The sequence below is a fragment of the Amycolatopsis xylanica genome, from assembly GCF_900107045.1.
Taxonomy (GTDB): Bacteria; Actinomycetota; Actinomycetes; order Mycobacteriales; family Pseudonocardiaceae; genus Amycolatopsis; species Amycolatopsis xylanica.
In genome coordinates this window covers 223,073-279,091 of record NZ_FNON01000006.1, presented here as the reverse complement: position 1 = coordinate 279,091, position 56,019 = coordinate 223,073, and the positions used below count along the sequence as shown (strand labels likewise).

55 protein-coding genes are annotated in these 56,019 nt (G+C 69.1%); 15 read left to right on the top strand and 40 right to left on the bottom strand.

Annotated elements, in window-relative coordinates:
- Positions 1 to 87: 87 nt before the first annotated feature.
- A complete protein-coding gene (locus BLV57_RS28035) occupies positions 88 to 390 on the top strand; it encodes a WhiB family transcriptional regulator (protein ID WP_091293750.1) in 303 nt (100 codons plus the stop codon).
- A 49-nt stretch (positions 391 to 439) separates the two neighbouring features.
- Here the strand turns inward: BLV57_RS28035 and BLV57_RS28030 are convergent, their stop codons facing one another.
- Positions 440 to 1,045 (bottom strand): TetR/AcrR family transcriptional regulator, encoded by a 606-nt coding sequence (locus BLV57_RS28030; protein WP_091293749.1) that lies wholly within the window; start codon positions 1,043 to 1,045, stop codon positions 440 to 442.
- Positions 1,046 to 1,140: 95 nt separating this feature from the next.
- Between BLV57_RS28030 and BLV57_RS28025 the strand changes: the two genes are divergently transcribed.
- Positions 1,141 to 1,878, top strand: coding sequence for an SDR family NAD(P)-dependent oxidoreductase (locus BLV57_RS28025; protein WP_091293747.1), 738 nt, complete (start codon positions 1,141 to 1,143; stop codon positions 1,876 to 1,878).
- 106 nt (positions 1,879 to 1,984) lie between these two features.
- Here BLV57_RS28025 and groL read toward each other — a convergent pair whose 3' ends face one another.
- Positions 1,985 to 3,601, bottom strand: a complete 1,617-nt coding sequence (gene groL, locus BLV57_RS28020; protein WP_091293746.1) for a chaperonin GroEL — start codon at positions 3,599 to 3,601, stop codon at positions 1,985 to 1,987.
- A gap of 88 nt (positions 3,602 to 3,689) precedes the next feature.
- Positions 3,690 to 3,983: a co-chaperone GroES gene (gene groES, locus BLV57_RS28015; RefSeq protein WP_004559922.1), complete on the bottom strand. Its 294-nt coding sequence runs from the start codon at positions 3,981 to 3,983 to the stop codon at positions 3,690 to 3,692.
- Positions 3,984 to 4,403: 420 nt separating this feature from the next.
- Here groES and BLV57_RS28010 point away from each other — a divergent pair, with 420 nt between their 5' ends.
- Positions 4,404 to 6,185 carry an N-acetylmuramoyl-L-alanine amidase gene (locus BLV57_RS28010; protein WP_091293744.1) on the top strand — a complete coding sequence of 594 codons (1,782 nt, stop codon included), beginning with the start codon at positions 4,404 to 4,406 and terminating at the stop codon, positions 6,183 to 6,185.
- Between the two features lie 61 nt (positions 6,186 to 6,246).
- Here BLV57_RS28010 and BLV57_RS28005 read toward each other — a convergent pair whose 3' ends face one another.
- Both BLV57_RS28005 and xrtP read right to left on the bottom strand, forming a co-directional pair.
- On the bottom strand, positions 6,247 to 7,620 hold the full coding sequence (locus BLV57_RS28005) for an XrtP-associated glycosyltransferase (RefSeq protein WP_091293742.1): 1,374 nt from the start codon (positions 7,618 to 7,620) through the stop codon (positions 6,247 to 6,249).
- Entirely contained in the window at positions 7,617 to 8,108 is a 492-nt protein-coding gene (gene xrtP / locus BLV57_RS28000; RefSeq protein ID WP_176968867.1) for an exosortase P, read from the bottom strand. Before xrtP ends, BLV57_RS28005 begins: the two co-directional genes overlap by 4 nt.
- Positions 8,109 to 8,416: 308 nt before the next feature.
- On the opposite strand from xrtP, the gene BLV57_RS27995 reads away from it, so the two are divergent.
- From BLV57_RS27995 to wecB, 3 genes are all read left to right on the top strand, one after another.
- Complete coding sequence (locus BLV57_RS27995) at positions 8,417 to 9,190, top strand: choice-of-anchor protein CoaP (RefSeq protein ID WP_091293740.1); 774 nt, start codon at positions 8,417 to 8,419, stop codon at positions 9,188 to 9,190.
- A 13-nt stretch (positions 9,191 to 9,203) separates the two neighbouring features.
- Complete coding sequence (locus tag BLV57_RS27990) at positions 9,204 to 9,386, top strand: LPXTG cell wall anchor domain-containing protein (protein WP_091293739.1); 183 nt, start codon at positions 9,204 to 9,206, stop codon at positions 9,384 to 9,386.
- A 73-nt stretch (positions 9,387 to 9,459) separates the two neighbouring features.
- On the top strand, positions 9,460 to 10,641 hold the full coding sequence (gene wecB / locus BLV57_RS27985; protein WP_425426045.1) for a non-hydrolyzing UDP-N-acetylglucosamine 2-epimerase: 1,182 nt from the start codon (positions 9,460 to 9,462) through the stop codon (positions 10,639 to 10,641).
- Here wecB and tsaD read toward each other — a convergent pair.
- Genes tsaD through tsaB form a run of 3 tightly spaced genes read right to left on the bottom strand, consistent with a single transcriptional unit; the run spans position 10,600 to position 12,769 of the window.
- Entirely contained in the window at positions 10,600 to 11,646 is a 1,047-nt protein-coding gene (gene tsaD, locus BLV57_RS27980) for a tRNA (adenosine(37)-N6)-threonylcarbamoyltransferase complex transferase subunit TsaD (protein WP_091293737.1), read from the bottom strand. The two genes, wecB and tsaD, sit on opposite strands and share 42 nt — an antisense overlap.
- The gene (gene rimI, locus BLV57_RS27975) at positions 11,646 to 12,119 is read right to left on the bottom strand and encodes a ribosomal protein S18-alanine N-acetyltransferase (RefSeq protein WP_091293736.1); all 474 of its coding nucleotides are present in this window, start codon (positions 12,117 to 12,119) and stop codon (positions 11,646 to 11,648) included. Before rimI ends, tsaD begins: the two co-directional genes overlap by 1 nt.
- The gene (gene tsaB, locus BLV57_RS27970) at positions 12,116 to 12,769 is read right to left on the bottom strand and encodes a tRNA (adenosine(37)-N6)-threonylcarbamoyltransferase complex dimerization subunit type 1 TsaB (protein WP_091293735.1); all 654 of its coding nucleotides are present in this window, start codon (positions 12,767 to 12,769) and stop codon (positions 12,116 to 12,118) included. Before tsaB ends, rimI begins: the two co-directional genes overlap by 4 nt.
- Before the next feature lie 67 nt (positions 12,770 to 12,836).
- On the opposite strand from tsaB, the gene BLV57_RS27965 reads away from it, so the two are divergent.
- Together BLV57_RS27965 and BLV57_RS27960 are read left to right on the top strand one after the other, a co-directional pair.
- Entirely contained in the window at positions 12,837 to 14,225 is a 1,389-nt protein-coding gene (locus tag BLV57_RS27965) for an acyl-CoA synthetase (protein WP_176968845.1), read from the top strand.
- Positions 14,218 to 15,513, top strand: coding sequence for a carboxyl transferase domain-containing protein (locus tag BLV57_RS27960; RefSeq protein ID WP_091293731.1), 1,296 nt, complete (start codon positions 14,218 to 14,220; stop codon positions 15,511 to 15,513). The genes BLV57_RS27965 and BLV57_RS27960 overlap by 8 nt, the downstream gene beginning before the upstream one ends.
- A 98-nt stretch (positions 15,514 to 15,611) precedes the next feature.
- Here the strand turns inward: BLV57_RS27960 and tsaE are convergent, their stop codons facing one another.
- The 9 genes from tsaE to glmS all read right to left on the bottom strand — a co-directional run bounded on the left by tsaE (position 15,612) and on the right by glmS (position 25,517).
- A complete protein-coding gene (gene tsaE / locus BLV57_RS27955) occupies positions 15,612 to 16,076 on the bottom strand; it encodes a tRNA (adenosine(37)-N6)-threonylcarbamoyltransferase complex ATPase subunit type 1 TsaE (protein WP_281244439.1) in 465 nt (154 codons plus the stop codon).
- Complete coding sequence (locus BLV57_RS27950; RefSeq protein ID WP_176968844.1) at positions 16,058 to 17,155, bottom strand: alpha/beta fold hydrolase; 1,098 nt, start codon at positions 17,153 to 17,155, stop codon at positions 16,058 to 16,060. The genes tsaE and BLV57_RS27950 overlap by 19 nt, the downstream gene beginning before the upstream one ends.
- On the bottom strand, positions 17,156 to 18,256 hold the full coding sequence (alr, locus tag BLV57_RS27945) for an alanine racemase (protein ID WP_091293729.1): 1,101 nt from the start codon (positions 18,254 to 18,256) through the stop codon (positions 17,156 to 17,158).
- Positions 18,257 to 18,285: 29 nt separating this feature from the next.
- Positions 18,286 to 19,377, bottom strand: a complete 1,092-nt coding sequence (locus BLV57_RS27940; protein ID WP_091293726.1) for an ABC transporter ATP-binding protein — start codon at positions 19,375 to 19,377, stop codon at positions 18,286 to 18,288.
- A 4-nt stretch (positions 19,378 to 19,381) separates the two neighbouring features.
- Positions 19,382 to 20,797 carry a xylulokinase gene (xylB, locus tag BLV57_RS27935; protein ID WP_091293725.1) on the bottom strand — a complete coding sequence of 472 codons (1,416 nt, stop codon included), beginning with the start codon at positions 20,795 to 20,797 and terminating at the stop codon, positions 19,382 to 19,384.
- A complete protein-coding gene (locus tag BLV57_RS27930) occupies positions 20,787 to 21,566 on the bottom strand; it encodes a DeoR/GlpR family DNA-binding transcription regulator (protein ID WP_091293723.1) in 780 nt (259 codons plus the stop codon). The genes xylB and BLV57_RS27930 overlap by 11 nt, the downstream gene beginning before the upstream one ends.
- A gap of 91 nt (positions 21,567 to 21,657) precedes the next feature.
- Positions 21,658 to 22,212, bottom strand: a complete 555-nt coding sequence (locus tag BLV57_RS27925) for a cysteine hydrolase family protein (protein WP_091293722.1) — start codon at positions 22,210 to 22,212, stop codon at positions 21,658 to 21,660.
- Positions 22,209 to 23,636, bottom strand: a complete 1,428-nt coding sequence (locus BLV57_RS27920) for an NAD(P)H-hydrate dehydratase (protein WP_091293720.1) — start codon at positions 23,634 to 23,636, stop codon at positions 22,209 to 22,211. The genes BLV57_RS27925 and BLV57_RS27920 overlap by 4 nt, the downstream gene beginning before the upstream one ends.
- An 18-nt stretch (positions 23,637 to 23,654) precedes the next feature.
- Positions 23,655 to 25,517 (bottom strand): glutamine--fructose-6-phosphate transaminase (isomerizing), encoded by a 1,863-nt coding sequence (glmS, locus tag BLV57_RS27915; protein ID WP_091294225.1) that lies wholly within the window; start codon positions 25,515 to 25,517, stop codon positions 23,655 to 23,657.
- A 229-nt stretch (positions 25,518 to 25,746) separates the two neighbouring features.
- On the opposite strand from glmS, the gene BLV57_RS27910 reads away from it, so the two are divergent.
- Positions 25,747 to 26,538, top strand: a complete 792-nt coding sequence (locus BLV57_RS27910; RefSeq protein ID WP_091293719.1) for a dienelactone hydrolase family protein — start codon at positions 25,747 to 25,749, stop codon at positions 26,536 to 26,538.
- Positions 26,539 to 26,601: 63 nt separating this feature from the next.
- Here the strand turns inward: BLV57_RS27910 and BLV57_RS27905 are convergent, their stop codons facing one another.
- The 6 genes from BLV57_RS27905 to rplM form a co-directional block, all read right to left on the bottom strand.
- On the bottom strand, positions 26,602 to 27,021 hold the full coding sequence (locus BLV57_RS27905; protein WP_091293717.1) for a hypothetical protein: 420 nt from the start codon (positions 27,019 to 27,021) through the stop codon (positions 26,602 to 26,604).
- Positions 27,022 to 27,038: 17 nt separating this feature from the next.
- Positions 27,039 to 29,798: a GAF domain-containing protein gene (locus BLV57_RS27900; protein ID WP_091293716.1), complete on the bottom strand. Its 2,760-nt coding sequence runs from the start codon at positions 29,796 to 29,798 to the stop codon at positions 27,039 to 27,041.
- A 2-nt stretch (positions 29,799 to 29,800) separates the two neighbouring features.
- A complete protein-coding gene (locus BLV57_RS27895) occupies positions 29,801 to 30,106 on the bottom strand; it encodes a type VII secretion target (protein WP_091293714.1) in 306 nt (101 codons plus the stop codon).
- 307 nt (positions 30,107 to 30,413) lie between these two features.
- Positions 30,414 to 31,748 carry a phosphoglucosamine mutase gene (glmM, locus tag BLV57_RS27890; protein ID WP_091293712.1) on the bottom strand — a complete coding sequence of 445 codons (1,335 nt, stop codon included), beginning with the start codon at positions 31,746 to 31,748 and terminating at the stop codon, positions 30,414 to 30,416.
- 141 nt (positions 31,749 to 31,889) lie between these two features.
- Complete coding sequence (gene rpsI / locus BLV57_RS27885; RefSeq protein WP_091293711.1) at positions 31,890 to 32,381, bottom strand: 30S ribosomal protein S9; 492 nt, start codon at positions 32,379 to 32,381, stop codon at positions 31,890 to 31,892.
- 14 nt (positions 32,382 to 32,395) lie between these two features.
- Positions 32,396 to 32,848, bottom strand: a complete 453-nt coding sequence (gene rplM, locus BLV57_RS27880; RefSeq protein ID WP_091293709.1) for a 50S ribosomal protein L13 — start codon at positions 32,846 to 32,848, stop codon at positions 32,396 to 32,398.
- 264 nt (positions 32,849 to 33,112) lie between these two features.
- On the opposite strand from rplM, the gene BLV57_RS27875 reads away from it, so the two are divergent.
- On the top strand, positions 33,113 to 33,997 hold the full coding sequence (locus BLV57_RS27875) for a hypothetical protein (RefSeq protein WP_091293687.1): 885 nt from the start codon (positions 33,113 to 33,115) through the stop codon (positions 33,995 to 33,997).
- Between the two features lie 28 nt (positions 33,998 to 34,025).
- Positions 34,026 to 34,652 (top strand): DUF4333 domain-containing protein, encoded by a 627-nt coding sequence (locus BLV57_RS27870; protein WP_091293685.1) that lies wholly within the window; start codon positions 34,026 to 34,028, stop codon positions 34,650 to 34,652.
- A 139-nt stretch (positions 34,653 to 34,791) separates the two neighbouring features.
- On the opposite strand, the gene BLV57_RS27865 is transcribed toward BLV57_RS27870, so the two are convergent.
- The 5 genes from BLV57_RS27865 to eccCa all read right to left on the bottom strand — a co-directional run bounded on the left by BLV57_RS27865 (position 34,792) and on the right by eccCa (position 42,172).
- Complete coding sequence (locus tag BLV57_RS27865) at positions 34,792 to 35,079, bottom strand: WXG100 family type VII secretion target (protein WP_091293683.1); 288 nt, start codon at positions 35,077 to 35,079, stop codon at positions 34,792 to 34,794.
- A 66-nt stretch (positions 35,080 to 35,145) separates the two neighbouring features.
- Positions 35,146 to 35,478, bottom strand: coding sequence for a WXG100 family type VII secretion target (locus BLV57_RS27860; protein WP_091293681.1), 333 nt, complete (start codon positions 35,476 to 35,478; stop codon positions 35,146 to 35,148).
- Between the two features lie 259 nt (positions 35,479 to 35,737).
- Positions 35,738 to 36,091 carry a hypothetical protein gene (locus BLV57_RS27855; protein ID WP_091293679.1) on the bottom strand — a complete coding sequence of 118 codons (354 nt, stop codon included), beginning with the start codon at positions 36,089 to 36,091 and terminating at the stop codon, positions 35,738 to 35,740.
- Entirely contained in the window at positions 36,091 to 37,971 is a 1,881-nt protein-coding gene (locus tag BLV57_RS27850; RefSeq protein WP_091293677.1) for a type VII secretion-associated protein, read from the bottom strand. The genes BLV57_RS27855 and BLV57_RS27850 overlap by 1 nt, the downstream gene beginning before the upstream one ends.
- Before the next feature lie 193 nt (positions 37,972 to 38,164).
- Positions 38,165 to 42,172 (bottom strand): type VII secretion protein EccCa, encoded by a 4,008-nt coding sequence (eccCa, locus tag BLV57_RS27845; protein ID WP_091293675.1) that lies wholly within the window; start codon positions 42,170 to 42,172, stop codon positions 38,165 to 38,167.
- A 353-nt stretch (positions 42,173 to 42,525) separates the two neighbouring features.
- On the opposite strand from eccCa, the gene eccD reads away from it, so the two are divergent.
- Both eccD and BLV57_RS27835 read left to right on the top strand, forming a co-directional pair.
- Entirely contained in the window at positions 42,526 to 43,890 is a 1,365-nt protein-coding gene (gene eccD, locus BLV57_RS27840) for a type VII secretion integral membrane protein EccD (protein WP_091293673.1), read from the top strand.
- Between the two features lie 8 nt (positions 43,891 to 43,898).
- Entirely contained in the window at positions 43,899 to 45,506 is a 1,608-nt protein-coding gene (locus BLV57_RS27835; protein ID WP_091293671.1) for a S8 family serine peptidase, read from the top strand.
- Between the two features lie 58 nt (positions 45,507 to 45,564).
- Here BLV57_RS27835 and BLV57_RS27830 read toward each other — a convergent pair whose 3' ends face one another.
- Genes BLV57_RS27830 through eccB form a run of 3 tightly spaced genes read right to left on the bottom strand, consistent with a single transcriptional unit; the run spans position 45,565 to position 48,444 of the window.
- Positions 45,565 to 46,506: a WXG100 family type VII secretion target gene (locus tag BLV57_RS27830; RefSeq protein ID WP_091293670.1), complete on the bottom strand. Its 942-nt coding sequence runs from the start codon at positions 46,504 to 46,506 to the stop codon at positions 45,565 to 45,567.
- Entirely contained in the window at positions 46,503 to 46,814 is a 312-nt protein-coding gene (locus BLV57_RS27825) for a hypothetical protein (protein ID WP_091293668.1), read from the bottom strand. Before BLV57_RS27825 ends, BLV57_RS27830 begins: the two co-directional genes overlap by 4 nt.
- A 55-nt stretch (positions 46,815 to 46,869) precedes the next feature.
- Positions 46,870 to 48,444, bottom strand: coding sequence for a type VII secretion protein EccB (gene eccB, locus BLV57_RS27820; RefSeq protein ID WP_091293666.1), 1,575 nt, complete (start codon positions 48,442 to 48,444; stop codon positions 46,870 to 46,872).
- Between the two features lie 544 nt (positions 48,445 to 48,988).
- Here eccB and eccE point away from each other — a divergent pair.
- Positions 48,989 to 50,170: a type VII secretion protein EccE gene (gene eccE / locus BLV57_RS27810; protein WP_176968866.1), complete on the top strand. Its 1,182-nt coding sequence runs from the start codon at positions 48,989 to 48,991 to the stop codon at positions 50,168 to 50,170.
- On the top strand, positions 50,167 to 50,886 hold the full coding sequence (locus tag BLV57_RS27805) for a hypothetical protein (RefSeq protein ID WP_091293661.1): 720 nt from the start codon (positions 50,167 to 50,169) through the stop codon (positions 50,884 to 50,886). The genes eccE and BLV57_RS27805 overlap by 4 nt, the downstream gene beginning before the upstream one ends.
- Before the next feature lie 114 nt (positions 50,887 to 51,000).
- On the opposite strand, the gene truA is transcribed toward BLV57_RS27805, so the two are convergent.
- The 9 genes from truA to infA all read right to left on the bottom strand — a co-directional run bounded on the left by truA (position 51,001) and on the right by infA (position 55,852).
- Positions 51,001 to 51,825: a tRNA pseudouridine(38-40) synthase TruA gene (gene truA, locus BLV57_RS27800; RefSeq protein ID WP_218134895.1), complete on the bottom strand. Its 825-nt coding sequence runs from the start codon at positions 51,823 to 51,825 to the stop codon at positions 51,001 to 51,003.
- A gap of 66 nt (positions 51,826 to 51,891) precedes the next feature.
- Positions 51,892 to 52,434, bottom strand: coding sequence for a 50S ribosomal protein L17 (rplQ, locus tag BLV57_RS27795; protein WP_091293658.1), 543 nt, complete (start codon positions 52,432 to 52,434; stop codon positions 51,892 to 51,894).
- A 39-nt stretch (positions 52,435 to 52,473) separates the two neighbouring features.
- Positions 52,474 to 53,547, bottom strand: a complete 1,074-nt coding sequence (locus tag BLV57_RS27790) for a DNA-directed RNA polymerase subunit alpha (protein WP_091293656.1) — start codon at positions 53,545 to 53,547, stop codon at positions 52,474 to 52,476.
- A gap of 106 nt (positions 53,548 to 53,653) precedes the next feature.
- Positions 53,654 to 54,259, bottom strand: a complete 606-nt coding sequence (rpsD, locus tag BLV57_RS27785) for a 30S ribosomal protein S4 (RefSeq protein WP_091293654.1) — start codon at positions 54,257 to 54,259, stop codon at positions 53,654 to 53,656.
- Between the two features lie 23 nt (positions 54,260 to 54,282).
- Entirely contained in the window at positions 54,283 to 54,690 is a 408-nt protein-coding gene (rpsK, locus tag BLV57_RS27780; protein ID WP_091293653.1) for a 30S ribosomal protein S11, read from the bottom strand.
- An 18-nt stretch (positions 54,691 to 54,708) separates the two neighbouring features.
- Complete coding sequence (locus BLV57_RS27775; RefSeq protein ID WP_091293651.1) at positions 54,709 to 54,894, bottom strand: hypothetical protein; 186 nt, start codon at positions 54,892 to 54,894, stop codon at positions 54,709 to 54,711.
- Positions 54,891 to 55,271, bottom strand: coding sequence for a 30S ribosomal protein S13 (rpsM, locus tag BLV57_RS27770; protein ID WP_091293650.1), 381 nt, complete (start codon positions 55,269 to 55,271; stop codon positions 54,891 to 54,893). Before rpsM ends, BLV57_RS27775 begins: the two co-directional genes overlap by 4 nt.
- 208 nt (positions 55,272 to 55,479) lie before the next feature.
- Positions 55,480 to 55,593 carry a 50S ribosomal protein L36 gene (gene rpmJ, locus BLV57_RS27765; RefSeq protein WP_004558882.1) on the bottom strand — a complete coding sequence of 38 codons (114 nt, stop codon included), beginning with the start codon at positions 55,591 to 55,593 and terminating at the stop codon, positions 55,480 to 55,482.
- A gap of 37 nt (positions 55,594 to 55,630) precedes the next feature.
- Positions 55,631 to 55,852, bottom strand: a complete 222-nt coding sequence (gene infA / locus BLV57_RS27760; RefSeq protein ID WP_033384191.1) for a translation initiation factor IF-1 — start codon at positions 55,850 to 55,852, stop codon at positions 55,631 to 55,633.
- Positions 55,853 to 56,019: the final 167 nt, after the last annotated feature.

The window sequence follows — 56,019 nt, the reverse complement described above, 5'->3', positions numbered from 1 at the left end:
CGACAGCCCTTGAACAAGTATTGGCGCGCTTCTAACGTTACGGCCGTTGCACCGAATGGAGTAGCAGAGCCGACGGAGGCGGTCAAGATGGCAGACACGCGCAGGCTCCCTGGTCCCAACGCCGATATTTGGGACTGGCAGCTGGAGGGCTCGTGCCGGGGGATGGACAGCGCGTCCTTCTTCCACCCGGACGGCGAGCGCGGACCGGCGAGGGCCAGGCGGGAAGCCAGAGCGAAGGCGGTCTGCCTCGCTTGCCCGGTGCTGGAGATGTGCCGGAAGCACGCGCTGGCGGTCCACGAGCCCTATGGGATCTGGGGCGGGTTGTCGGAGTCCGAACGGGAAAACATCATCAAGCAGGACAAACGGGCATTGAGCATGGCCGGCGGCTGACGGGCCGACGTCCACGGCTGAAGGGTGGCACCTGCGGGGGTGCCGCCCTTCAGTCTTTTTTTCGCTCCGGCGGCCAGTTCGCCATGGCGACGTCGACCACTCCGGACAGTTCGCCGAAGCTCGCGCCGTCGCGGGCGAGGATGGACAGGCCGTTGAGCACCACCGTGTAGAAGGTGCCGAGCGCGGCGGCGTCGGTCTCCGGGGGCAGCTCGCCGTCGTCGACGCCGCGCGCGACGCGCTTGCGGATCTCGTTCGCCACGTCCCGCCTCAGGTCGGCGAGGTGGTCGTGCACCGGCTTGCTGGCGGCCGTGTAGTTGGTCGCGGACAGGATGACCATGCACCCGCTGGGGTGATCATCGGCGCGGTATTCGTGGATGTTGTCACGCAGCATCGCCTCGATCGACGCCCGCGCGGTCGGCTGGTCGACCAGCGCCCGTTCGGTACGGCTACCCGCAGTGGTCCCGTACAGCGTCACGGCCTCACGAAAGAGTGCCTCCTTGCCGCCGAACGCGGCGTACAGGCTGGGCGAGTTGATGCCCATGGCCTCGGTCAGCTCGGTGATCGAGGTGCCTTCGTAGCCACGCTCCCAGAAGACGTGCATGGCCGACTTCAACGCGGCCTCGCGGTCGAAGGCCCTGGGGCGTCCTCGTGACATGGGCAACTTTCTTTAGCGATCGACACAGAATGACTTGACCCCGATGCTACCCCGGCGGTAATTCTGTAATGACCACTACAAAATTGGGGGCACAGATGCAGCTCGAGGGAAAGACCGCGTTCGTGACCGGTGGCAGCCGGGGCATCGGCGCGGCGATCGCGGTCCGGCTCGCGGCGGAGGGCGCCGACATCGCGTTGACCTACGTGGCGGGCGCCGACGCCGCGGCCGGGATCGTCGGGCGGATAGAAGCGTTGGGGCGTAAGGCTTTCGCGTTCCAGGCCGACAGCGCGGACGCACGCTCGGTGCGCACCGCGGTCGACGCGGCGGCCGCCGCTTTGGGCAAGCTGGACGTCGTCGTGCACAACGCGGGCGTGTTCAGCGCCGGGCCGATCGAGGAGATCACCGCCGAGGAGATCGACCGGGTGCTGGCGATCCACGTGCGCGCGGTGCTCGTCGGCACGCAGGCCGCGTTGCCGCATATGCCGGACGGGGGCCGGATCATCTCGATCGGCAGCAACCTGGCCGACCGCGTCGCCCGGCCAGGGCTGACCCTCTACTCGGCGAGCAAGGCGGCGCTGGACGGCCTGACCCGCGGCCTCGCCAGGGATCTCGGCTCCCGAGGCATCACCGCGGTGCTGGTGCAGCCCGGTTCGACGGACACCGACATGAACCCGGCGTCGAGCCCGCACGCCGACGACCAGCGCGCGCTGAGCGCGTTGGGCCACTACGGCGCCGCGGAGGACATCGCGGCCACGGTCGCGCACCTGGCCGGGCCCGGCGGCCGCCACATCTCGGGCACCACGATCACCATCGACGGCGGCCAAAACGCCTGAAGGGGTCGTGAGTGCTGCGGCCGGTTAGAACCGGCCAAAACACTCACGAGCCCAAAGCGAAGGCCCCCTTCCCAAGCTTGGGAAGGGGGCCTCGCGCGTTCTTTACCTAGTGGGCGTGCCCGTGGCCGTGGCCACCGGCGCCCGCGTCCTCGGCGGGCTTCTCGACGACGGAGCTCTCCGTCGTCAGCACCAGCCGGGCGATGGACGAGGCGTTGGCCACCGCGGAGCGGGTGACCTTCACCGGGTCGACGATGCCGGCCGCCAGCAGGTCGACGAGCTCACCGGTGGCGGCGTTGAAGCCGTGCCCCCAGCCCTGCTCCTTGACCTTGTTGACGATGACGGCGCCTTCGTGGCCCGCGTTGGTCGCGATCCAGAACAGCGGCGCGGTCAGCGCGTCACGCACGATGCGGACACCGGTCGCCTCGTCGCCGGTCAGGCCGAGGTCGCCCTCGAGCTCCTTGACCGCGTGCACCAGTGCCGAGCCGCCGCCGGGGACGATGCCCTCTTCGACGGCCGCCTTGGTCGAAGCCACGGCGTCCTCGATGCGGTGCTTGCGCTCGTTCAGCTCGGTCTCGGTCGCCGCGCCGACGCGGATCACCGCGACGCCACCGCCGAGCTTCGCCAGCCGCTCCTGCAGCTTCTCGCGGTCCCAGTCGGAGTCGGTGTTCTCGATCTCCTTGCGGATCTGCGCGATGCGGGCGTCGGCGTCGGCCTTGGTGCCGCCGCCGTCGACGATGGTCGTCTCGTCCTTGGTGATGACGATGCGACGCGCGGTGCCCAGCGCGGACAGCGGGGTGTCGGCCAGCTTCTCGCCGATCTCGGTCGAGATGACCCGGCCGCCGGTGACGACCGCGAGGTCGTCCAGGAACGCCTTGCGGCGGTCACCGAAGAACGGCGCCTTGACGGCGACCGCGGTGATCGTCTTGCGCAGCGAGTTCACCACGAGGGTGGACAGCGCCTCGCCGTCGACGTCCTCGGCGATGATCAGCAGCGGCTTCTTGGCCTCGACGACCTTCTCCAGCACCGGGAGCAGGTCGGCCAGCGCCGAGATCTTCTCGCGGTGCAGCAGGATGAGGGCGTCCTCGAGGATCGCCTTCTGCTCCTCGGGGTTGGTCGCGAAGTGCGCCGACAGGAAACCCTTGTCGAACTGCACGCCCTCGGTGATCACGAGCTCGGTCGCCAGCGTCGACGACTCCTCGATGGTGATCACGCCGTCTTCGCCGACCCGCTCGACGGCCTCGCCGAGCAGCGCGCCGATGGCGGCATCACGCGAGGTGACGGTGCCGACCTGGGCGATGTTGTCGCGGCCCTTGACCGGGGTGGCCTTGGCCTTGAGCACCTCGACGACCTTGTCCGCGGCGGCTTCGATGCCACGGCCGATCGAGGTCGGGTTCGCGCCGGCCGCGACGTTGCGCAGGCCGACCTTCACCAGGGACTGCGCCAGCACGGTGGCCGTGGTGGTGCCGTCACCGGCGACGTCGTTGGTCTTGGTCGCGACGCTCTTGGCGAGCTGCGCGCCCAGGTTCTCGAACGGGTCCTCGAGGTCGATCTCACGGGCGACCGTGACGCCGTCGAGGGTGATGGTGGGGCCACCGAACTTCTTGTCCAGCACCACGTGGCGACCGCGCGGGCCGAGGGTGACCTTGACCGCGTCGGCGAGCTTGTTCACCCCGCGCTCCAGCGCGCGACGAGCGTCCTCGTCGAAACTGATCTGCTTAGCCACTTTTGACCTTTCAGGGCTTATGAAAGCGCAAACGCCCCGCACCCCGGCTTAAGCGGGGCCCGGGGCGTCATGCGCTTGGAGCGGGACGTCAGTTGATGACGGCCAGCACGTCGCGGGCGGACAGGATCAAGTAGTCCTCACCGTTGTACTTGACCTCGGTGCCGCCGTACTTGGAGTAGATGACGACGTCGCCGACGTTCACGTCGAGCGGGACGCGGTTGCCCTTGTCGTCGATGCGGCCCGGGCCCACGGCCAGAACCTTGCCCTCCTGGGGCTTTTCCTTCGCGGTGTCGGGGATAACGAGACCGGAAGCGGTCGTCTCCTCGGCTTCGCTCGTCTGGACAACGATCTTGTCCTCGAGCGGCTTGATGTTGACGCTCACCGGGTTGACCTCCACGGGTCGTCGAAAGCGTTGGCAGGTTGATAACGACTCCTACCACCCCCGCCGTCGCGGGTGCCGGGGCTGTCGGTGCCGTGCGATTAGCACTCTAGCCATGAGAGTGCCAGCTTCGCAACCAGGGTCCACCCACCCGGGCATCCCCGGCCTGACCGGCCGCTTTGGTCCGCGGAGCATCAGCGCCACTTTCGCAACGCTCAAGGTTGCGAAAGTGGCGCTCACTACATCCGCCGACGATGGTACGGCCGGGGCCGAACCCACGGTCGGGCCTTACCGGCGACGTGAGGTTGTTGTTAGGTTTTGTCCGCCCGACTAGAGCTTGGGGGTTTCACCTTGGTCCGCAGATCATTCGCCGTGCTCACCAGCGCGGTACTCGCCGCAGGATTACTCGCCGCGCCCGCCGCGATGGCGGCTCCGACACGGCAGCAGGTTTACGCCGACGCCGCGCAGGAGTTCGGGGTGCCCGAGAGCGTGCTGCTGGGCGTCTCCTACCTGGAATCGCGGTGGGACACGAACGCAGGCACGCCCAGCACCGGCGCCGGTTATGGCCCGATGCACCTCACCGACCTGCGCACGGCAGGCCGGCCAGGCACGCATCATGACGAAGGCACCGAGGACGCCCGCGGTGACGACGCCAGGCCCGCGCTGACGCCGCACGCGCCGACGACCGCCGCGCCGCCCGCTGGGCTGCAGACGATCGACGAGGCCGCGAAGCTGGTCGGCCAGAGCGTGGAGACGCTGCGGTCCGACGTCACGCAGAACATCCGGGGCGGGGCCGCGCTGCTGGCGAGCTACCAGCGGAACCGGTCCACCGCGCCGGCCGACTGGTACGACGCCGTCGCGAAGTACGCGGGTGAGAACAACGACGCGTTCGCCGACGAGGTCTTCGAGACCATGGCGACCGGGGTCGCGCGTACCACCGACGACGGCCAGTACGTCCAGCTCAAGGCGACGCCCGGGGTGAAGCCGAAGGACAAGGCGCCCGCCGGGGTCGAATGCCCTCGCCGGGTCTCGTGCCTTTCGGTGCCCGCGCCTTACCAAGAGCTGCCGAAGAACGACTACGGCAACCATGACAAGGCGAACCGGCCGGAGAGCCAGAAGGTCACGCACATCGTCATCCACGACACCGAGGGCTACTGGGACACGGCGATGAAGCTGGTCCAGGACCCGACGTACGTGAGCTGGCACTACACGATCCGCTCCAGCGACGGCCAGATCGCGCAGCACGTGGCGACCAAGGACGTCGCGTGGCAGGCGGGCAACTGGTACATCAACTCGAAGTCGATCGGCATCGAGCACGAGGGCTTCGCGGCCAAGGGCACCTGGTACACCGAGGCGATGTACCGCGCTTCGTCGAAGCTGGTGCGCTACCTGGCCGACAAGTACGACGTGCCGCTCGACCGGGCGCACATCATCGGGCACGACAACGTGCCCGGCACCACGCCGGCCACGATCCCGGGCATGCACTGGGACCCGGGTCCCTACTGGGACTGGTCGCACTACTTCGATCTGCTCGGCGCGCCGCTCAAGGGGTTCGGGCTGCCGGGTTCGTCGCTGGTGACGATCACGCCGGACTTCGCGACGAACCAGCCCGCGTTCACCGGCTGCGAGAAGGCCGGGGTTCCTTGTCCGGTAAGGGGTTCCGGCGCGGTGATCCTGCGCACCGAGCCGCGCGCGGACGCTCCGCTGCTCAAGGACGTCGGCCTGCACCCGGACGGCTCGAACACCACCATGGGCGTCTCGGACACCGGGAGCCGGGTGACCACCGGGCAGAAGTACGCGGTGGCCGACCGCCAGGGTGACTGGACAGCTATCTGGTACCTCGGGCAGAAGGGCTGGTTCCTCAACCCGCGTGGCGCGCGCACGGTGTCGCCGTCGCTCGGGCTGGTCGCCACGCCGAAGGCCGGGCTGGCCACGATTCCGGTCTACGGCAGGGCTTATCCGGAAGCCACGGCGTACCCGGCCGGGATCACGCCGCAGGATGTCGTGCCGTTCCCGTACACGCTCGCGGCGGGCCAGAAGTACTCGGTCGCCGGCGTTGTCGGCTCGGAGTACTACTGGGCGACCACCTTCGACGCGGCGAACCATGTCGTGGTCAAGGGGAAGACGAAGTACGTGCAGATCCAGTTCGGGCATCGCATCGCGTTCGTGAAGGCGGACGACGTGCGGCTCCTGCCCGCGTTCTAAGACGGGATAAAGCGGGCTTTATATCGGGGAAAGCACCCGATATAAAGCCCGCTTTATCCACTCACGAGTCCAGCGCGACCTTGACGCCCTGCGCTTGCTCGGTGTTGCGGCGGGTCTTGGCCCAGCCGTTGCGGCCGCGCAGCAGGCGGAAAAGCGCGCGCCATGACGTGACGTAGAACGTGTAGATGTACGCCGCGTAGGCGAAGCCCATGCCGATGCCGCGCAGGATGTTCTTGCTGCGCAAGCATTTCATCTGGTAGATCGGGCCCCAGACGAGGAACGGCAGCAGGCCGAACGAGCCGTAGATCGCGAACAGGATCCAGGCGCCGTCGGCGAACCAGGTCCACACCTGCGCCGGATCACCGGCCGTGCTGATCAGCAGCACGATGAACGGGATCGGGTACAACAGCGAGCCGAGCAGCTGCATCCACGGCTGCGCGAGGTAGTACATCATCTCGGCCGCGCCGAGGGTGCTCACGTGCGGCGAATCCCAGATCCGGCGCAGGTACCGCGCGCACTGCATGGTGCCCTGGCCCCAGCGCGTGCGCTGCACCAGGAACCGGCGCAGGCTGTACAGACCTTCTTGTGCCACATGGGAATCCGGCGTGTAACCGGTGCGCCAGCCTTCGGTGAGCAGGTGGACGCCGAGTTCGAAGTCCTCCAGCAGCGAGCCGCGCCACGGCTGCTCGTTCTCGCCCGCGATCGAGTCGAGCGCGGTGAGCCGGGTGAACTGGCCGTTGCCGCCCATGGAGATCGTGCCGGTGAACCCGCGCGAGGTCTGGATGGCCGCGATCGCCGTGCGGAACTCCAAGTCCTGCAACTGGGCCAGTTTCAGGCCGAACGCACGCGACAGCCAGAATCGGCGCCGCGGCGGGGTGTCCACATTGCTCATCCAGACGTCGAGCTGGACCGCGCCGATCGTCTCGTCGCCGAAGAGATGCGCGGCCGCGCAAACCTCGAGGCAGTTCGCGGCGGGCCTGCCGTCGGCGTCGACGACGATCACCACGGCGTTGTCACGCCTTCCGTCGCCGAGCCAGACGTTGAGTTCTTGGTAAGCCGCGTTGAGCGCGTCCCCCTTGCCCGTGCGGGCTTCTGGGCGCTTGCGTGGCACCAGGTGGAGGAACTTGTCCGGCGCGCCACGCCGTCGCCACAGCGCGCGCACGACGCGGGCGGTGCGGTCCTCGGAATCGTCGTCGATGACCCAGATGTGCGCGGCCGGGAACGTGGTGCGCAGGTAGGTGATCGTCTCGCGGATGACCGTCTGCTCGTCGCGGCAGGGCACGAAGAAATGCCAGGTGAACGCGCTGGGGTCGCCGACGGGCGCGGGTTTGCGGCGCAGGTATGGGACGATGATCACGACCACGTAGACGATGAACGCGACGCTCATCGTCAGCGCGAACGCCTGGGTGATCGCCAGCAGGACCTTCAGGCTCATGCGCGCCGCCTGGTCGAGAGCCAGACGAACAGCACGAGCGTTGCCGCGCCGCCGAGGACGCTGACCAGCGAGCCGAGCAGCGTGTGGCCCCAGTAGTAGCCGGTGTCGACGCCGAGCCAGTTCACCAGTCCGACGATCGCGAGTACGCGGAGTTGATTGACGATGACAACGGCGACGGCGGCAATGGCGAGTGACGTGAACAATGTTCTAGAGTTTTGTGGCCGGAACCACACCATCACCGCGGTCACCAGCAATAGGGGCAAAAGCATAAAGACCGACGAGCACTCCGGCGTCATTCTCAACCCGAGTGGAGTATCGCCCGACAACCCAAAGTAGACAGTTTCGCGATCACCCACGACTTCGGTACCCGATGAGGTGATGACGCTCAGTATCAAACCTGACAGGTGGACTTCGAAAACCCGGTAGGCACGCTCGATCAGCACGAGCACCACACCGGCTGCGACCAGTGCGAACACGCTCAGGCGCATCGGAAAACGGCCCACAGGGGCGTCAGCTACCGCCACAATGATTTCCTCACTGGTCGATGAATAACGGGCGCCCGATCGCCTCACTACCTTGACGCTTTCGGCAGGAACGGCGCGCTACTTGCTCGGCCGATCAGGTGATAACGCGAAAGACCACTCTTGCGGGTGGTTAACGATGTTTTCCGTGCTATTTCGCTCTTCAGTGGCGATAGTCGGATCACGAGCCGAAGAACTCCTTGCCGGGATACACCCAGCGTAAAAACGCCCGGCACCGGCCGTGACTTTCCTATTCCCCTATTCCGGAGGACCAGTTGAAGAAGACGCACCTCTTGCGCCGGGCCGGGCTGCTCGGCGCCGTGGTCGCGGGCGTCGTACTAGCCGGTGCCGTGCCCGCTTCGGCGGCCGCCGGCGACGGCTCCGCGTACGGCGTCAAAGCGGATGTGAAGCTGCTCGGCGCCGACGCCGTGCAGGCAGGCCCGTTCTCGGCGGCCAGCACGGCAGGCCCCGAGAAGATGAGCCTGGCCAAGGTGGACCTGCCGGGCATCCTGGTCGCGGGCGCGATCAACACCGAGGCCAAGCGGGACGCGGAATCCGGCGCCGTGTCGTCGAAGGCCAGCACGGCCGACGTCCGGCTGCCGCTGCTCGAAGGCGCGCTCGGCAAGGTCGGCGTCAAGCTGATCGAGGCCAAGTGCAGCGCGACCCAGAAGGGCGTACAGGGCTCCAGCACCTTCGCCAAGGCCGATCTCGGCAGCCTCGGCGAAATCCCGGTGACCCCGGCGGCCAACACCACGCTCAAGGTCGGCCTCGGTGACATCAACGTCGCCACGGTCATCCTCAACGAGCAGATCAAGAACAAGGACGGCAGCCTCACGGTCAACGCGCTGCACGTGAAACTGCTCGGCGCCGCGCTGCAGCCGCTCGGCTCCGGTGACGTGATCGTCTCGTCCGCGACCTGCGGCCCGGCGGGCCTGCCGATGCCGCTGGCGTCCGGCGCGGGCCTGTGGATCGCGTTCGGTGTGCTCGGGGCGATCGCGGTGCCGATCGGCACCAGGATCACCCGGAACCGCCGCCGCGCGACCGCGTAAGCGAGGGTCCGAAATGTACAAAGTGCCAGGTGCCGGTGTCGGCACCGCGGGCGGTGGGGTCGGCGCGCTCGCCGCGACCGGCGCCGATGTCGGCTGGTGGATCGCGGTCGGCGTGCTGCTGCTGGTGCTCGGCGCGGTCGCCGTCTTCGCCTCCTACCGGCGCACTCAGCGCATGGCCCGGCATCGGGCGAGCTGATTGATTCGGGCTGCCGTCGGGTATTCACTGCCCGACGGCAGCCATTCGGCACGTTTTCCAGACATACTGAGTCATGGCCGAGGAGTTCGCTGACGTGGACGTATTGCTGCTCATTGGGACGCGTCCCGAGGCGATCAAGCTGGCTCCGGTGGCGCGGGCGCTCGGCGATCATCCGGTGCTGCGGTCCCTGCTGGTGCACAGTGGCCAGCACGAGGGCATGGTCGAGCAGGCGCTGATGCCGTTCGGCGTGGCCATCGACGCCTGGCTGGACCTGCCGCCGCGCGCGTCGGGCGGGCAGGCCGAGCTGGTTTCGGGGCTGCTCCCGGCCATCGACCGGACCTTGGACCGTCACCGCCCGGCCGCGGTCGTCGTCCAGGGCGACACCACCACGGCGCTCGCGGGCGCGCTCGCCGCGTTCTGGCGTGGCATCCCGGTAGTGCACCTGGAAGCCGGTTTGCGCACGAATGACCTCGAATCACCGTTTCCCGAAGAGGGAAACCGGCAAATGGTGTCGCGGATCGCCGCGCTGCACCTGGCGCCGACCCGGCAGGCCGCCGAGGCGCTGCGCGACGAGGGCGTGCCGTCGCCGCGGATCGTGGTCACCGGGAACACCGTGGTCGACGCGGTGCGCGCCATCGCGGCGCGTGATCTGCCCGCCGCCAACAGCGCGCTCGCGCTGCTGGAGATGGAGGTCGCCGAGGCCGGGGAACGGCTGGTGCTGGTCACTTCGCATCGACGGGAGTCCTGGGGTGAACCGCTGGAGCGCACGCTCGCGGCCGTCCGCCGGATCGTGCGCGAGCACGAAGACGTGCAGGTCCTGTTCCCGGTGCATCCGAACCCATCAGTGCGCGCGCAGGTCGAGGCCGGGCTCGCGGGCTTGGAGCGGGTGACGGTCACCGGCCCGCTCGGCTATCCCGATCTCGTCCGCGCGCTGAGGCTGGCGGCGCTGGTGCTGACCGATTCCGGTGGTATCCAAGAAGAAGCGCCGACGTTCGGCACGCCGGTGCTCGTGCTGCGCGAGAGCACCGAGCGCCGCGAGGCGGTCGACGCCGGGCACGCGTGGCTGGTCGGCACCGACACCGAGCTCATCGTGTCGACGGCCAGGCGCCTGCTGGCGGGCACGCTCGTGGCCGCGCCCAGCTCGAACCCTTACGGCGCGGGCGATGCCGCCGCCAAAGCCGTGCTGGCGATGGAAGCCCTGCTGGGCACCTTCTCAGAACGACACCACGCTGACCGGCAGCGCCGGGTTGGCTGACAAGTCCAAAGAGGACGGTGGCCGTCCGGCGGCGACGACGTGCGCGCCGAGCGCCGCGATCATCGCGCCGTTGTCCGTGCACAGCCGCGGCCGCGGCACACGCAACGTGATGCCGGCGGCTTCACAGCGCTCGGCCGCCAGGCCGGACAGCCGTGAATTCGCCGCCACGCCACCGGAAATCACCATCGTGTCGATCCCGAGTTCCTTGGCGGCCTTCACCGCCTTCGCGGTCAGCACGTCCGCGACGGCCTCCTGGAACGACGCGGCGACGTCGTTGACCGGGATGTCGTCGCCACGACGCTCGGCGGCCTCGATCCAGCGAGCGACCGCGGTTTTCAAGCCGGAGAAGGAAAAGTCGAACTTCGCGTCACGCGGTCCGGTCATCCCGCGCGGGAACGCGATCGCCTTCGGGTCGCCTTCCTTGGCGGCCTTGTCGATCGGCGGGCCACCGGGATACGGCAGGCCGAGCACACGGGCGACCTTGTCGTAGGCCTCACCGGCCGCGTCGTCCACAGTGGACCCGAGCTCGGTGATCGACGAGGCGATGTCGTCGATGCGCAGCAGCTGCGTGTGGCCACCGGAAACGAGCAGCCCGAGGCACGGCGTCGGCAACGGGCCGTGCTGCAGCGTGTCGACCGCGATGTGCCCGGCGAGGTGGTTGACGCCGTAGAGCGGCACACCCAGCGCCGCCGCGTAGGCCTTGGCCGCCGAGACGCCGACCAGCAGCGCGCCGGACAGGCCCGGCCCCGCGGTCACCGCGATGGCGTCCACATCGGACAGTTTGAGCCCGGCCTTCTCGAACGCGCGGTCCGCGGTCGGGACCATCGCCTCCATATGCGCGCGGCTGGCGATTTCCGGCACCACGCCACCGAACCGGGCGTGCTGGTCCACACTGGACGCGACCTCGTCGGCGAGCAGCTCGACCGCGCCGTCGTCGTGCAGCCGGACGAGACCGACCCCTGTCTCATCGCAGGAGCTCTCGATCCCCATGATGATCTTGGGCATCAGCCTGCCACCTCCTCGGTCCGCGCGGGACGCATCATCGTGTAGGCGTCCGCGCCGGACGGCTGGTAATACCGTTTGCGCAGGCCGATCCTGGCGAAGCCGTTGGCCTCGTACAGCCCGATCGCCTGCTGATTGTCAGTGCGCACTTCCAGGAACACAGGTGCGAACAGTTCGTCCGCGCGCGCGAGCAACGCGCCGAGCAGCGCTTTTCCCGCGCCTTTCCCCTGGTGATCGGGATCGACGCCGATGGTGTGCACGCTCGCCTCGAACTCGCCGAGCTTGCGGCCGACGACGGCGAGCCCGGCGTATCCGATCAGCGTGTCCTCGTCGTCGCGGGCGACGAGGTAGTAGCCGCCCGCGTCGAGCTCCGCGTGGAACGCGCGGGCGCTCCACGGGTCGTCGCCGGCGAACAGCACGGCTTCGATCTCGACGCAACGAGGAATGTCCTTGCGTCGTAAGGCTTCCAGCCTCACGCGGTCACCCGCTTGCGCGCGGTCGGCTCGACGGCGTCGGGGCGGCGGAGGTACAGCGGGGTCAGCGGCTCGGGCTCCTTGCCGAAGCTGTCGCGAGCGGCGGCGACCAGCCCGGCGGGCGACGGGAAGCGCGGCCCGATGACCTCGAGGCCGAGCACGTCCGCGTACAGCTCGGCGCCTTCACCGGCGGCCGTCTTGGCCTCGGGCTTCAGCTCGGCGGGCTTGTCGACGTGCGGGCCGTCGACGCGGCGGGCTTCGGCGTCGTACGCGGCCCAGTAGACCTCACGGCGGCGCGCATCGGTCGCGACCAGCAGCGGGGCGCCGTGCTCCGCCTGGATGGCGATGGCGTCGAGCCCGCAGACGGGGTGCACGGGGATGCCGAGCGCGTGCCCCAGCGCGGCCGCGGTCGCCATCCCGGCACGCAGGCCGGTGAACGGACCGGGCCCGACGCCGACGACGATCGCGTCGAGCTGAGCGAGTGTGATGTCTGCGGCGTTGACCGCCTCGAGCAGATGAGGGGTGAGAAGCTCGCCATGGGCGCGGGCGTTCAGCGTCACCTGCTCGGCGAGCACCTCGAGCCGGGTGTCGTCGAGCTGCACGACGCCTGCCGTGATCGCGGGTGTCGAGGTGTCCAGGGCCAGTACCAGCACGGTGTCCCAGCCTACGACCTGTGGTAGATACCGTTTCACTCGGCTAGACGCAGAGGAGGTCGATCGGTTGTTCCCCGCGTTGACGAACCCGTCCGGCAAGGAAGCGATCCGCTTCGGAGACCGAGCGCTGACCTACGAACGGCTCGCCGGGGTGGCGGGCGCGATCGCGGCGGAGCTGCCGGGAGACCGGGTCGCGGTGTGGGCGACGCCGACCCTGCACACCAGTGTGGCCGTGGTCGCCGCGCTGCTGGCCGGGGTGCCCGCGGTGCCGCTGAACCCGAAGATCGGCGAGCGCGAGCTCGGGCACATCCTGGCCGACAGCGAGCCGTCGATCGTGCTGGTCGAGCCGGGCGTGACGCTGCCCGACGGGCTCGCGGCGGTGCCGCGTGTGGACATCGACCTGACCGGTGACCTGCGCGAACTGCCCGCGGAAGCCGATGACGAGGCGCCCGCGCTGATCGTCTACACCTCCGGGACGACCGGCCCGCCGAAGGGCGTCGTGCTCCCCCGCCGGGCGATCACGTCGACACTCGACGCGCTCGAGGACGCCTGGCAGTGGACCGCCGACGACGTGCTGGTGCACGCGCTGCCGCTGTTCCACGTGCACGGGCTGATACTGGGGATACTCGGACCGCTGCGGCGTGGCGGCTCCGTGCGGCATCTCGGGCGGTTCACGACCGAGGGCATCGCGCGGGAGCTGGCCGGCGGCGCGACCATGATGTTCGGCGTGCCGACGATGTACCACCGGATCGCCGGTGAGGTCGCTTCGAACACCGCGCTGGCCGACGCGTTGCGGGGCGCGCGGCTGCTGGTGTCGGGGTCCGCCGCGTTGCCGGTGCACGACCACGAGCTGATCACCGAGGCGACCGGGCAGCAGGTGGTCGAGCGGTACGGGATGACCGAGACGCTGATGAACACCAGCGTCCGCGCCGACGGCGAGCGCAAGCCGGGGACGGTCGGGGTGCCGCTGCCCGGTGTCGAACTCCGTCTTGTGGGTGACGCCGAACTGGGCGAGATCCAGGTGCGCGGGCCGAACCTGTTCACCGAGTACCTCAACCGCCCGGACGCGACGGCCGAGGCGTTCGAAGACGGCTGGTTCCGCACCGGTGACATGGCCACGCGTGACGCGGACGGGTACGTGAAGATCGTCGGCCGCAAGGCGACCGACCTGATCAAGAGCGGCGGCTACAAGATCGGCGCGGGCGAGATCGAGAACGCGCTGCTGGAGCATCCCGGGGTCGCGGAGGTCGCGGTGACGGGTGAGCCGGATCCCGATCTCGGCGAGCGGATCGTGGCCTGGGTGGTGCCGTCCGGCGCGGAACCTCCGCTGGAGGAGCTCGCTTCGCACGTCGCGCGGCTGCTGTCGCCGCACAAACGACCTCGGGTGGTCCGGTATCTGACCGAGCTGCCGCGCAACGACATGGGCAAGGTCATGAAGCGGGCACTCCATGCTTGAGCTACTCGGTTTCGCCGACTTCCAAGTCGACATGTCGCCAGAGCCGGAGGACGGCCCGATCGGCTGGCCCGGTTACGGCGAAGCGGTCCGCGCGGCCGTCGCGCGCAGCGGCGCGTCGGAGTCGGTGCGTGTCGGCACGGCGCGTATCGGCGGCGTCGACGCGGTGGTGATCGCGTTCGAGTTCAAGTTCCTCGGCGGCTCACTCGGGCGGCGCACCGGTGATCGGATCGAGTACGCCTTCCACCGGGCCCGTGAGCTGGGCGTTCCGGTGGTCTCGCTGGTCGCGACCGGTGGCAGCCGGATGCAGCAGGGCATGCGCGCGCTGACGCAGCTGCAGCGCGTCGCCCGCGAGATCGCGCTGACGCGGGCCGCTGGGATTCCGCAGATCTCGGTCCTGCTCGACCCGACCACCGGCGGCGGCTGGGCGACGCTCGGCGCGGGCGCGGACGTCGTGCTGGCCGCTCCTGGCGCCCAGGTCGGCTTCGGCGGCTCGCGGGTCCGGCCCGCCGACGCGCCCGCTGAGGCTTACACCGCCGAGGCGAAGCTGGCGTGGGGCCAGGTCGACCAGATCGTGGCGCCTTCCGAGCTGCCCGAGGCGCTGGGGCGGTGGTTGCGGCTGCTGTCGTCGCCCGGTGCGGCCGCGGAGCCGCCCGCTGCTTTGGGCTCCGCCGACCTGCCTTCGAGCGGGTGGGACGCGGTTCAGGCCGCGCGCTCGGCTTCGCGGCCGCGGGCCGGGGCTTACCTGGACGCGTACTTCGGCTGGCGTGCGGAGATCCGCGGGGACCGGGCCGGTGGCGTCGACGAGGGCGTGCTGTGCGGGTTCGGCTGGCGCGGGCGGGCGATCGCGTACGCGGCCCAGTGCGGGACGGCGACGACCCCGGCGGGCTTCCGCACGGCCGCGCGGCTGATCCGGCTGGCCGACCGGCTCGGGATCCCGGTGCTGACACTGATCGACACCCCGGGCGCCGCCAACGACGCGGCGGCCGAGCGTGACGGTGCCGGGCCCGCGATCGCGTCGCTCTTCGAGGCGGTCGCGCTGGCCAAGGTGCCGATCACGTCGCTGGTCATCGGGGAAGGCGGGTCCGGCGGCGCGCTGGCGTTCGCGGCGCCGGGGTCCACCTGGATCACGCCGGACGCCTACTTCTCGGTCACCTCACCCGAGGCGGCCGCGGCGATCCTCAAGCTCGACCCGGCCCAGGCCCCGGCGATCGCCTCCCAGCTCCGCCTACGCCCCCAAGACCTGGTCGAGCTGGGCGTCGCCCGTGCCGTGGTCCCCCGCCGCCCCTGACCGCGAGAAAAAAATCCCAATGTGGCATTCGTCAGCTGTGGTCTGACGAATGCCACATTGGCGGCCTGAAAACTGACCAAAGCCGCATTGGGATTTTTTTACGCGGGGAGGGGGACTCGGGTGGTCCAGGTGCCGTGGGGTTCGAGGGTGACCGTGCGGACGTCGTCGTCGGCGCGGGAGAGGCGGACGACCAGGTAGTCGTCGGAGAGGCGCTCGGCCGCGCCCTCGCCCCACTCGACCACGATCGCCGAGCGCTCGAGGTCGGTGTCGAGGTCGAGGTCGTCCAGCTGCGTCAGGTCACCGCCGAGGCGGTACGCGTCGACGTGCACGAGCGAGACGCCCGAAGCGCCAGCCGGGTGGACGCGGGCGAGGACGAACGTGGGCGAGCTGACGCGGCCGGAGACGCCGAGGCCGTCGGCGATGCCGCGGGTCAGTGTCGTCTTGCCCGCGCCGAGCGGGCCCGCCAGCAGGACGAGGTCGCCCGCGCGCAGTGCGCGGCCGAGCACTCGGCCGAACTCCATCGTGTCGTCCGGGGTGGGGAACTTCAGCGCTGCCAAAACCAGGTCCTTTGTGATGAGGTCTCACCGTCCACGCCCGCGCACCGCTGCAGCAGGTCGATCAGGTGGCTGTTCACCAGCTCTGGCTGTTCGAGCTGCACCATGTGACCCGCGCCGCGGACTCGGACCAGCTCGGCGTCCGGCAGCTCCGAGGCGATGCGCTCGGCGTGCGAGAACGGGGTGAACCGGTCTGAGTCGCCGCCGACCACGAGCACGTGTGCGTGCTTGAGACCGGCGAGCGCCGCGTACCGATTGTGACTGCCCAGTGTGTCGACGAAGTTCACCAGCCCCCGAACCGGCGTCACGTCGAGCATCTCGAGCATGAAATCGACCAGGCGCGAGCTGACGTCACGGCTGCCGAACGCGAGCCGCCGCACGGCCTGCCTGGTCAGCTGGCCACCGGCCGCGCGCACGAACTCGACCAGCCCGGGCTGCCAGCCTGCGAGGCCACCGACGCCACGCGTGAGCGGGTTGTACTTCGACAGCAGCGAGCGCGGGAGACCACGGGCGCCGACCTCGCCCGCGGCGGTCGCGATGAGCGCGACACCTTCGACGCGGTCGTCGAACAGCTCCGGGTACTCCGAGGCCAGCTCCATGATGACCATGCCGCCCATCGAGTGGCCCATCAGCACCAGCGGCCCGTCCGGCGCGACCGCGCGGATCACGCCGTGCAGGTCGTGGGCGAGCTGCTCGATGGTGCTGTGTTCCTGCGTCGCCTGGCCGGACTGGCCGTGGCCGCGGTGGTCGTAATAGACCTGACGGACGCGAGGCAGACGCAACGACGCGAGGTCGCGGCGCTGGAAATGCCAGCTTTTGCGCGACAGTGCGAAACCGTGCACACCGACCACGGTGAGCGCGGGCTTCCCGCCGTCCTCCGGGTCGATCTCCTCGACGGACAGTCGCGTCCCGTCGTCGGCCGCGACCGTGGACACCCGGTCCGGCTTCAGCTCCCCCAATGGCTCGTCCACGAATGGATCCTCACTGTGCCTGCGCTGCTGAGCGGCGACGGCGATGACCGCCGCTGTGCCGGTGGCCACCGCCCCCACTCCCCCGGCAATCGCGAGCAGTCGACGTGAAGGAGACATTCACCGCACCCCCAGATACCTGCGAGTCACTCTCGGGCGATACATCGAGGTCACGATTTCGTAGTCGATGGTGCCGAGCGTGTCCGCCCATTCCCGTGCTGTCGGTTCCCCTTTTTCGCCGGTGCCAAACAAAAGCACCTCACTACCGACCGCGGGCGTGTCGTTACCGCAGTCGACCATGAGCTGATCCATGCACACCCGGCCGACGACCGGCCGGCGTTTCCCGTCCAGCCAGACGTCCATCCGGCCGGACAGCAGCCGAGGCACGCCATCGGCATAACCCGCCGGGACGAGTGCGAGATTCGTGTCCTGCGAGGCGGTCCACGTGTGTCCATAAGAGACAGACTCACCGGCGGCCACCCGCTTGAGGCTCACCACACTGGACCGGAACGTCATCGCCGGACGAAGATCTTCTTGCTGCGTAACGGGATTGAGCCCGTACATCGCGATGCCTGGCCGCACGATGTCGAAGTGCAGGTCGGGCCTGGTCAACAACGCCGCCGAATTCGCTATGTGCCGCAACGGGTTCAGCCCGGCTTCGAGCGCGATGTCATACGCCACTTGGAAACGCTTCGCCTGCAGCTCGATCGACGGGTGCCCCGGCTCGTCGGCGCACGCGAAATGTGACCAGATGGCCACGACTTCGGCCTTCGACGCGGCCGCCGCGCGCACGAGGTCCGGCCACTCGGCGGGCGGGCATCCGTTGCGGGACAAGCCTGTGTCGATCTTGAGATGCACGCGGGCGCCGAGCGGGGCCACCCGCTCCAGCTCGGCGAGCGAGCTCACCCCGAGGTCGACGCCCTCGGCGACGGCCGACTCGAAGTCGGCGTCGGCGGTGTCCAGCCAGCTGAACAGCGGCACGGTGATTCCCGCGCGCCGCAACGCCAACGCCTCACCGGCCGAGCAGGTGCCCAGCCAGTGCGCGCCTGCTTCGACCGCAGCGCGGGCCACCGGCACCGCGCCGTGGCCGTACGCGTCGGCCTTCACGATGGCCATGGTGGCCGCGCCCGTGCTCGCCGCGTGGGCGGCGAGCAGGGCGAGGTTGTGCCTGATCGCGTCGAGGTCGATGGTGACCTCGGCTCGCGCGAAACTCGTAGTCATGTCGACTTCGAGTCTTACATAGCCGGTACCTACGAGATGCGTGCCCCGCTTGTGGCGGAGAACACGTGCAACTCGTTCGGGCGGACCCGCAGGTGCAGCGTGTCGCCCATCGTGGGCGGGGTGCGCGGGTCGACACGGGCGACGATGTTCGACTTCGTGCCTTCGGCGTCGGTCTCGGCCAGCTTGCCGTAGACGAAGGCGTCCGAGCCGAGCTCCTCGACCAGGTCGACCTTGACCGGCAGCGTGCCGTCGGCCAGCGTGGTGACCTCCAGCGACTCAGGGCGGAAGCCCAGCGTGACCGTGTCGCCGTCGGCCTTCGCGACGATCTCGCGGTCCAGCGGGATGCGGGCGCCGCCGAGCTCGGCGCCGTCCGCGGTCAGCTTGGCGGTGACCAGGTTCATCGCGGGCGAGCCGATGAAACCGGCGACGAAGGCGTTGGCAGGCCGGTCGTACAGCGCGCGCGGGGTGTCGCACTGCTGCAGGATGCCGCCGTCGAGCACCGCGACGCGGTCGCCCATGGTCATGGCCTCGACCTGGTCGTGCGTGACGTACACGGTGGTGACGCCGAGACGGCGCTGCAGCGCGGCGATCTGGGTACGGGTCGACACGCGCAGCTTCGCGTCCAAGTTGGACAGTGGCTCGTCCATCAGGAACACCTGCGGCTCACGCACGATCGCGCGGCCCATGGCGACACGCTGGCGCTGACCACCGGAGAGCGCCTTCGGCTTGCGGTCGAGGTACTGCTCGATGTCGAGCAGCTTGGCCGCGTCGAGCACCTTCTGCTTGATCTCCGAGGCCGGGCGGCCCGCGATCTTCAGCGCGAAGCCCATGTTCTGGCCGACGGTCATGTGCGGGTACAGCGCGTAGTTCTGGAACACCATCGCGATGTCGCGCGAGCGCGGCGGCAGCTGCGTGACGTCGCGGTCACCGATCCAGATCGAGCCACCGTCGATGTCCTCGAGGCCGGCGAGCATGCGCAGGCTGGTCGACTTGCCACAGCCGGACGGGCCGACGAGCACGAGGAACTCGCCGTCCGGGATCTGCAGCTCCAGCGCGTCGACCGCGGGCTTGTCGGAGCCCGGGTACTGCCGGGTCGCCTTGTCGTAGGTGATGCTGGCCATCGGTTCAGTCCTCTCGCGTTTTCGCGGGCACGCCGTGCTGCACTGCGCGTGCCTCGTAGTGACGATGCTGGACCCGGATGCCCTCCGCGAGCTCCGCGTCGGTCGGCTCGTCCAGCGTGAGCCTGGTTTTTCCTTGCCAGATCGGAGGTTCCGGGCTGGAAGACAGTGCCCAAGCGGCCTGGCGCGCGGCACCGGCCGCGACGTATTCGGCCGCTTCGGGGATTTCGACGGGCACACCGAAGACGATCGGCGCGACCGCCTGGACGGCGGCGGACCGTGCCGCGCCGCCGATCAGCAGTACCCGCCCGACGCTGACGCCCTGCGCGCGCACGGCGTCCATTCCGGCGGCGAGCCCGCTCAGCATGCCCTCGACCGCGGCACGCGCGAGGTTCTGCGGCGTCATGTTGTCGCGGGTCATGCCGGACAGGGATCCCTTGGCGTCAGGGAGGTTCGGCGTGCGTTCGCCGTCCAAATAGGACAGGAAGGTGAGACCGCCCGCACCGGGCGCCGCGGCGAGCGCGAGTTCGTCGAAGCCGTTCTGGTCGACACCGAGGAGTGTGGCGGTCGAGGTGAGCACGCGCGCCGCGTTGAGCGTGCAGGCGAGTGGGAGGAAGCGGCCGGTCGCGTCGGCGAACCCGGCGACCTCGCCACTCGCGTCGGCCGCGGCGGTCTCGGCGACGCCGAACACCGTGCCGCTGGTGCCGAGCGAGACGACGACATCGCCGGGTGCGAGCTCGAGCGCGAGCGCGGCGGCCATGTTGTCGCCCGTGCCAGCCGACACGAGCATTCCGTTGTGCTGACCGGCCGTTTCGGCGGGGCCGAGCACCCGGGGAAGCTCAGGCGTACGACCGAAGGCGTGCTTGAGCAGGTCAGTACGGTAAGCGCTTTCAGCCGGTGAGAAGTAGCCGGTGCCGGAAGCGTCGCCGCGGTCGGTGATCAGCTCGCCGGTCAGCCGCCAGGTGAGCCAGTCGTGCGGCAGCACCACTCGCGCGACGCGGGCAGCGTGCTCGGGTTCGTGCTCGGCGAGCCAGCGCAGCTTGGCGACCGTGAAGCTCGCGACCGGCACCGAGCCGACGGCAGTGGCCCATGTCTCCGCGCCCAGCTCGGCGGTGAGATCGGCGCCCGCCTGCGCGGACCGGGTGTCGTTCCACAGCAACGCGGGCCGGACGATCTCGCCGTCCTCGTCGAGTGTGACCATGCCGTGCTGCTGACCGGCGATGCCGATCGCCGCGACCCCGTCGAGCAGTCCTTCGGAAGCCGTCGTGAACGCGTCCCACCAGGCGTTGGGGTCGACCTCGGTGCCGTCGGGGTGCGCTGCGCGGCCGGTGCGCACGACCGCGCCCGTCTCGGCGTCGCAGACGACGACCTTGGTGGACTGGGTGGAGGAGTCGACCCCGGCGACCAGCGTCCTAGATGTCATATTCGGGCCCCTCCGGGTCGCACTCGACCAGCTCGATCGCGGTGCCGGCGTTCAGCGCGGCCTCGACCTCTTCAGTGGGGGTGGCTTCGCTGGTGATGAGCAGGTCGTAGTCCTCGACCAGGCCGTGCGCGTAGGTCGCGGTACGGCCGAACTTGGTGTGGTCGACGACCAGGACGTTGCGGTTCGCGGTGCGCAGAGCGGCCTTCTTCAGCTCGGCGTAGTCGCGCACGGGGTGGAAAAGCCTGCCGACGGCGACCGCGGTGACCGAGACGAACGCCAGGTCGGCGCGCGTGCGGTCCAGCGCTTCGAGCACGTCCGGACCGGCACAGGAGTCGAACTCCGCGGTGTAGCGGCCGCCGAGCAGCACGACGTCGGCATGCGTGGCCAGCCGCGCGACCTGCAGCGAGTTGGTGAGGATCGTCAGCCCGTCAACGTCGATCAGTCGCCTGACCAGTGGCAACAGCGTGGTCGAGTCGTCGATGAACACCGTCTGCCCCGGCCGCACCTGGCGGGCCGCGGCCTCGCCGAGCGCCTCGATCTCCTGCTGGCTCGTCCCGGTTTCGGTGGCAAGCGCGGAGACCTTGCCACGCTGCTTGCGCAGCAGGCGGCGCTCGGCGAGATCGTCGAGATCCCGGTGCATGGTCATCAGGCTGACGCCGAACCTGCTGGTCAGGTCGTCGATGCGGGCTTCGCGGTGCTCCACGACGTAGTCGAGGATGCCCTGGCGGCGCTGCTCGACGACCGCGTCGGTCGGCCGGGTTTTAGACATGCGACACCGCGGGTGCGGTCACGGTGTCGGCGGTCACAGCTGCTTTCTACCAGATAATCGCACCGTTGTTAACGCAAAACCCGATAACTTCTCATCTGCCGAACTGTACGTTCTTGGCTTCGACCGTTCCGGCGGTCCGGCCCGGCGCCGACTGGTAGGTCCAGTACAGGTTCGTGTGCGCGATGACCTGCTCGACCGGCGGTGCACCCCAGGAGGTCTTGTCGCCCGCCGTGTGGGCGTCGCTGACCAGCTTGGTGTCGTAGCCGCGGACGAACGCGCCGTGCAGCGTCGAGCGGATGCAGGCGTCGGTCTCCGCGCCCGCGACGATGAGGCTGCCGACGCCGAGATCGGCGAGCACGTTCTCCAGCGAGGTGTCCTCGAAGGAGTCGCCGTAGTGCTTCTCGACGAGCGGCTCGGTGTCGGCGGGGTTCAGCTCGGGGACGAGCTTCCAGCCCTCGCTGCCGCGCACCAGTCCCTCGTCGGAGTGCTGGACCCAGACGACCGGGACCTGCTCGCGCCGCGCCTGCTCGACGAGCCCGGCGATGTTGGCGACGACCGAGTCGCGCTCATGGGCGCCGGCCACGACGTCGTTTTGGACGTCGACGACGAGCAGTGCGGTGTTCGGGCGGTTGTCCAGTGTGGTCACGATTTCCTCCAGTGCAGGGTGCGCAGTGCATCGCTGATGGCGCCGAGAATGCCGGAAGACGAAGTGGGCGCGCCAGCAGCGGCCAGCTCGCCCGCGAGCGAATGGACGTAGGCGGCCGCGCCGCTCGCGAGCCAGGGGTCCACCCCGGCGGCGAGCACCGCGCCGATCAGTCCGGAAAGGACATCGCCGGACCCCGGTGTGGCGAGCCAGGAACCACGCGGGGTGTTGACCATCGCGCGGCCGTCCGGCGCCGCGACGACCGTGCAATGGCCTTTGAGCAGGACGACCGCGTCGTAGCGGCGAGCGCAGGCACGGGCGGCGGCGACACGGTCTTTGCCGGGTTCGGAGCCCATGAGGCGGGCGAACTCGCGGTCGTGCGGGGTCAGCACCAGCGGGGTGTCGGGGTCGCGGGCGTCGAGCACGTCGGAGTGCTGCGCGATGAGCGTGGTCGCGTCGGCGTCGGCGCAGACCGGGACGCCGGCGCCGAGCACGGTGGCGAGCACCTCACGGCCTTCGTGACCGGTGCCGATCCCTGGGCCGACGACCCAGGACTGCACGCGGCCCGCGTCGGTGACCGAGCCGGTCGCGATGATCTCCGGCCAGCGCGAGCGCACCAGGTCGGCGGCCGGTCCGGCGTACCGGACCATGCCCGAGGTCGCGTAGACGGCGGCGCCGGCGGAGAGCACCGCCGCGCCGGGGTAGACGGCCGAACCGGCGGCGACACCCGTGACGCCCAGCGTGTACTTGTCGTCGGACGGACCGGGGATCGGCCAGCAGGCGGCGACGTCTTCGGCCTCGAGCCGCACGAGATCGGGGTCTTCGAGGTCGAGCCCGAGGTCGACGAGGAAGACCTCGCCGCACGCGGCGGGCGCGAGCGCGTGCACGGGTTTGCGCGCGCCGAACGTGACGGTGCGGTCGGCGGTGATCGCCGGGCCGTCGATCGCTCCGGTGTCCGGGTCGACGCCGCTGGGCAGGTCGACGGCCAGCACCGGCGCCTTGATGTGCTCGAGCAGCGAAGCCGCGTCCGGGCGCAGCGAGCCGCGTGCCGAGATCCCGACGATGCCGTCGATGACGAGATCGGCCTTGCGGATCCACTGTGGACTGTCCGCGACCGGGACCACGCGGCCGCCCGCACGTTTGAGCGCTGCCAAGCCTTGCGGATGCGCCTTGTCCGGGTTCAGCAGCACGGCCGTGACCGCGACGTTCCGCTTGCGCAGGAAGAACCCGGCCCACAACGCGTCACCGCCGTTGTCACCGGAACCGACCAGGAGGGTCACCCGGCGGCCACTTGGCGCGCCGAGCATCTTGGCCGCGTGCACGGACAGCCCGAAGGCCGCCTTGCGCATGAGCGCGCCGTCCGGCGTGACCGCCAGCAGCTTGCGCTCCGCCGCGCGAATCCGTTCCGTGGTCCAGATTCCCTGCACGCGGCGCCTCCCGGAGGACTACTCGACCGTGACCGACTTCGCCAGGTTACGCGGCTTGTCGACGTCGTACCCGCGAGCGCGGGCGATCTCGGCGGAGAGCACCTGCAGCGGCACGGTGGCGACCAGCGGCTGCAGCAGCGTCGGCACCGCGGGGATCTCGATCAGCTCGTCGGCGAACGGGCGGACCGTCTCGTCGCCCTCTTCGGCGATGACGATCGTGCGCGCGCCACGGGCCTGGATCTCGCTGATGTTGGAGACCAGCTTGGAGTGCAGCACCGCGCGGCCCTTCGGCGACGGCATCACGACGACGACCGGCAGGCCCTCTTCGATCAGCGCGATCGGGCCGTGCTTGAGCTCGCCCGCCGCGAAGCCCTCGGCGTGCATGTACGCGAGTTCCTTGAGCTTCAGCGCGCCTTCGAGCGCGACCGGGAAGCCGACGTGGCGGCCGAGGAACAGCACCGCCTTCGAGTCGGCGATGCGGCGGCCGAGCTCCCGCACCTGGTCCACAGTGGACAGTACCTTCTGGACGGCGGCGGGCATGGCCTCCAGCTCGGCGAACTCGCGGGCGACCTCGTCGGGGTACTTGGTGCCGCGCGCCTGCGCCAGCGCCAGGCCGACCAGGTAGTTCGCCGCGATCTGCGCGAGGAACGCCTTCGTCGAGGCGACCCCGATCTCGGGGCCGGCGTGGGTGTAGAGCACCGCGTCCGACTCACGCGGGATCTGCGCGCCGTTGGTGTTGCAGACGGCCAGCACGCGCGCCTTCTGCTCGCGGGCGTGGCGGACGGCTTCGAGGGTGTCGGCGGTCTCGCCGGACTGCGAGACGGCGACGACCAGCGTCGCGCGGTCCAGCACCGGGTCGCGGTAGCGGAACTCGCTGGCCAGCTCGACCTCGACCGGGAGCCGGGTCCAGTGCTCGATCGCGTACTTGGCGACCAGGCCAGAGTGGTACGCCGAACCACAGGCGATCACGAAGACCTTGTCGACGTCACGCAGGTCCTGGTCGGAGATGCGCTGCTCGTCGAGGATGATCCGGCCGCCGTCGAAGTGCCCGCGCAGCGTGTTCGCCAGCGCCTCCGGCTGCTCCTCGATCTCCTTGAGCATGAAGTACTCGTGGCCGCCCTTTTCCGCGGCGCTCAGATCCCAGTCGACGGTGAACGGCTTGGCCTGCGCTGGCTCGCCGTGGAAGTCGGTGACCTCGTAGCCGTCGCGGGTGATCACGACGACCTGGTCCTGGCCCAGCTCGACGGCCTCGCGGGTGTGCTCGATGAAGGCGGAGACGTCCGAAGCGACGAAGTGCTCACCCTCGCCGACCCCGACGACCAGCGGCGACGACCGGCGCGCCGCGACGATCGTGTCCGGCTCGTCGGCGTGCGTGACGACCAGCGTGAACGCACCCTCGAGGCGTCGGCAGACGGCGCGGACACTGGCGGCGAAGTCACCCTTGGTCTCGCCGTCCGTGAAGGCGCGGGCGACCAGGTGGGCGGCGGTCTCGCTGTCGGTGTCGCTGCTCATCTCGACGCCGTCGGCCTCGAGCTCGCCGCGCAGCACGGCAAAGTTCTCGATGATCCCGTTGTGCACCACGGCGACCTGACCGGTGGCGTCCCGGTGCGGGTGGGAGTTACGGTCGACCGGCGCGCCATGGGTCGCCCAGCGGGTGTGCCCCATCCCGGCGGTCCCGGCGAACGCTTCGCGCCCGACCTCGTCGAGCCGCGCTTCGAGGTTGGCCAGCCTGCCCGCCTTGCGCTCGACGGTCAGCTTGCCCGCGCCGTCCAGCACGGCGACGCCCGCCGAGTCATAGCCCCGGTATTCCATCCGCCGAAGCCCACCGAGCACCACGTCCAGCGCAGGCCGGTGTCCGACATATCCCACGATTCCGCACACGCCCATCAGGGTAACGAGAGACCCAGGCCACACTCGCCCGGCACCCGACCACCGCCCCCACTGGTACTACCCGGCCGGAAAAAATCCCAATGCGGCATTGGTCAGTTTTCAGGCCGCCAATGTGGCTTTCGTCAGCTCGAAGCTGACGAAAGCCACATTGGGTTTTTTTCCCGGGGCGGGGTGGGCGGCGGGAAGGTGGGCGGTGAGCAGGGGCAGTAAGGTCACGGCCATGGCGAAGGCGAAGGAATTGCTCGCGGAGCTGTCGCATCACGGGCCGCATGAGGTGCTTCGGGGCAACCTCGCACTCGTCGGCCTGCCGGGGGTCGTCTACACGCCGACGGCGGGGCTCGGGCTGCCCGCGGTCGCGTTCGGGCACGGGTGGCTGCAGCCGCCGTGGCGGTACCGGCAGCTGCTGAGTCACCTCGCGAGCTGGGGCATCGTGGCCGCGGCGCCCGCGACGCAGGGCGGGCCGTTTCCGTCGCCCCGGCTGCTCGCGGCCGACCTGATCGCCACGCTCGACGTGGTCACCGGTGTCCGGCTCGGCCCGGATGGCATCAGCGTCGATCCGGATCGGCTCGGGCTCGCCGGGCACTCGATCGGCGGCGGCGCTTCGGTGCTCGCCGGGTCGGATCACCGCGTCAAAGCGGTCGCCACGTTCGCGGCTGCGCAAACGTTTCCACCTGCGACGGAAGCCGCGAAGAAGATCACCGCGCCTGGTCTGCACCTGGCCGTCGCCGACGATCTGGTCGCGCCAGCCGCGGGCAATGCCGCGGCCATCGCGAAGGCCTGGGGCGGCGAGGCCCAGCTGCGCCTGATCGGGAAGTCGTCGCACCTGGCGGTCACCGAGGGCAAGCACTGGAGCCAGCTGCTGCTCGACGGCAAACCTCAGCGCCGCACCCAGGTTCTGGTCCGCGCGCTGTTCACCGCGTTCTTCCTGACCCACTTGACGGGCACCGACAAGTTCCGCCCACTCCTCGAGGCCGACGTCAAGAAGGCGACGATCGAAGCCTTCGCGGACTGAGCCCCACTACGAACAGGCCCCCTTACGAAAAGGCCCCCTTGCGGAGCAAGGGGGCCTTTCGCGTCAGTCCAGCCAGTTCGTCGTCGAGAAGTCGTCCTCGTCGTCGACGGGCCGTCGTGCGTGACGGCCGCGCCGGGCTTCGGCGGGCGGAGCGGCCGCGACGGGCGGCTCCGGCATGGCGTACGGCGCCGGCTGAGGCGGCGGCGGAGCGTGGTGCTCCTCCTCGGCATCACCGAAACGCATCGTGTGGTCCTGCTCGCTGCGAGCGTTCCACTGGTTCTTGGCAGCTTCCTTCTTCGCCTCGACCTGGCGGTCCAGCTCGGCGCTGTGCCGCTCGGCCGCCTCACGCATGCGTTCCTGCTCTTCGGTGATCTCGCGGGACTTGGCGCGCACGCGGTCCCCGATCTCCTCGGAGTTGGCGCGCACGTTCGCGTTGGTCTGCGCCAGCCGCTCGGCCAGCTGCGGGTCGACTCCGCTAGTCATGATCTCCCCTTGTCCGCTCAGCGCTCGTAGCTGATCGAACGGTCGCCGTCGTCATCGAGCGATCCGCTGATCCGGCCCTTGGCGCCGCTGGTCTCGAAGATGGCACCGTCGACGCGGTACTGGCTCGACTGGCGCTGCGTGTCGCCCGCGCCGCCACCGGGCGCGCCGCCCATGCCACCCATCATCCCGCCCATGCCGCCCATCTGACCCATGCCGCCGCCCGCGGGCGCACCGGCCGCCGCCGCGGCAGCGGGGTGACCGGGGTCGTTGCCGCCGGGCGCCATGCCGAGGCCCGAGTCGGACGAGGCGAACGACGCGTCGCTGCCCGTCTGCATGCCGCCGTCCAGCGAGATGCCCTCGCCGAGCCCACCGGAGGAGAACCCGGCGGCCGAGTCCGAACCGGCCGCCACGGTCGCCTCGCCGGTTCCACCGGCCACGGCGACGCCGTCCTCGGCGGGCGCGTCGACGGGCTCTGTGCCACCGATGTCACCCTCGAGGTCAAGGCCACCGGGCGTGGTGAAGCCGCCCTCCTGACCGGGCGTCATACCCGGGTCCGGGTTGTCCGGCGCCGGGTCCCTGTCCTCGACCGGCACGGCGTCCTTGTCGTGCTCGATCCCGGCGCCGCCCTCGGTCGGGCGGTCCGCTGGCTCGCGGCCCTCGCCCGGCTTGATGTCGTCGGTCTTCAGGTCGGCCTTGTCACCCTTGTGGTCGCCCGCGCCGAGGTCGGCCTTGTCGCCGTCCTTCTCGTCGAGGGTGTACTTGGTCGGCTCGCCGTTGCCGTCGTCGACCGTGACCACGGTCGGCCCGTTCGGGCCGTCGGGACGCTCGGCGGTGATGTCGAGGTTGCCGTCCTTGATGTGGATCTTGCCGTCCGGGCCGGGCTTGTACGACCCGTCGGGGCCGGGCTTGCCGTCCTGGCCCTGCTGCGCCTGCGCGCCCTGCGGGCCGAAGCCCTGCTGGTCCGTCGCGGGGATCGCCTTGCCGTCGGGGCCCTTCTCCTGACCCTTGTCGTCGTCGAAGTCGAGCTTGTATTCCTTCTTGTGGCCCTGACCGTCGTCGACCGAGATCTCCATCTTGCCGGTCTTGTCGGGCTCGGACATCGCGATGGTGTTCTCGCCCTTTTGGACGGTCATCGTGTCCTGGTCGTCGCCGTATTCCTTGATGGCTTCGCCGGTCTTGGGGTCGATCGGATACGGCTTGCCCGTGTCCGGGTCGATCTCCAGTTCCTTGCCGGTGATGGGGTTCTTGCCCTCTTCCGGCTTCGTCGCCTCCGGCGGCTTCGCCTCGGGCGGCGTGATGGAGCCGCCACCACCGGTCGAACCACCGCCACCCGTGGAGCCACCGCCACCGCCACCGGTGTCGATCTTGCCCTTGTCCTTGCCGCCGGTATCGACGCCGGGCTTGTCGACGGGCTTGGTCTCGCCCTCCTTGCCGACCGACGCGAACGGGTCCGGGTCGAGGCCCTTGTTCAGCGAGTCGATCAGCGCGGTGTAGTTGTCCTGGATACCGGAGACGAAGGTCTGGCCCTGCTCGTGGACCGAGTTCGCCTTGGTCGTGTAGTCATCGCAGAACTGCTTGAGCTTGTCCTGGGCCTCCTTGAGGATGCCCTTGTACTTCTCGCACTCTTCCTTGATGTTGTCCTCGGTGATCGAGTCAGCGAGGTTGTAGCCGATCAGTGCGCCGATCGGGTTGATGATCGTCAGCACCGCGGTGATCGGGTTCGACAGCAGGTCGACGAAGTCGTCCCACCAGCTCTTGTCGTCGATCTCCTTGATCTTCGCCTCGAGCTGCTTGATCGCGTCCGGCAGCTTCTCCTTGGCGTCGATGAAGCCGTCGATCTGCGGCGCGGTGAGGTTGGCCATCTTGCCGTCGCCGTAGAGATCCAGGATGCAGTGCGCGTAGTTGATGACGTTCTGCTGGATCGCTTCGTCGATCGTGTAGGTGATGTTCTCCGGCGCGGTCTTCAGCGCCTGGTGCAGGTCACCGGAGGCCTTGACCATCGCGTTGTTCGCGTTCTGCGCGGCCGACTTCGCGTCGCCGCTCCAGTCGGCGGTGTTCGCGGCCCACGACTTGTCCATCGCCTCTTTGGACTCGGCGACCGTCTTGCCCGCGGTGGTCAGCATCGTGGCGTCCGTGTGGAACGCGGTGAAGGCGATACCCCGGAACTCGTCGAGCCCCATCCGCAGGCCACGCGGGTCGATGCCGGAGGCCTTGTAGCCACCGCCGCCACCGGCCGGGGTCGCGGCCTTGTTCTGGCCGGTGTTCGCCGTGACGACCTGGCGGTTCTTCGGCGGGGGCGCGTCGCCCGTGCCGCCGGGCGTCTGGCCGCCGGCCTTCTGGAACCGGGGGTAGAAGTCGTCGAACAGGACCATCGACTTCTCGGCCTGGTCGATGATCTCGTCGGAGGAGTGGAAGCCGCCCTGGTCGAGCGACTTCTGGGCGCCGTCGACGGCGCCCTTCTGCTGCTTGACGACGGCGTTGCGCCGGTCCTCCTCGGCCGCGCCCAGGCTCTTGGACGCGTTGTTGAGGTTCTTGTTGAGGTCCCGGCCACCCATCATGACGTCGACCGGGTTCGCCCCGGTCTGCTGGGAGTACTTGGCGACCTCACTGTCGTTCAGGCGACCGGCGTCGGACAGCGCGTAGAGGAAGTTCTTCTTGTTCTCTTGCGAGACGTTCGGGTCGTCCAGGCCCTTCCGCATGTCGTCGAGCTCCTGCGGAGTGAACCTGGCATTGGCGGCCGCCGCCTGCGCCTTGCCGTAAAAGGGGTTCTTGCTCATGGTCAGCTGCCCTTCGAAGCCATGGCGTCGGCGTTGACCTGCTCGCCCTTTTCGTAGTGGCCGGCCGCGCTCGTGAGCTTGCCGCCGAGGTCGGTGGACTTCTGGCCGTAGGTGGTGACCGAGTCGCGGTACTTCTTGATCGCGTCGCTGTACTGGGCGGCGACCGGCGACCAAGCCTTACCGACCTGCCCCATCGAGACGCCGGTTTCGATCTTCGAGCCCGCGGAGACCAGGTCACCGCCCTCGGTGTTGTACGCCGATCCGACGGCGTTGATCTTGCCGGGATCGACTTTCTGGCCACCGGCCATGATTCCCCCTTTTTTGTCCCGAGGTCTGCGTGCGTTGACGCTATGACGCAGGCGAGCGCCATTCGGTGCCGTCGCCTGGTCGTGTTTCTTGGGCCTCGTTCGATGAGAGTCGAGATCCAGGTGGTCCCTGGCGGTGCCGCGGGAGCGCCCTCGTAACGGGTTACTCGGGCGCTCCCGCGGTGCCGCCAGGGGCCGCCTGGGCTCGGCTATCGCGAACACGGGCCCAAGAAACACGACCGGATGCACATACAAAGTACCCAGGTGAGAGGGCACGCGCACAAGCTTCGACCCAAACGGGGCGGCCGGGTCAGGAGACGGCCGAGACCACGCCCGCCAGCCGGTCGGCAGCGGCCTGCGCGGTGTCCTGCGCAGGTGCTTCGACCATGACGCGGACCAGCTGCTCGGTGCCGGACGGGCGCAGCAGCACCCGGCCCTCGTCGCCGAGCTCGGCCTCGACGGCGCCGACGGCGTCGCGGACCGCGCTGGAGTCGGCGACCGCGGCCTTGTCGGCGACCTTGACGTTGACCAGCACCTGCGGCAGCCGGTGCATGACGCCAGCCAGGTCGGCCAGCGACTTGCCGGTCGAGGCCATCCTGGCCATCAGGCGCAGCGCGGTGAGCAGGCCGTCGCCGGTGGTGGCGTACTCGGGCAGCACGACGTGACCGGACTGCTCGCCGCCGAGCGCGAAGCCGCTGGCGCGGAGCTCTTCGAGCACGTAGCGGTCGCCGACCGCGGTGGTGACGACGGTGATGCCGTGCGCCTTCATCGCCAGGTGCAGGCCGAGGTTGCTCATCACGGTCGCGACCAGCGTGTCGTTGGTCAGCTCGCCGGACTCGGCGAGCGCGAGCGCGAGCACGGCCATGATCTGGTCGCCGTCGATGAGCTCGCCTGCCGCGTCGACCGCGACACAGCGGTCGGCGTCGCCGTCGTGGGCGATGCCCAGGTCGGCGCCGTGCTCGACGACGGCCTTGAACAGCTGCTCCGGGTGGTTGGAGCCGCAGGCGGCGTTGATGTTGAGGCCGTCGGGGCTCGCGTTGATGGCGATGACCTCGGCGCCGGCGGCGCGGTAGACCTCGGGCGCGGCGGTCGCCGACGCGCCGTTCGCGCAGTCGACGACGACCTTGATGCCTTCGAGCGTGTGCGGGGTGGCCACCAGCAGGTGCTGGATGTAGCGGTCGAGCGCGTCCTCGACGTCGGACACGCGGCCGACCGCGGCACCGATGGGGCGCGTGTCGGGCGCGGTGAGGCCCGCTTCGATCTCGTCCTCGAGGTCGTCGGCCAGCTTGTGCCCGCCAGCGGCGAAGAACTTGATGCCGTTGTCGGGCATCGGGTTGTGCGAGGCGGAGATCATCACGCCGATGTCGGCGTTCAGCGCGCCGACCAGGTAGGCGACCGCGGGGGTCGGCATCACGCCGACCCGGCGCACGTCGGCGCCGGCGGACGCGAGGCCCGCGACGACCGCGGCCTCCAGCATCTCGCCGCTGGCGCGCGGGTCACGGCCGACGACCGCGACCGGGCGGTGGGAGCTGTCGTGCGCGACGAGCACGCGGGCGGCACTGGCCGCCAGCGACAGCGCCAGCTCCGGGGTCAGCTCGTCATTCGCGAGCCCACGGACACCGTCAGTACCGAACAGGCGAGCCATCCGTCGACCTCCTTGTACGACCTACACAAGCATGGGGGTGGGGAGACACATCGGGGCTACCAGAAGCACCCGGAAAACAACGGAAGCGCCCACCCGAGTACGGATGAGCGCTTCCGGTAAAGCGGCAAAGCGCGATGAAGATCAGCGCTTGCTGTACTGCGGAGCCTTGCGGGCCTTCTTCAGGCCGTACTTCTTGCGCTCGACGGCACGCGCGTCGCGCTTGAGGAAGCCGGCCTTCTTGAGGACCGGGCGGTCATCGGCGTCGACCTCGACGAGCGCGCGGGCGATCGCGAGACGCAGCGCACCGGCCTGGCCGGAGATGCCGCCACCGTGCAGGCGGGCGAAGATGTCGAACGAGTCCGGCTTCTCGACGGTCACGAGCGGCTCGCGGATGAGCTGCTGGTGGACCTTGTTCGGGAAGTACGACTCGAGCGAGCGGCCGTTGAGCTTGAACTCACCGGTGCCGGGCACGACGCGGACGCGGACGACCGCCTCCTTGCGGCGGCCGACGGTCTGGGCGGTGCCACCGGCCGCGCGGGACGGCTTCGGGGCGGCCGGGGTCTCGCTGGTCACGACGCCGTCGAACGACTCGGTCGTGCCCTCGGCGAGAGTCTCGGTCTCGGTGCTGGTCACAGAAACTTCCTCACTCACTTGACGACCTGCGCGATCTTGTTGATCTCACGGGTCTGCGGCTGCTGCGCGCCGTGGGGGTGCTGCGGGCCCGAGTAGACCTTCAGCTTCTTCCCCATCGCGCGACCGAGCTTGTTCTTCGGCAGCATGCCCTTGACGACCTTCTCGACCAGCCGCTCGGGCTTGGTGTCGAGCAGCTCGCCGAAGGAGCGCTTGCTGAGGCCGCCCGGGTAACCGGAGTGGCGGTACGCGAACTTCTGCTCGCGCTTGTTGCCGGTGAGCGCGACCTTCTCGGCGTTGACGATGATGACGAAGTCACCGGTGTCCACGTGCGGGGCGTAGGTCGGCTTGTGCTTGCCGCGCAGCAGCGTGGCGACCTCAGTCGCGAGCCGGCCGAGCACGACATCCTCGGCGTCGATCACGTGCCAGGCACGAGTGACGTCGCCGGGCTTGGGGCTGTACGTGGGCAAGGGTCTACCTCGTCGTCAACATTGCGTGTGGGTTCTGTGCGTGCCTAACGATTGCTCGCCGCAACGCACAACGACATATGAAGATACCCGCTCGCCGATCGACAGACGAAGCGGGGGGTCGGTATGCCCGGGCATCTTACGCCCGGCCTGTCGATCGGCACACTCCCGACACGGCCCGATCGGGGCGTTCCGGGTACCCGGGCGAGCGCCTCCGGCGAGAATGAGACGATCCACGCGGGGACCGCGCTCAACATGGGGAACAGGATGAAACGACGGCCAACGACTTATCTAGCGCTCGGCTCGGTGCTCCTGCTCGCGGCGGCCGGCTGCGGCCAGGCGAAGGCGGGCACGGCGCTGCCCAAGGGTGAGGACGCCACGGCCTACGTGAACGCGAAGTTCGCGGGCGCGATGGACAAGCTCGACGCCTCCCTCGACCGCCCGAACACGAAGACCTCGCACGACGCCTACATCAGGCTCGATGACAAGTGGCTGCACAACATCATCACCGCCTCGCGCCAGGGCTCCCCCGAGAGCCGGGTCAGCCGCAACCGGTCGGAGAAGAACCCCGACGAGTCGCTCGACACGTTCATCCCGGCCGAGGGCCAGGTCGAGTACATGCACCTCGGGCCGGTCTACAAGAGCCTCGCCCCGACCGCGTGGGTGTCGATGCCGAAGCCGGCGAACCTCGGCCCGCTGTGCGCGTACTCCGGGGTGATCACCGCCTGCAAGATGGCCGACACGATCACCCGCTCGGTCCGCGCCGACAAGCGGGCCGTCAAGGGCGCGCGCAGCACCCCGGACGGCAAGACCGAGGTCAGCGTCGATGTGACGCTCGACGCGTTCCTCACCTCGCGGGTGGAGGTGCTGCCGCCGTCCGCGCTGGACATGATCGGCCCCGAGCTGCGCAAGCAGATAATCCCCACCAAGTTCGTCGTCGACGCCGACGGCAAGCTCAGCACCATCAGCATGGAAGCGAAGTTCGAAGGGGGCGGGCACAAGATGGAGCTGAAGTACGACTTCCGCTTCCTCGGCCCGGCCAGCCCTCAGGACTTTCCGAAGATCCCGGACCCCGCCGACGTGACCGTGCTGCCCGACGACGCCGCGGTGGACGACTTCTACAAGCGGCTCGGCGAGGTGCAGGGCGGATGACCAGCCGATCGATTCCGGGGGACCCGCGATGACCCAGCCGCCCGAACAGCAGCCCCAGCAGTGGTGGCAGCCCCAGGACCCGCAGGCGGCCACCGGCCCGCACTCGGGTCAGTGGCAGCAGGCGCCCGACGGCCCGCAGCAGACCGGGTCGTACACCGGGCAATGGCAGCAGAACCCCGCCGCCCAGCCGCAGACCGGCCCGTACGGCGGACCGTGGCAGCAGCAGCAACAGCAACCGCAGCAGCAGGCTCCGCAGCAGCAGGGCCAGTTCGGCGGCGGCTTCCAGCCGACCCAGTACGGCGGGCTCGGCGCGTTCGAGGAAGTGCTCGTGCCGAAGAAGGAGCGCTCCAAGAAGCCGCTCGTCTTCGGCGGCATCGGCGTGGCCGTGCTGGCCGCTGCCGGCGTCACGGCGTGGCTGCTCGGCGCGTTCGCGGGTGACACGCTGGACCAGAAGTCCTTGCAGGACGGGGTTTCCAAGGTGCTGACCGAGAACTACGGCGAGCACGACATCAAGAACGCGAGCTGCCCCAGCGGCCAGGCCGTCAAGAACGGGACGACGTTCGACTGCAAGGTCGACGTCAGCGGCCAGCAGAAGACCGTGACCGTGCGCGTGCTCAACGAAAAGCCCGAGTACGAGGTCGGCGCCCCGCACTAAGCCCGAAAAGGCTCGTGCGCGTTGCGGGCGGTTCTAACCGCCCGCAACGCGCACGAGCCTTTTTCTTTCGGGCAAACGAAAACGGTGGGCCTGAGCGCCGAAGCGCTTGGCCCACCGTGATTCGTGTGTGCGAGCGAGATCAGAACAGCTGCTCGACGCCCGACTCGGTGCCCTGGTAACCGTCGGCCAGCTGCGGCAGCACGGCGGCGATCTGCGCCAGAACCTGCTTCAGGTCCTCGAACGAGTCGTCCCAGGCCTTCTGCGCGGCGCCGTAGGCCTCGCGAGCGGCACCTTCCCAGCTGTTGATCAGCGGGGCGAGGTCCTGCTTGAGCTGGTCGAACTGCGCCTGCAGCTCACCGCCGGTCTTCTGGCAGTCGTCAGCCGCAGCGTGGATGGTGGCGTAATCAACAACGATGCCGTCAGGCATGTCACCCTCCCAGGTGTGTAAAGAAAGTCTTTGAGTATTCAGGGACTAGCAAGTGTGAAGCGAAGATCAGTTGCCCTCGAGCGCGGAGCCGAAGCCCTTGTGCAGCGCCTTGACCAGCTCGTCGTTCTGAGCTTCCGAGCGCTCGTACTTGGAGCCGGCCTCTTCGAGCAGGGTGGCGATCCGCTGCAGCGACTCGTTCAGCGTGCGGCCGTCGCGGTCGAAGCGCTCCATGACGTTCGCGAAGGCGTCAGCGGCAAGACCCGACCACCCGGCGCGGGTGTTCTCGATGTTGTCGCGCAGCTGCGAGAGGTTCTTGTCCATCGAGACGCGGACTTCGGTGACCTTCTTCTCCGCCTCGGTGAATTCTTGCGGAGTTCCCTTGAAACCCTGAGTAGCCATCTGGGACTAGCCCCCTTCGTAAGTGTGGTGTGCCCGTACTCGGTCGTTCTCGTTTGGTACGTGCCTATGACGGAGACCCTGCCATGGTTGGTTCCACGTTGTCCTCGCTTGTTCCCAAGTAGTTGCTTGCGCTAATGCTCGGACTGGGAACCGCTCATCCAAAGGTGGATCAGCGCACGCGCGGAAATCGCGTATTCGCTCGCAGCACCTATCCCTACCAGGGGTTTTACCGGTTCCTTGCGTCTACAGTGCACTGCGGTCAGTCGCCGCGGATCATGATTCGCGCTTGCGAAAAGTCCTCGTCGTCGTCACTCGATCGTGGCGGTTTCGGCGGGCGAGGCGGTCTCGGCGGAACCAATTCGTTCGCGCTCGGGAATTCGGGGACCGGATTCCCAGTCGCGAATCGGAACCGCTGAGCGGCTTCACTCACGGCGGGCGGAGTCGGCTTGGTCGCGGAACCGGCGAGACGGCGCTTGCCGAACTCCTTGATCAGTTCCTTGTTCTCTTCGCGATGACGTTCACGCTGGGCGCGCGCGGTGCCCGCGACCCGGCGCGCGTAGGTGATGGCGTTCTCCGCCGCCCTGGTGAGATCGGACCCGGTCTGCTCGCTCATCAGCCGATCACCAGCGTCCGGACGACCTGCTCGCAGGCGGCCTGTACCCGAGGCCGCACCGACTCGACCGCGTACTGGCAGGCGACGTGGACACGGCGCATGCCCTGCGTGGCGACGTACCAGTCGAGCCGCGCGGCGGCCTTGGTCTCCTGGTAGTAGATGACGGTCTTGCCCCCGAACGACTTGTCCGCGGCGAACTCGCCATGGCTGGAGCTGTTCTCGACCATGGTCCGCAGTTCGGTGACCAGCCGCTGGCGGTCGGCGGTCGCGTCGTAGGTCATCTTGAATTCCTGGACGGAGATGAGGTCGTCCCCGTTCTGGAGATCACCGGGCCGCAGCACGACCTGGCTCTTGGCCACGCTGTCGCTCGTCTGCACCCAATCGGCCGGCGCGTAGAAGCGGTAGTCGTACGCCGCGTACTGCTTGCCCTCCTCACCGCCGCCGTTCAGCACGACCAGCAGGGTCGCGACCGCGGCGGCGACCAGCAGCACCACTCCCCCGATCACCCAGGGCAGCTTGCGCTTGGGTTTCGCGGGCTGGTTCCAGTTCGCCGACGGCTGGAGCACCGGCGGCGCCTGCTGCGGCATCGGCCGCGGTGGCGCCTGCACCTGGCTGTAGGCGGGCTGGGGTGCGGCCGGGTAGGGACGACGGGGTGGTTCGCCAGGCCGGACGATCTCCGTGCGCTCGTCGATCTGACGCGGGCCGCTCGGCCCGCCGGAGACCGCGGAACCGGGCAGCGCGCCGGTGCGGTCGGGATCGATCAGCACGGCACGCAGCGCGCCACGGGCGACCACCGTCTCCGGCTGGTCGAGCGTGGTCGGCACGACGCCGGTGCGCTCGTGCACCAGGCGCGAGATCATCGGGATCCGGCTGGAGCCGCCGACCAGGAAGATCGCGCTGAGCTGCTGCGGGCGCAGTCCGGCGTCGTCGACGGCCGCACGGGTGAGCTCGACGGCGCGGCCCAGCGGCGCGGCGATCAGCCGCTCCAGGTCTTCCCTGGTCACGTGCGCGTCCGCGAACGGCGGCGGCATCGGCACGTCGGTGTACGCGTGCCGGGACAACGTCTCCTTGGCGCCGCGGACGTCCTGGCGCAGCACGCGGCGGCGCCGGCGGTCGGCCATCTCACGGCCTTCGACGAGCTGCCGCCAAGCCTGCGGATCGGTCGCCGACACCAGCGAGCCGACGTGTTCGAGCAGCGCCTGGTCGATGTCGGCGCCACCGAAGCTGGGGTCGCCTCGGGTCGCCAGCACCTGGAACCCACCACGCCTGCCGGCGGGCCCGGCGGACGGCGCTCTGCGCACGACACTGACGTCGACGGTGCCGCCGCCGAGGTCGAGCACCGCGATCGTCTGCCCCGGCTGACCGCTGAACTCGACGGTCCGCTCCGACTGGAGATCCGACGGCGCGAACGTCGCGGCGTGGAACACCGCGGCCGCGACCGGCTCCGGCACCAGCGCGACCTCGTTCGCCAGCCCGCCGGCGGCCTGGCGCAGCAGCCTGGTCCGGATGGCGCCCCAGTCCGCGGGGTGGGTGAGCACGAGCAGGCTGACGTCGGCGCCACCCGCGAGCACCTTGGCCTCGGTCACCGCGCGGCGCAGTACGGCGTGCACCACGTCGGTGACCAGCAGCACCGAATCGCCGAGCAGCAGCTCGCCCTCGTCGATCCGGCGCTTCGGGTTCGGCTCGTAGCGCGAGGGGTCGACGGCGGCCTGCCGCTCGGCCTCCTGGCCGACGAACAGCGTGCCGTCCGCGGCGGCGAACACCGCGGACGACATCAACGGCTGCCCGTCGATCACCACGACCTGGGGATCACGCCCGTTGACCGAAGCGACAACGCAGGTGCTCGACGTCCCGAAGTCGACAGCGACTCGTAACGTCAAGGCCGGGCCCCCTCAATAATCACAGCGAGCGTCACCAGGAACCTAACCCAACGGACTCGAAGGCCCCCTAGGGCCTGAGAGTCTTCACGGTGCGCGCCTCTTTCCCGGCCGCCAGGCCGGAAGTTTTCGGGGCGCCAGGGCGGAGCCCTGTCGACCCGAAAACTTGAGCGCGCATTTAGTCATTGTCATTCGCTCATTCAGGCGCGATCCACGACACCTGCATGAGCTGCTTGCCGAACTTACGGCTGTGGATGAAACCACGGCCGGGCGGCATGGGTCCGGGCTTGGTCGTGCCGATCAGCATGCCTTCGTCGCGGGAACCGTTCATGACCATGCCCGGCGCCGCGATCTCCTTGAGCTTGCCGAGGATCGGGTCGAACATCGCGCGGCTCGCGCCACCGGTACGCCGGACGGCGACGATGTGCAGGCCGACGTCCTTCGCCTGGGCGAGGAAGTCGGAGACCGGCTTGAGCGGGTTGTTCGTGGACGTGACCACCAAGTCGTAGTCGTCGACGATGACGAACAGGTCGGGACCCTTCCACCAGGACCGGGTCTTGAGCTGTTCCTGCGTGACGTCCGGGCCGGGCAGCCGCTTCCTCATCGAGTTCGCGACGTCCTGCATCATCGCGTCGAGCTGCGCGGCCTGCACCGCGTAGCCGAGCAGCTGCTCGCCCTCGATGAAGCCGAGCATGGTGCGCCGGAAGTCCACCAGGATGATGACGGCTTCCTTCGGCGTGTACCGCTCGGTGATGCCGCGGACGATCTGGCGCAGCAGGTTCGTCTTGCCGGACTCGCCGTCGGCGAACGCGTAGAAGTGCGGGTCCTGGTCGAAGTCGAGGTACACCGGGGCGAGCTCGTCCTCGTTGACCCCGATCGGGATCAGGCGCGAGTCGCGGCGCTTGTCGATCGAGAGCACTTCCTCGTAGGAGATCTCCTCCGGCAGCAGGCGGACCTGCGGCGCGGGGCGGCCACGCCAGGCGGCGGCGATCTTCGCCACCGCGTCGGCGACGCCGGCACCGACGTCCTCGGCGTCGCTCGACCCGTCGACCCGGGGCAGCGCGGTGAGCATGTGCAGCTTGTCCCTGGTCAGACCGCGGCCGGGACGACCGGCTGGCACGTTGACCGCGACGCGGCGGTCGATGTCCGACTCGCTCGGGTCACCGAGGCGCAGCTCGAACCGGGTGCCGAGCATGTCCTTGATCGCCGGGCGGATGTCCGCCCAGCGGTTGGCGGCGATCATCACGTGCACACCGAAGGTCAGACCCTGGGTGGCCAGCTTGGTGATCTGCTGCTCGAGCTCCTCGAAGTCCTCGCGCAGCGCCTTCCAGCCGTCGACCACCAGGAACGCGTCACCGAACGGGTCGGTCTCCGGCGGGATCTCGCCGCGGCGCTTGCGGTTGCGGAACTCGGCCATCGAGTCGATGCCCAGCGCGCCGAACCGGCCTTCGCGCTCGGTCAGCAGCGTGGTCAGCTCGGCCACGATGCGGCGGGCCTTGTCCGGCTCGCGCCTGGCCACCGCGACGCCACCGACGTGCGGCAGGCCCTGCAGACCGGCGAGCGTGCCACCACCGAGGTCGACGCAGTAGAACTGCACTTCCTCAGGGGTGTGCGTGAGCGCCATCGACATGATCAGCGTGCGGAGCATGGTCGACTTGCCCGACTGCGGTCCGCCGACGAGCACGCCGTGCCCGGTGGCGCCGGAGAAGTCGGCCCACAGCGGGTCACGCCGCTGCTCGTACGGCCGGTCGACGATCCCCATCGGGATCTGCAGCCTGCCGTTGCCGAAGAAGCCGACCGGCGAAAGGCCGCGATCCTCGGTGGGGTTCAGGTTGGGGAGCAAGGTGTCCAGCGAGCTGGGCTCCTTGAGCGGCGGCAGCCACACCTCGTGCGCGGGCGGCCCCTGGCCGACCAGGCGCGAGACGATGACGTCGAGCTCGCTCGGCTCGACCGCCTCTTCCGACTCCTTCTGCGGCGCGGCGACCTCTTCGATGACCGGCTCCGGCTCCTTGGGGAGCTCGATGAAGTCGGGCACGAACAGCTGCGGGCGCTTGTCGGCGCGGACCACGGCCGACCCCGGCGTGGCGACCTTGATGCCGGACGGGCGGTATGGGCCGGAGACGTACGAGGCCTTGAACCGCACCAGCGACGAGGTGTCGAACTTGAGGTAACCGCCACCGGGGACCGACGGCAGCTCGAACGCGTCGGGCACGCCGATGGCCGCGCGGGACTCCGCCGCCGAGAAGGTCTTCAGGCCGATCCGGTAGGACAGGTGCGAGTCGAGACCACGCAGCTTGCCCTCCTCGAGCCGCTGCGACGCGAGCAGCATGTGCATCTGGAGCGACCGGCCCAGACGGCCGATGGCGACGAACAGGTCGATGAAGTCCGGCTTCGCGGCCAGCAGCTCGGAGAACTCGTCACAGACGATGAACAGCGCGGGCAGCGGGTCGAGGTCGGCGCCGTTCTCGCGGGCCTTCTCGTACTCCCAGACGTTCTTGAAGTTACCGCCGTTCTTCAACGCTTCCTGGCGGCGGTTCATCTCACCGGCCAGCGCGTCCTTCATGCGGTCGACCAGCGTGACCTCGTCCGCGAGGTTGGTGATGACCGCGGACACGTGCGGCGCGGAGTCCAGGCCGAGGAACGTCGCACCACCCTTGAAGTCGACGAGCACGAAGTTGAGCGTGCTCGACGAGTGCGTGGCGAGCATGCCCAGCACCAGCGTGCGGAGGAACTCCGACTTACCGGAACCGGTCGCGCCGATGCACAGGCCGTGCGGGCCCATGCCCTCCGCCGCGGCCTCCTTGATGTCCAGCTCGACCGGCTGGCCGTACTCGCCGACGCCGAACGGGACGCGGTAGCGGTCGCGGATCGGCCTCGGCCGCCACGCCTGCTGCACGTCGAAGGTCATCGGGTCGCCCGGGATGCCCAGCAGTTCGAGCAGCGACGGGTTGGACAGCAGCGGCTCGTCCTCGTTGGCCTCGGCGCCTGCGCCGGAGCCGACCCGGTACGGCGAGATGCGGCGGGCGAGCGCCTCCATCTCGACCAGGCTGAGCGTGTCCGGCCTGCCGAACCATTCGACGCCGCCCGCGCTGCGCGCGCCGAGGCGTTCCGGCTCGACGACCAGGCGCAGGCCGCGGCGGGCGGCGAGGTTGCCGGTGGAGTCGGAGAGGTCGATCAGCGTGACTCCGACCAGGCCCTCTTCGAGGATGATCTGCTCCTCGCGGGTGACCTCCGCGTCGTCGATGATGATCACGACATGCGGCTGGTCCGGCGCGGGCGTGGCGTTGCGCGAGAAGCGCTGGCGGTCACGCAGCTCCTCGTCGAGCCAGTTTTCGATCTGGGCCAGCGAACCGGCCATCATCCGCAGCTGGCCGATGCCGTCCGACAGCGTGGGGTGCTGGACGTGGGGCAGCCACTTCGCCCACTCCCACTCCTCCTTCGCACGGCCCGCGGTGGCGACGGCGATCAGCACGTCGTCCGCGGAGTGGAAGGTGACCAGCTGGGCGAGCATGGCGCGGGTCAGGCCGCGCACGAGCTGGCGCTCGCCGGACATGCTGACCGCGGCGAACCCGCGCAGGGTGATCTGGGTGGGCAGGTCGGGCACGATCGAGTGCGCGCGGACGAACCGGCGCAGCGCGAGGGTGGCGATCGGCTCCAGCTCGTCGACCGGGCCGGTCTGCGGCGGGACGAGCCGGGTGGCGAGCCGGTGCGAGCTGCGGCCGACGCGCAGGTGGAGAAAGTCCTGGTCGTTGCCGCGGCGCTCCCACATGCGTCGGCTGGTGGCGAGCGACCACAGCATCTGCGGGTCGGGGTGCACCCACTCGAGCGCGGCGCGCTGGTCGACCATCGCCTCACGGGCGCGGTCACGCATCTGGCCGAGGTAGCGCAGGTAGTCCTTGCGGTCCTCGTTCATCTCGGCCTTTTTGGCGCCACCGCCCTTGCCGCCACCGCCCGCCATCATGCCGACGGTGCCCATGACCATCATGCCGCCCATCATGAGCATCATCGGGCTGCGTCCACCGAGGGTGAACATCACCACCATCATGCCGACGGAAGCGACGATCATCACCACCGGCAGCATCTTCATCACGACGCTTCCGGGGATCGTCCGGGGCACCTCGGGCGGCGGCTCCAGGTGCACCTCGCCACCGGGTGGGCGTGGCGCGGCCAGCCGCGGCGACCGCTTGAACTGCAGCGTGCTCACCGAAAGAACCCCTCTTCAACTCGGCGATGTCCCAGGCCCGGCCAGCAGCGCTGCCCCGGGTGAACCACACGGTAGCGAACCACCGGCGCCGGTACGGTCAAGACCGCCCAACCCGGTCGGGTTGGTGCGAACCGGCACCACGGCGGTGGCCGGTGCGCTAATACTAGGACCGCACACCGACAGAATTGGGCCGTTCGGCCGAACCAGGGCGTTATCCCACGGTCAGCGGACCCGGCAGGTACCTTCTTGGCCAGCGAAGGCAAGATGCAGCTGCGGGGACCTGTCGGTGACCGCGAGCGTTCACTCCAGGCAGGGGGCTAGCAGTGGCAACGGGCACGACTGTTTTCAGCAGGGTGACGGTGGTCGCACCACGCACCCGGATCGACGTGGCACTGCCCGCCGACGTCGCGGTGGCCGATCTGCTGCCGATGCTGCTGGAAATGGCCAAGGAGGCCACCGCGGACGGTGGCGCCAGGCACGGCGGCTGGGCGCTGGCCAAGCTCGGCGACGCCCCGCTCGACCCGGCGCGCACGCTCGCGTCGCTCGGCGTCATCGACGGTGAGCTGCTGCAGCTGCGCAAGCGCAACGAGAACCCGCCGCCCCCGCTCTACGACGACGTGGTCGACGCGATCGCCGAGTCGTCGCCGGACAGCTTCCGGCCGTGGACCAAGGAGACGGCGCAGCGCTTCGGGCACATCGCGGGCGGCGTCGGCCTGTTCGCGGCCGCGATGGCGTTGTTCTTCGGCGGTTCGCTCTTCGGCGGCAACGCGCTGATCTCCGCGATCGCCGCCGGTGTCGCCGCGATCGCCTGCGTCGCGATCGGCGCGACACTCGCGAAGGCTTACCAAGCCGAGTCGACCGGCGTGCTGATCGCCGCGGCCGGCGGCCTCCCGATGGCCTTCGTCAGCGGCTTCTACATCGTGCCCGGCTTGTCCATGCGCGCGAACCTGTTGCTGGGCTCGACGTTGGTGGTCATCGTGGCCGCCGTCTGCATCATGATCATCGGGCGCGGCGTGACCACGTTCATCGCCGCCGCCACCGCCGCGGGCTTCGGCGCGGCCGCGTTCCTGTTCGCCACGCTGGTCGCGCACCCGGCGGCCGGTATCGCCGCTGGCACCGCCGCGATCGCGCTGGCCTGCATCTCGATCCTGCCGCGCGCGACCATCTGGCTCGCGAAGCTGCCGCTGCCGCACGTGCCGAGCACCGCGGAGGAGCTGAAGGAAGACTCCGGCTTCCCCGACTTCCGGTCGATCGAGCAGAAGACGATCGTCGCGCACAACTACATGACCGGCCTGCTGATCGGCTGCGGCATCGCGACCGCGCTGTCCGCCGTCATCGCGGCCACCTCGCCGAGCGTCTTCGGGCTGATCCTCGGCGTGGTCGCGACGCTGGTGCTGCTGCTGCGCGCCAGGTCGTACGCCAACGGCAGCCAGGCCATCGCGCTGCTGACCACCGGCATGATCTCCGGCGCGGGCATCCTGTTCGGCTGGATGTGGGCGCAGAGCCCGATGGGCCGCCTGCTGTGGGTGTTCGGCGTGCTGGTGATCGTCGCCGCCGGCTCGCTCGTGGTCGGCGTCGTGTTCCCGAACCAGCGGTTCTCGCCGCCGATGCGGCGTACGGTCGAGATCATCGAAGCCATCTGCATCGCCACGGTCGTCCCGCTCGCGCTCGGCGTGATGGACCTCTACGCCACGCTGCGGCACATCAACTTCAAGTGAGTGTTGGCATGAACTGGGGAAAGCGCACGGCCAGCCTGCTGCTCGCCGCCGGGATCGGGGTGCTGAGCCCGGCGGGCTCGTTGCCCGCGTGGGCACAGGAGTCGACGACACCGTCGCCGACTCCGACGCCGAGTCAGGCGCAGAGCGACGTGCCTTCGTGGGCGCCCCCGCCGGTGTCCGTGCAGGTGCCTGAGGACTCGGGCAAGCCGCCGGAGTCCTACGAGCCGAAGAACCAGTGCGTCTCGAAGAACCTCGGCGTGAACATCGAGCTCGTGAACAAGCCGTGGGGCCAGCAGTACCTGCAGATCGAAGAGCTGCACAAGATCGTCCAGGCGAAGACGAAAGCCGAGGCAGGCGAGGGCATCAAGGTCGCGGTCATCGACACCGGCGTCCGCGCGCACCGGTACTTCCAGGACCGAGTCGAAGGCGGCGGCGACTACGTCATCACCGAGGACAAGGGCCTGAAGGACTGCGACGGCCACGGCACCGAGGTCGCCGGCATCATCGCCGCGAATCCGAAGAACACCGGCATCGGGTTCATCGGGGTGGCGCCCGCCGCCAGGATCCTGTCGATCAGGCAGTCGAGCCAGAACTACAAGAAGCAGGACAAAACCTCGTCGGCGACCTCGTCGTCATCCTCGGAAACGCCCGGTGGCGGCCAGTCGAAGACGGAGACGCCGAGCGGCGAGAACTCCGGCGGCGACACCGGTGGCCAGTCGTTCCACGGCGACACTCAGCCCAACCAGAAGAACACCGGGCGCCAGCAAGGTGAAGAGGGTTCGGCAGGCACGCTGAAGAGCCTGGCTCAGGCCGTGGTGCGCGCCGCCAACGCGCCGGGCGTCAAGGTGATGAACCTGTCCGTCGACAACTGCCGCCCCGCGGCCGCTGCCATGGGCGAGGGCGAAAAGCAGCTGCAGGCCGCGGTGAAGTACGCCGTCGAGGTCAAGAACGTCGTCGTGGTGGCCGCCGCCGGGAACACGGGCGACAACTGCAAGCAGAACGACCAGCCGAACCCCGAAAAGCCGACGTCCATCGTCACCCCGCCGTGGTTCTCCAACGACGTGATCTCGGTCGGTGCCATCCACAAGGACGGCAGCGTGGCCCCGTTCAGTGTCTTCGGTCCCTGGGTCACGGTCGCCGCGCCTGGCACGGAGATCATCTCGCTGGACCCGGCTCCCGAATCGGACGGTCTGGCGAACCTGACCATCGAGGGCGGCAACGAGCCGTCCCAGATCCAGGGCACCAGCTTCGCGGCGCCGTACGTCGCCGGTGTGGTGGCGCTCGTCCGCCAGATGTATCCCGATCTGGACGCTCGCGGGGTGATGAAGCGGATCACGGAGACCGCGCAGCACCCGGCCGCGCCCGGTGGCCGTGACAACTTCGTCGGCTACGGCGTGATCAACCCGATGGCGGCGCTCACGTCGAGCCTGCCGTCGGAGCGTGGCGTCAAGGCGCCGGTCCCGGTCCGCTTCCCCGCCGACCTGCCGCCCGCCAACAACGCGAACTGGAAGCCGATGGTGGTCGCTCTGGCGGGCGCGGGCGGTGGCCTGGTCGCGCTGCTGATCACGCTCTTCGTGGTCCACACGGTGCGGCGCAACCGCTCCGAGAACTCCTGAAAAACGCGATAAAGCGGGCTTTATCCCGGTGTGGGATAAAGCCCGCTTTATCCCGTTTCTAGGCCTTCGGGTCCTTGGGTGCCTCGGTTTTCTTGGCAGGCGCGGGTTTCTCGGTCTCGCCGATGACCGGCGGGACCACCTGCTCCGGCTCGCCGAAGAGCTCGGCGGGCTTGGTTTGCTGACGCTGCTTGGGTTTGTGCGTCTGGCCGCCACCGCCGCCCGCCGCCATCCCGCCCATCATCGGCGGCATCATCATGCCCATCCCGCCGCCGACGACCGCGCCCGCCGCGACACCTGCCACCGGGGCCAGGTTGCCGTCGGTGGAATCTTGGTGCTGCTGCTGGGAATCCGGTGCAGCTGACGAAGCCGTGGTCGACTCGGCGTCGGCTGCCGCCGCGTCGATGATGTCGTGCAGCTTGAAGCGCTTCTCCGGGTAGCGGTGTGAGATCTCGATGGTCCGCGTCGCCGCGTCAGGACCGTCCACGCCGTCACAGAAGCGTCCGAAGGCCTCCAGGACGTCCCTGGCGGCCTCATAAAGCGCCTTGGCGGACTCTTGGGCCTCAACCAGCTGAGCGCGCGCACGCTTGTCGCCGCCGACCGGGAGCAGGGCCGTCTCCGAAGTCAGCTCGGCCGTGTCGACCAGCAGCTCGTTCAGCTCGTCCGCGATCTCCTTGACCGCGCCGGCGACGTCGTCGAGCGCGGTCGCCATCGCGTTCATCGCGTCTTCGACGTCGGCGCCCGCGATGTTGATCTGCTCGATGTAGACGACGAACGCGTCGGCGTCCTTCCCGGACCAGGCGGTGTCGAGCTTGCCGAGATCCGTCGCGAGCTCGTCGGAAACCCGGCCGGCCGCGGCAGCGGCCGTGCGCCACTTCGCCGCTTCGGCGCCGAGCTGCTCCCACTTGCCGACGACCGGGTTCAGGTAGTCCTTGACCGGGTCGTTCACGCCGAGCTGCTCGGCCAGCATGCTCAGATACTCGAGGCCCAGCGTCGCCGTCATCGGTTCACCCGCGCGATCATCTCGGCCGCTTCCTCGTCGCCGCCCGCGTGCTTGGCGACGACCGTGTGCAGCGCCTCGCCCGCCGACTTCAGCGCCTCGGAGCCCGCGATGAGCTGGCCCCGCAACGCTTCCGAGGCGCGCGCGTAGGACTCGCCGAGCCCGATCTCGGTGCCGAGATCGCCGAACGCCTCCGGCGCCACGTCCTCGGCGCCGAGTGGCTCGGCGGCCGCGTGCAGTTCGGCGGCGTTGTCGTCGACCTTCTTGGCGTAGTCGACGATCACATCCGCGCTGACATTGATCCCAGCCACAAAGTCCTCCGCTCGTCCCCGATCCGACGGCGGTCGCCCGCCGCCGGTTCCGGATTCACTTGCCCGGCGGCGGAGCGGCTGCCGAGGACGGACGCGCGGTCGGGTAGTTCTTCGCGGCCTTGTCGATCGGCACCGTGTCGTAGGTCGCGAGCACGTCCTGGGTGTTCAACGACGCGCCGGACGGCAGCAGCGCGAGGATCGCTTCCGGCGCGGGCTGCAGGTTGTCGAGGCCGAGGCCTTCGGCGGTCTTGACGTCCGGAACCCCGTAGCGCAGGCCGCGGTCGGAGACGAGCTGGATGGGACCCCGGTCGAACTGCTCCTTGATGACCACCGAACGGACGGCCGCGGCGAAACCCGGCTTCATGTAGAAGCGGTTGACCAGGCCACGGTCCGCGCTGGGCGTGCCCAGCTCGATCGAGTCGTTCTTCGGCGCCGGGAGCTTGTTGTCCACATAGACCGAGGTGTGCACGTCGCGGCCGTTGCCCTCACCGGTGATGTTCCAGCCGAGGCAGGCGACCTCGGACTGCTTGGCCGGATCGAGTGGGGCGACCTTGGTCTGCGGGTAGTCCTGAACCTGCAGTGCGCCATCGTCGGTCGGCTTGAGCTGCTTGACGTTCTGGATCTTGTCGAACCCCAGGCTCTGGATGCTGTTGCTCGAGCCGCGGAGGATGTTCGCGACGACCGGCGAGACGTGCTGGATACCGGTCCTGGTGATGACCCAGTACTCCATCGGCGCGCCGGCGGGCTGGGTCGAGAAGACATCGCCGATCTTGAGGTTGTTCATCGCGAACGGGGGCGCGGTGTCGGCGCCCTCGATGAACGGCTTGGTGAGCATCGGCACCTCGGGGATCGCGTTCAGCATCCCCTCCGAGATGAATCGAGGCGTCGTGCCACCCAATTCGAGAGCGGTGTTCACCGGGCCGCTGTTCTTCGGATCGATCTCGGCACGCACCGTATTCGCGTTGCGCTGATTCACGCTGCCGGCCAGCCGGTAAACGAGATAGGTCTTGCCGAGCGCGCTCTTGGCGAGCAACGCCTCATTGTTAGCCAGCTCACGACCCAATTTCGGGACACCGGCGTAAACGGACGTCTCGTTTTTCCCGCTGAGCTCGCCGGGAAGTGAACGGTCGATGCCGATTTCGTCGCAGACCGCCCAGTCGTTGGAAATCCGCTGTGACGCGCTCGGCAGCAGCTGGGGGCCGTCCGGGATACCGGTCAGCCTGCCGCGCGGCACGTCGCGCAGCTGGTCGTCGCCGACGACCGTCGCCGGTGAGGGCTTGCCACCACTCGCGCCGCCCTGTGCCATCAGCAGCAATCGCGCGGACGCCATGTTGAACGTGGGGTAAAGCTTCTTGGGATTCCCCATGACCACGTACACGGTGCCCGACTGCTCGCCGATGACGATCTTGCCTGCCTCCGGCACCGAGGGCGCCGGGCTGAGCAGGCCCCAGACCACGAAACCGATCATGCCGATCATGCCCAGAAAGAAGCCGACGACCGTGGCACGGGAATGCGTGCGCATCGGGTCGTTCAGCATCACGGCGTCCCGGCGGACCAGCGCGGACTGCATACGGCGCAGAACGAACTGATAAGCCTGGACTTGAGACTTCGTCGTGGGTGTTGATGGCATTCTCGACCTACAGCTCTCCCAGTCGCGGTACGGTTCCGCAGGATAGCCGTACGGGGACCGTCTGGTGTGGGGTTTCTACCAACTCAAGCTAGGGTCGGGCACCCCGGGACCGGCTTTCCGGTACCAGTAAGCACGAGGGGAAGAGAACGAGCGGATGTCCGTCAACACTCCTCCGCGTCCGCCAGGGCCACCGGGCCCGCCGCCCCAGGGGCGGCCGCCCATGCCGCCACCGCGGCCGGGCAGACCAGGCGGACCCGGCGGTCCAGGCGCACCGCTCGGTGGCCCTCCGCCCAAGCAGGGCGGCCCCGGTGGGCCGCCTCCCGGCCCTCCGCGCGGACCTGGCGGTCCGGGTGGACCTGGCGGCCCCGGCGGTCCCCAAGGCCCTGGTGGGCCTGGTGGACCTCCGCCTGGCGGTCCTCCGCCCGGTGGTGGCCAGCCGCCTTCCGGTCAGCAGCCGCCCGCGACTCCCCCGCCGGCGCCCGCGGTGCACGTGGCGCCGCCGACCCGGCGGCGGAGCGGGCACGCGAGCCTCGGCCCGCTGCCGGTGGCGAACCTGGTCGTGCTGGAGGTCGGCTTCGCGATCGGGCTGATCCTGCTCGCGATCGACATGGACCTGAAGTACGTCAGCATCGGCATCGTCGCGGTCGCGCTGGTGATCGGCTTCCTCCGGTTCGGCGGCGGCTGGTTCACCCAAAGGGTTGGACTTACCGCGCGCTACACCTTCCGCTCACACGACCGGGTGGCGACCCCGTTGCCGCCGAGCTCGCTCGAGAGCATCGCGGCCGAGGACGCCACGGTCACCGGGCCGGACGACGCGCGGGTCAACCTGCTGCGTCTGACGGTGCCGGACCTGGTCGTGGCGCACAGCGTCGACCACGAGCGGCAGCAGGTCGGCCTCGCGTGGAACGACGGGACGTGGACCGCGGTACTGCTCGTCGAGCCAGCGCCCGCGCTGATCACGCAGGCAGGCGGCGCGCCGAGCCTGCCGCTGGCCGCGCTCGCGCCGTGCCTCGAAGACCGCGGTGTGGTGCTCGACTCCATCCAGACCATCTGGCACTGCTACCCGGGCAGCGCGGCGCTTCCGTCGGACTCGCCCGCGCTCAGCTCGTACATGGAGGTGCTCGGCCCGCTGCCCGCGGCGGCCAGGCGCACCACCTGGGTGGCCATCCGGCTCGACCCGCGCCGCTGCGCCGCGGCCGTGCGTGAACGGGGCGGCGGCACGGTCGGCGCGCACCGCGCGCTGATCGGCGCGCTGTCGCGCGTCCGCAACGCGCTGGAGTCCCAAGGTGTCCCGACGCGTCCGCTCGACCCGGACGAGCTGCTGCGCGCCAGCATCTCGGCCGCCGAGCTCACGGCCGTCGCCGGTTCGCCGCAGAAGGTCAGCATGAACGAGAGCTGGACCGGTCTCACCGCGGCGGGCATCGGGCACGCGAGCTACGCGATCTCGAACTGGCCGCGGGGCAAGATCACCAGCAGTCTCAACGCGCTCACCAGCGTGCGTGCGTTGTCGGCGACCGTGGCCATGTCGATCTCGCCCGCGTCGGACGAGGGCAAGGTCGGCCTGCGCGGTGTCGTGCGGCTGAGCGCACGCAACCCGCGTGAGCTCGACGAGGCGGACCAGCGGCTGCGTGGCATCTCGGACCGGCTCGGGGTCTCGCTGACGCCGTTGCGCGGCTTGCAGATCGCCGGCTTCAACGCGACGCTGCCGATCGGAGGAACGGCATGAGTTCACGACTTCGCGACGCGGGCGGGGCCGCGGGTGTCGCGCCCGAGTTCACGGTCGACCCGGCGATGCTCGACGCGATCAGCCCGTCCGGCGACCGCGGCGGCATCGTGCTGGGCTCCGGCCTCAAGGGCGAGCCGCTGACGATCTCGGCGCTGCGCTCGACCCCGACCCGCATCGTCCTGGTCGGCGGTCTCTACCTGGCCCGCCAGGTCGCGATGCGCGCGATGGCCGTCGGCGCCTGGGTGGTCGTGGCCACCGGCCGTCCCGCGGCCTGGCAGGTGCTCCAGAAGGCGGCGGGCACGCAGCAGCCGGGGCGTCCGCCGCTCGTGCAGATCAGGCGGCTGTCGCCGGTCGACCTGCCGCGCCCGTCCGAGGACGCGCCGCTGCTCGTGGTCACCGACGGCGGCCCGACGCCGCAGGACCTGTTCCCGCCGCGTTCGCCGTGGCAGACCACGATCTACGTGCTGCCCTACCTGCACCCGCAGGCGGGCGCGACCGCGAACGCGGCCGACCTGGTGCTGATGCAGCGTCTCCCCGCAGGCCAGGCCGAACTGGCGGCCCGGCTCTGGCGCCTGCCGCCGCAGATGATGCGGCAGCTGACCACGCTGAAGGACGACCAGGTCATCGCGCTCGGCCTGAACCTGTGGCGGCCGCTTCGCCTGGTCACGACCGGCAAGGAGCAGCAGATCCTGGGTCCGGTGCGGCGCGGGGACTAGGCCCTTGGCCTGGGAAAAAAATCCCAATGCGGCATTGGTCGGTTTTCAGCTTCCCAATGTGGCTTTCGTCAGATCAAAGCTGACGAAAGCCACATTGGGATTTTTTTCGCTGGGTCAGGGCTGGGGCGAGCGGGTGGCCCTGGTCTGGGCGGCACGCTGGGCGAGTTCGGCGTCGGGTGGGTAGTCGACGGCTTCCAAGGTCAGGCCGTGGGCCGGGGCGACGGCCGAGTCGCGGGTGCGGCTGGCGAGGACGGCCTCGGGCCAGTCGATCGGGCGGCGGCCGTCGCCGACCATGAGCAGGGCCCCGACCAGGCTGCGGACCATCGAGTGGCAGAAGGCGTCGGCGGAGACGTGGACCTCAAGCGCGTGGGGGCCGGTGCGAGTCCACTCCAGGCGCTGGAGTTCGCGGATGGTCGTGCCGACCTCGCGGGCCTTGCAGTAAGCGGCGAAGTCCTGCAAGCCCAGCAAAGCGGCGGAGGCCTCGTTCATCCGGGAGACGGAGAGCGGGCGGTTCCAGGCCAGCGTGTGATTGCGCCGCAACGGATCCACGCCCCAGGGAGCGTCTGAGACCCGGTAACGGTAGTGCCTGCGTACGGCCGAGAAGCGGGCGTCGAAGCCGTCAGGGGCGACCTGGGCGGCCAGCACACGCACGTCACCGGGCAGGTAGCGGTTCCAGCGGAAGCACATCCGCTCCAAGTCGGGAATGCCGAGTGAGTCGACCTCGATCCGGCCACGCTGACCAGGCACCACGTCGAAGTGGATGACCTGACCGGACGCGTGCACGCCGGCGTCCGTGCGGCCGGCGACGACCACGGACCGTGGCACGGACAGGCCGGGCGGCTGCTTCGAGAGTGCGTCTTCGACGAGGCCTTGGACTGTGCGCAGACCTGGCTGACGGGCCCAGCCTGCGAAGTCCGTGCCGTCGTAGGCGATGTCCAGGCGGATACGAACGAGCCCGCCCTCCCCGTGGGGAGAAGCGGGCTCGTCCGGCGTGCTTGCGGCCAATTAGTCCTTCTTGGCTTCTTCGGTCTCGGCAGCCTCGTCAGCGGCCGGAGCCTCTTCGGTGGTCTCGGCGGAAGCCTCGACGACCTCGGGGGTCTCTTCGGCAGGAGTCTCGACGACCTCAGCGGCCTTCGGGGCGTCCTTCGCGAACTTGGTGCCGCGGGCCTTCTCGGCCTCCGAGGTGACCGTCTTCTCCTGGACCAGTTCGATGACCGCCATGGGGGCGTTGTCGCCCTTGCGCGGCATCGTCTTGGTGATACGGGTGTAGCCACCCGCACGCTCGGCGAAGTGCGGGCCGATCTCGGCGACCAGCTTGTGCACGACCGTCTTGTCGCGGACGACACGCATGATCTGACGGCGGTTGTGCAGGTCGCCCCGCTTCGCCTTCGTGATCAGCTTCTCGGCCAGCGGACGCACCCGCCGGGCCTTGGCCTCGGTCGTGGTGATCTTGCCGTGCTCGAACAGCTGCGTGGCCAGGTTGGCCAGGATCAGCCGCTCGTGGGCGGACGACCCGCCGAGACGGGCGCCTTTGGTGGGCGTGGGCATCGGTTCTCCTAGTTCAGTACAGCCAAAGACCTACCCGGCCTACAGCTGCTCCGTCTCTGCGTAGTCCTGGCCATCGTCGTGGCCGTTGTCGGAAATGCCGTCCGTGAGACCGTCGACGCCCTCGGACCAGCCTTCTCCGTCGTAGCTGGCCGCGGCCGCCGTCGGGTCGAACCCGGGCGGGCTGTCCTTGAGCGCGAGGCCGAGGCCGACGAGCTTGAGCTTGACCTCGTCGATCGACTTCGCACCGAAGTTGCGGATGTCGAGCAGGTCGGCCTCGCTGCGCGAGACCAGTTCGCCGACGGTGTGGATGCCTTCGCGCTTGAGGCAGTTGTACGACCGGACGGTGAGGTCCAGGTCCTCGATCGGCATCGCGTAGGCCGCGATGGTGTCCGCCTCCTGCGGGGAGGGGCCGATCTCGATGCCCTCGGCGTCGACGTTCAGCTCGCGGGCGAGACCGAACAGCTCCACCAGCGTCTTACCGGCCGACGCGACCGCGTCGCGCGGCGTGATCGACGGCTTGGTCTCGACGTCCAGGATCAGCTTGTCGAAGTCGGTGCGCTGCTCGACACGAGTCGCCTCGACCTTGTACGTCACCTTCAGCACCGGCGAGTAGATCGAGTCGACCGGGATCCGGCCGATCTCCGCGCCCGCCTGCTTGTTCTGCAGGGCCGGAACGTAACCGCGGCCGCGCTCGACGACGAGCTCGATCTCGAGCTTGCCCTTGCCGTTCAGCGACGCGATGTGCAGATCCGGGTTGTGCACGGTGACACCAGCCGGGGGCACGATGTCGGCGGCGGTGACCTCACCAGGGCCCTGCTTGCGCAGGTACATGGTGACCGGCTCGTCCTCTTCCGAGGAGACCACGAGCTCCTTGAGGTTCAGGATGATGTCGGTGACGTCTTCCTTCACCCCGGGAACGGTGGTGAACTCGTGCAGCACGCCGTCGATGCGGATGCTCGTGACCGCCGCGCCGGGAATGGACGACAGCAGCGTGCGCCGCAGCGAGTTGCCGAGGGTGTAACCGAAGCCGGGCTCCAGCGGCTCGATGGTGAACCGGGAGCGGGTCTCGTTGACCGTCTCTTCACCGAGAGCCGGTCGCTGCGAAATCAGCATTTCTTCCTATTTCCTTTCCAAACGGCGACCGCCATATGACGCCGAAAGGGATGGCGAAGCGGCGGCGCACTGTGGGCGCCGCCGCCCGTATCCAGCCGGGGCCGGATTACTTCGAGTAGAGCTCGACGATCAGCTGTTCCTGAACCGGAACGTCGATCTGCGCGCGCTCCGGCAGCTGGTGGACCAGCACGCGGAGGTTGGACGAGACGACCTGCAGCCACGCCGGGATGGGGCGCTCGCCGAAGGACTCCTTGGCGGCGACGAAGGGCAGCATCGCGAACGACTTCGGCCGCACGTCGATGATGTCCCACTTGGTCACCTGGTACGAAGGCACGTTGACCTTGACGCCGTTGACCAGGAAGTGGCCGTGGCTCACCAGCTGACGCGCCTGACGGCGGGTGCGGGCGATGCCGGCGCGGTAGATCACGTTGTCGAGGCGGGCCTCGAGGATCTGCAGCAGGTTCTCACCGGTCTTGCCAGGACGCCGGACGGCTTCCTTGTAGTACCGGACGAACTGACGCTCGAGCACGCCGTAGGTGTAGCGAGCCTTCTGCTTCTCCTGGAGCTGCAGCAGGTACTCGGACTCCTTGATCCGGCCACGGCCGTGCTGGCCGGGCGGGTAAGGACGACGCTCGAACGCCTGGTCGCCACCCACAAGGTCAACCTTGAGGCGACGGGAAATACGCGTAGCGGGGCCTGTGTAACGAGCCATTTTTTCTTACTCCTCCCCGTTCCTCAGACCCGGCGCCGCTTGGGCGGGCGGCAGCCGTTGTGGGGCTGCGGGGTCACGTCCTGGATGGTGCCGACCTCGAGGCCGGCTGCCTGCAGCGAACGGATCGCGGTCTCGCGGCCGGAGCCGGGACCCTTCACGAACACGTCGACCTTCTTCATGCCGTGCTCCGCGGCCTTGCGGGCGGCGTTCTCGGCGGCCATCTGCGCGGCGAACGGGGTGGACTTACGCGAGCCCTTGAAGCCCACGTGACCACTCGACGCCCACGCGATCACGGCACCGGTCGGGTCCGTGATCGAGACGATGGTGTTGTTGAAGGTGCTCTTGATGTGCGCGTGACCGTGCGCGATGTTCTTCTTTTCCTTGCGCCGGACCTTCTTGGTCCCAGCGCCGGAACGAGTCTTCGGTGGCATTTTCTGGGTGATCTCCTGTTAGCGCGCGTTTTGCTGGTGAGCGGCCTGTGCTTCGCGCTGACCGTTGCGGATGACAGAACCCGCGTCGGTGTACAGCTGGCGAAGGGCCATCGGGCGGGCATAGAGCGCCTTGGGTGAAACGCAAGCCGTGCTGCGGCGGCGAGAGCCACCCATGTGCACGACCTTCTTCCCCTGGACGCTCACTTCTTGCCAGCCTTCTTCTTGCCGGCGACCGTCTTCTTCGGACCCTTGCGGGTACGGGCGTTGGTCTTCGTGCGCTGACCACGGACGGGAAGTCCGCGACGCCAGCGAAGGCCCTCGTAGCACCCGATCTCGATCTTCCGACGGATGTCGGCGTTCACCTCGCGGCGAAGGTCACCCTCGACCTTGAAGTTCTCTTCGATGTGGACCCCGAGCTTGCGGAGGTCCTCATCACTGAGGTCCTTGACGCGGGTGTCCGCGTTCAGTTCCGCAGCCGCGATGAGCTGCTTGGAACGGGTACGGCCGATGCCGTAGATGTAGGTCAGCGCGATCTCCAACCGCTTTTCGCGGGGGAGGTCTACGCCAGCGAGTCGTGCCATTGGCGCTGGTGCTCCTTATCGATTCGTCTCTTCAGGTCTGCTCCCCGTCCGGTTCCAGGGCCGACTCGCTCTGTCGTCCGCCCGCTTGCGCGGTCGGTGCCCTGGCCCCGGCCTGAAGTCCGGGGGTGAAGCCGGACCATGTGCATGGCCCGGCAGGTACGGGGAGGTTTGTGTAGCCGTCAATCCACTCTGTTACGAGTGCGGGCGATCAGCCCTGCCGCTGCTTGTGCCGCAGGTTTTCGCAGATCACCATGATCCGGCCGTGACGGCGGATCACCTTGCACTTGTCGCAGATCTTCTTGACGCTCGGCTGAACCTTCACGTCTCCTGCTCTCCTGCTTGTGCTCTACTCTTCGTGATCACTTGTAGCGGTAGACAATGCGACCACGCGTAAGGTCGTAGGGCGAAAGCTCTACGACGACCCTGTCCTCGGGCAGGATGCGGATGTAGTGCTGCCGCATCTTGCCGCTGATGTGCGCGAGGACCTTGTGACCGTTTTCCAACTCGACGCGGAACATCGCGTTGGGGAGCGGCTCGACTACGCGGCCTTCGACCTCGATGGCCCCGTCTTTCTTGCCCATATCCTCCGCATTTCCTGTCGCTACACTGTGTGACTACTTCGAGCTTCGAGTGCTTGGCTTCGACACACTCCACCCCAGGTCCAATGTGCGTGAGAATTCACGAGCGCGCTGGAACAGGGCGACACGAGTCTGCCGACTTGATAGTGTACGCAACTCGTGTCGCAGCT

What these genes read in the sequence shown, in the direction of transcription:
- BLV57_RS27900 (WP_091293716.1), bottom strand. Translation starts at nt 29,798, where the DNA reads ATGAGCAAGAACCCCTTTTACGGCAAGGCGCAGGCGGCGGCCGCCAAT.
- BLV57_RS27790 (WP_091293656.1), bottom strand. Translation starts at nt 53,547, where the DNA reads ATGCTGATTTCGCAGCGACCGGCTCTCGGTGAAGAGACGGTCAACGAG.
- BLV57_RS28010 (WP_091293744.1), top strand. Translation starts at nt 4,404, where the DNA reads ATGGCGGCTCCGACACGGCAGCAGGTTTACGCCGACGCCGCGCAGGAG.
- BLV57_RS27830 (WP_091293670.1), bottom strand. Translation starts at nt 46,506, where the DNA reads ATGACGGCGACGCTGGGCCTCGAGTATCTGAGCATGCTGGCCGAGCAG.
- eccB (WP_091293666.1), bottom strand. Translation starts at nt 48,444, where the DNA reads ATGCCATCAACACCCACGACGAAGTCTCAAGTCCAGGCTTATCAGTTC.
- BLV57_RS27875 (WP_091293687.1), top strand. Translation starts at nt 33,113, where the DNA reads ATGAAACGACGGCCAACGACTTATCTAGCGCTCGGCTCGGTGCTCCTG.
- infA (WP_033384191.1), bottom strand. Translation starts at nt 55,852, where the DNA reads ATGGGCAAGAAAGACGGGGCCATCGAGGTCGAAGGCCGCGTAGTCGAG.
- BLV57_RS28030 (WP_091293749.1), bottom strand. Translation starts at nt 1,045, where the DNA reads ATGTCACGAGGACGCCCCAGGGCCTTCGACCGCGAGGCCGCGTTGAAG.
- wecB (WP_425426045.1), top strand. Translation starts at nt 9,460, where the DNA reads ATGGCCGAGGAGTTCGCTGACGTGGACGTATTGCTGCTCATTGGGACG.
- BLV57_RS27895 (WP_091293714.1), bottom strand. Translation starts at nt 30,106, where the DNA reads ATGGCCGGTGGCCAGAAAGTCGATCCCGGCAAGATCAACGCCGTCGGA.
- BLV57_RS27990 (WP_091293739.1), top strand. Translation starts at nt 9,204, where the DNA reads ATGTACAAAGTGCCAGGTGCCGGTGTCGGCACCGCGGGCGGTGGGGTC.
- BLV57_RS28035 (WP_091293750.1), top strand. Translation starts at nt 88, where the DNA reads ATGGCAGACACGCGCAGGCTCCCTGGTCCCAACGCCGATATTTGGGAC.
- BLV57_RS27835 (WP_091293671.1), top strand. Translation starts at nt 43,899, where the DNA reads ATGAACTGGGGAAAGCGCACGGCCAGCCTGCTGCTCGCCGCCGGGATC.
- rpsK (WP_091293653.1), bottom strand. Translation starts at nt 54,690, where the DNA reads ATGCCACCGAAGACTCGTTCCGGCGCTGGGACCAAGAAGGTCCGGCGC.
- BLV57_RS27930 (WP_091293723.1), bottom strand. Translation starts at nt 21,566, where the DNA reads ATGTCTAAAACCCGGCCGACCGACGCGGTCGTCGAGCAGCGCCGCCAG.
- BLV57_RS28005 (WP_091293742.1), bottom strand. Translation starts at nt 7,620, where the DNA reads ATGAGCCTGAAGGTCCTGCTGGCGATCACCCAGGCGTTCGCGCTGACG.
- BLV57_RS27870 (WP_091293685.1), top strand. Translation starts at nt 34,026, where the DNA reads ATGACCCAGCCGCCCGAACAGCAGCCCCAGCAGTGGTGGCAGCCCCAG.
- BLV57_RS27855 (WP_091293679.1), bottom strand. Translation starts at nt 36,091, where the DNA reads ATGAGCGAGCAGACCGGGTCCGATCTCACCAGGGCGGCGGAGAACGCC.
- BLV57_RS27805 (WP_091293661.1), top strand. Translation starts at nt 50,167, where the DNA reads ATGAGTTCACGACTTCGCGACGCGGGCGGGGCCGCGGGTGTCGCGCCC.
- BLV57_RS27960 (WP_091293731.1), top strand. Translation starts at nt 14,218, where the DNA reads ATGCTTGAGCTACTCGGTTTCGCCGACTTCCAAGTCGACATGTCGCCA.
- rplQ (WP_091293658.1), bottom strand. Translation starts at nt 52,434, where the DNA reads ATGCCCACGCCCACCAAAGGCGCCCGTCTCGGCGGGTCGTCCGCCCAC.
- glmM (WP_091293712.1), bottom strand. Translation starts at nt 31,748, where the DNA reads ATGGCTCGCCTGTTCGGTACTGACGGTGTCCGTGGGCTCGCGAATGAC.
- BLV57_RS28025 (WP_091293747.1), top strand. Translation starts at nt 1,141, where the DNA reads ATGCAGCTCGAGGGAAAGACCGCGTTCGTGACCGGTGGCAGCCGGGGC.
- BLV57_RS27940 (WP_091293726.1), bottom strand. Translation starts at nt 19,377, where the DNA reads ATGGCCAGCATCACCTACGACAAGGCGACCCGGCAGTACCCGGGCTCC.
- BLV57_RS27950 (WP_176968844.1), bottom strand. Translation starts at nt 17,155, where the DNA reads ATGTCTCCTTCACGTCGACTGCTCGCGATTGCCGGGGGAGTGGGGGCG.
- BLV57_RS27865 (WP_091293683.1), bottom strand. Translation starts at nt 35,079, where the DNA reads ATGCCTGACGGCATCGTTGTTGATTACGCCACCATCCACGCTGCGGCT.
- xylB (WP_091293725.1), bottom strand. Translation starts at nt 20,797, where the DNA reads ATGACATCTAGGACGCTGGTCGCCGGGGTCGACTCCTCCACCCAGTCC.
- alr (WP_091293729.1), bottom strand. Translation starts at nt 18,256, where the DNA reads ATGACTACGAGTTTCGCGCGAGCCGAGGTCACCATCGACCTCGACGCG.
- rpsM (WP_091293650.1), bottom strand. Translation starts at nt 55,271, where the DNA reads ATGGCACGACTCGCTGGCGTAGACCTCCCCCGCGAAAAGCGGTTGGAG.
- rpsD (WP_091293654.1), bottom strand. Translation starts at nt 54,259, where the DNA reads ATGGCTCGTTACACAGGCCCCGCTACGCGTATTTCCCGTCGCCTCAAG.
- BLV57_RS27905 (WP_091293717.1), bottom strand. Translation starts at nt 27,021, where the DNA reads ATGACTAGCGGAGTCGACCCGCAGCTGGCCGAGCGGCTGGCGCAGACC.
- BLV57_RS27860 (WP_091293681.1), bottom strand. Translation starts at nt 35,478, where the DNA reads ATGGCTACTCAGGGTTTCAAGGGAACTCCGCAAGAATTCACCGAGGCG.
- tsaD (WP_091293737.1), bottom strand. Translation starts at nt 11,646, where the DNA reads ATGCCCAAGATCATCATGGGGATCGAGAGCTCCTGCGATGAGACAGGG.
- xrtP (WP_176968867.1), bottom strand. Translation starts at nt 8,108, where the DNA reads ATGCGCCTGAGCGTGTTCGCACTGGTCGCAGCCGGTGTGGTGCTCGTG.
- BLV57_RS27910 (WP_091293719.1), top strand. Translation starts at nt 25,747, where the DNA reads ATGGCGAAGGCGAAGGAATTGCTCGCGGAGCTGTCGCATCACGGGCCG.